At 46.5% G+C, this 55,984-nt stretch carries 59 protein-coding genes, 1 other RNA gene, 1 pseudogene and 1 other annotated feature (2 of these 62 only partly in view); of the genes and pseudogenes, 21 read left to right on the top strand and 40 right to left on the bottom strand.

Features of this window, described 5'->3' with window-relative positions; all coding sequences use genetic code 11:
• From ACYVD3_RS15075 to tadA, 9 genes are all read right to left on the bottom strand, one after another.
• Positions 1–547, bottom strand: partial view of a CvpA family protein gene (locus tag ACYVD3_RS15075; protein ID WP_460643308.1) — the 5' portion only. It extends 188 nt beyond the left edge of the window; only the first 547 of its 735 coding nucleotides appear in the window; the start codon lies at positions 545–547; its stop codon lies beyond the left edge, outside the window.
• A gap of 80 nt (positions 548–627) precedes the next feature.
• Positions 628–1,461: a Cof-type HAD-IIB family hydrolase gene (locus tag ACYVD3_RS15070; RefSeq protein WP_460643307.1), complete on the bottom strand. Its 834-nt coding sequence runs from the start codon at positions 1,459–1,461 to the stop codon at positions 628–630.
• A 15-nt stretch (positions 1,462–1,476) separates the two neighbouring features.
• Positions 1,477–3,777, bottom strand: coding sequence for a tetratricopeptide repeat protein (locus ACYVD3_RS15065; RefSeq protein ID WP_460643306.1), 2,301 nt, complete (start codon positions 3,775–3,777; stop codon positions 1,477–1,479).
• A 112-nt stretch (positions 3,778–3,889) separates the two neighbouring features.
• Entirely contained in the window at positions 3,890–4,486 is a 597-nt protein-coding gene (gene recR / locus ACYVD3_RS15060; RefSeq protein WP_460643305.1) for a recombination mediator RecR, read from the bottom strand.
• 2 nt (positions 4,487–4,488) lie between these two features.
• Positions 4,489–4,842, bottom strand: a complete 354-nt coding sequence (locus ACYVD3_RS15055) for a YbaB/EbfC family nucleoid-associated protein (protein WP_460643304.1) — start codon at positions 4,840–4,842, stop codon at positions 4,489–4,491.
• A gap of 30 nt (positions 4,843–4,872) precedes the next feature.
• The gene (gene dnaX, locus ACYVD3_RS15050) at positions 4,873–6,468 is read right to left on the bottom strand and encodes a DNA polymerase III subunit gamma/tau (protein ID WP_460643303.1); all 1,596 of its coding nucleotides are present in this window, start codon (positions 6,466–6,468) and stop codon (positions 4,873–4,875) included.
• 13 nt (positions 6,469–6,481) lie between these two features.
• Positions 6,482–7,558, bottom strand: coding sequence for a 6-phosphofructokinase (locus tag ACYVD3_RS15045; protein WP_460643302.1), 1,077 nt, complete (start codon positions 7,556–7,558; stop codon positions 6,482–6,484).
• A 213-nt stretch (positions 7,559–7,771) separates the two neighbouring features.
• Positions 7,772–8,033, bottom strand: an RNA gene (ffs, locus tag ACYVD3_RS15040) — signal recognition particle sRNA large type.
• A 60-nt stretch (positions 8,034–8,093) separates the two neighbouring features.
• Complete coding sequence (tadA, locus tag ACYVD3_RS15035) at positions 8,094–8,588, bottom strand: tRNA adenosine(34) deaminase TadA (RefSeq protein WP_460643301.1); 495 nt, start codon at positions 8,586–8,588, stop codon at positions 8,094–8,096.
• A 123-nt stretch (positions 8,589–8,711) separates the two neighbouring features.
• Between tadA and ACYVD3_RS15030 the strand changes: the two genes are divergently transcribed.
• Positions 8,712–9,407: an anaerobic ribonucleoside-triphosphate reductase activating protein gene (locus tag ACYVD3_RS15030; protein ID WP_460643300.1), complete on the top strand. Its 696-nt coding sequence runs from the start codon at positions 8,712–8,714 to the stop codon at positions 9,405–9,407.
• Positions 9,408–9,434: 27 nt separating this feature from the next.
• On the opposite strand, the pseudogene ACYVD3_RS15025 reads toward ACYVD3_RS15030, so the two are convergent.
• Positions 9,435–9,863, bottom strand: a pseudogene (locus ACYVD3_RS15025) (DUF6128 domain-containing protein); the annotation flags it as partial.
• 1,290 nt (positions 9,864–11,153) lie between these two features.
• On the opposite strand from ACYVD3_RS15025, the gene nagB reads away from it, so the two are divergent.
• The 4 genes from nagB (at position 11,154) to ACYVD3_RS15005 (ending at position 13,599) form a co-directional block, all read left to right on the top strand.
• Positions 11,154–11,888, top strand: coding sequence for a glucosamine-6-phosphate deaminase (gene nagB, locus ACYVD3_RS15020; RefSeq protein ID WP_460643299.1), 735 nt, complete (start codon positions 11,154–11,156; stop codon positions 11,886–11,888).
• Positions 11,889–12,155: 267 nt separating this feature from the next.
• The gene (locus ACYVD3_RS15015; RefSeq protein WP_460643298.1) at positions 12,156–12,560 is read left to right on the top strand and encodes a bacteriohemerythrin; all 405 of its coding nucleotides are present in this window, start codon (positions 12,156–12,158) and stop codon (positions 12,558–12,560) included.
• Positions 12,561–12,593: 33 nt separating this feature from the next.
• Entirely contained in the window at positions 12,594–13,013 is a 420-nt protein-coding gene (locus ACYVD3_RS15010) for an HIT family protein (protein ID WP_460643297.1), read from the top strand.
• Positions 13,014–13,047: 34 nt separating this feature from the next.
• Complete coding sequence (locus tag ACYVD3_RS15005; RefSeq protein WP_460643296.1) at positions 13,048–13,599, top strand: TIGR01440 family protein; 552 nt, start codon at positions 13,048–13,050, stop codon at positions 13,597–13,599.
• A 159-nt stretch (positions 13,600–13,758) separates the two neighbouring features.
• Here the strand turns inward: ACYVD3_RS15005 and ACYVD3_RS15000 are convergent, their stop codons facing one another.
• Together ACYVD3_RS15000 and ACYVD3_RS14995 are read right to left on the bottom strand one after the other, a co-directional pair.
• Positions 13,759–15,432, bottom strand: a complete 1,674-nt coding sequence (locus tag ACYVD3_RS15000) for a peptide ABC transporter substrate-binding protein (RefSeq protein WP_460643295.1) — start codon at positions 15,430–15,432, stop codon at positions 13,759–13,761.
• A 206-nt stretch (positions 15,433–15,638) separates the two neighbouring features.
• Entirely contained in the window at positions 15,639–17,366 is a 1,728-nt protein-coding gene (locus ACYVD3_RS14995) for an oleate hydratase (RefSeq protein ID WP_460643294.1), read from the bottom strand.
• Between the two features lie 218 nt (positions 17,367–17,584).
• On the opposite strand from ACYVD3_RS14995, the gene ACYVD3_RS14990 reads away from it, so the two are divergent.
• Positions 17,585–17,818: a hypothetical protein gene (locus ACYVD3_RS14990; RefSeq protein ID WP_460643293.1), complete on the top strand. Its 234-nt coding sequence runs from the start codon at positions 17,585–17,587 to the stop codon at positions 17,816–17,818.
• Here the strand turns inward: ACYVD3_RS14990 and dhaS are convergent.
• The 5 genes from dhaS to metG form a co-directional block, all read right to left on the bottom strand.
• The gene (gene dhaS, locus ACYVD3_RS14985) at positions 17,815–18,378 is read right to left on the bottom strand and encodes a dihydroxyacetone kinase transcriptional activator DhaS (RefSeq protein WP_460643292.1); all 564 of its coding nucleotides are present in this window, start codon (positions 18,376–18,378) and stop codon (positions 17,815–17,817) included. The two genes, ACYVD3_RS14990 and dhaS, sit on opposite strands and share 4 nt — an antisense overlap.
• A 16-nt stretch (positions 18,379–18,394) precedes the next feature.
• The gene (gene rsmA / locus ACYVD3_RS14980) at positions 18,395–19,264 is read right to left on the bottom strand and encodes a 16S rRNA (adenine(1518)-N(6)/adenine(1519)-N(6))-dimethyltransferase RsmA (protein WP_460643291.1); all 870 of its coding nucleotides are present in this window, start codon (positions 19,262–19,264) and stop codon (positions 18,395–18,397) included.
• A gap of 31 nt (positions 19,265–19,295) precedes the next feature.
• On the bottom strand, positions 19,296–20,060 hold the full coding sequence (locus tag ACYVD3_RS14975) for a TatD family hydrolase (protein WP_460643290.1): 765 nt from the start codon (positions 20,058–20,060) through the stop codon (positions 19,296–19,298).
• Between the two features lie 50 nt (positions 20,061–20,110).
• Positions 20,111–20,866 (bottom strand): TraX family protein, encoded by a 756-nt coding sequence (locus ACYVD3_RS14970; protein ID WP_460643289.1) that lies wholly within the window; start codon positions 20,864–20,866, stop codon positions 20,111–20,113.
• An 83-nt stretch (positions 20,867–20,949) separates the two neighbouring features.
• Entirely contained in the window at positions 20,950–22,929 is a 1,980-nt protein-coding gene (gene metG, locus ACYVD3_RS14965) for a methionine--tRNA ligase (protein WP_460643288.1), read from the bottom strand.
• 94 nt (positions 22,930–23,023) lie between these two features.
• Positions 23,024–23,311: a binding site (T-box leader), on the bottom strand.
• A 142-nt stretch (positions 23,312–23,453) separates the two neighbouring features.
• On the opposite strand from metG, the gene ACYVD3_RS14960 reads away from it, so the two are divergent.
• Complete coding sequence (locus ACYVD3_RS14960) at positions 23,454–25,274, top strand: DUF885 domain-containing protein (RefSeq protein WP_460643287.1); 1,821 nt, start codon at positions 23,454–23,456, stop codon at positions 25,272–25,274.
• A 51-nt stretch (positions 25,275–25,325) separates the two neighbouring features.
• Here ACYVD3_RS14960 and ACYVD3_RS14955 read toward each other — a convergent pair whose 3' ends face one another.
• The 3 genes from ACYVD3_RS14955 to ACYVD3_RS14945 form a co-directional block, all read right to left on the bottom strand.
• Positions 25,326–25,862 (bottom strand): GerMN domain-containing protein, encoded by a 537-nt coding sequence (locus ACYVD3_RS14955; protein WP_460643286.1) that lies wholly within the window; start codon positions 25,860–25,862, stop codon positions 25,326–25,328.
• Between the two features lie 27 nt (positions 25,863–25,889).
• Positions 25,890–26,339 carry a MarR family winged helix-turn-helix transcriptional regulator gene (locus ACYVD3_RS14950; protein WP_460643309.1) on the bottom strand — a complete coding sequence of 150 codons (450 nt, stop codon included), beginning with the start codon at positions 26,337–26,339 and terminating at the stop codon, positions 25,890–25,892.
• A 103-nt stretch (positions 26,340–26,442) separates the two neighbouring features.
• Positions 26,443–26,970 (bottom strand): nucleoside recognition domain-containing protein, encoded by a 528-nt coding sequence (locus ACYVD3_RS14945; RefSeq protein WP_460643285.1) that lies wholly within the window; start codon positions 26,968–26,970, stop codon positions 26,443–26,445.
• Positions 26,971–27,252: 282 nt separating this feature from the next.
• On the opposite strand from ACYVD3_RS14945, the gene ACYVD3_RS14940 reads away from it, so the two are divergent.
• Positions 27,253–27,612, top strand: coding sequence for an arsenate reductase family protein (locus ACYVD3_RS14940; RefSeq protein ID WP_460643284.1), 360 nt, complete (start codon positions 27,253–27,255; stop codon positions 27,610–27,612).
• Between the two features lie 109 nt (positions 27,613–27,721).
• Here the strand turns inward: ACYVD3_RS14940 and ACYVD3_RS14935 are convergent, their stop codons facing one another.
• Positions 27,722–28,210, bottom strand: a complete 489-nt coding sequence (locus tag ACYVD3_RS14935; protein ID WP_460643283.1) for a hypothetical protein — start codon at positions 28,208–28,210, stop codon at positions 27,722–27,724.
• A gap of 111 nt (positions 28,211–28,321) precedes the next feature.
• On the opposite strand from ACYVD3_RS14935, the gene ACYVD3_RS14930 reads away from it, so the two are divergent.
• The gene (locus ACYVD3_RS14930) at positions 28,322–29,389 is read left to right on the top strand and encodes an undecaprenyldiphospho-muramoylpentapeptide beta-N-acetylglucosaminyltransferase (protein ID WP_460643282.1); all 1,068 of its coding nucleotides are present in this window, start codon (positions 28,322–28,324) and stop codon (positions 29,387–29,389) included.
• 3 nt (positions 29,390–29,392) lie between these two features.
• On the opposite strand, the gene ACYVD3_RS14925 is transcribed toward ACYVD3_RS14930, so the two are convergent.
• Genes ACYVD3_RS14925 through ACYVD3_RS14915 form a run of 3 tightly spaced genes read right to left on the bottom strand, consistent with a single transcriptional unit; the run spans position 29,393 to position 31,013 of the window.
• The gene (locus ACYVD3_RS14925) at positions 29,393–29,935 is read right to left on the bottom strand and encodes an RNA polymerase sigma factor (protein ID WP_460643281.1); all 543 of its coding nucleotides are present in this window, start codon (positions 29,933–29,935) and stop codon (positions 29,393–29,395) included.
• A complete protein-coding gene (locus ACYVD3_RS14920; protein ID WP_460643280.1) occupies positions 29,932–30,369 on the bottom strand; it encodes an HIT family protein in 438 nt (145 codons plus the stop codon). The genes ACYVD3_RS14925 and ACYVD3_RS14920 overlap by 4 nt, the downstream gene beginning before the upstream one ends.
• 23 nt (positions 30,370–30,392) lie before the next feature.
• Complete coding sequence (locus ACYVD3_RS14915; protein ID WP_460643279.1) at positions 30,393–31,013, bottom strand: rhomboid family intramembrane serine protease; 621 nt, start codon at positions 31,011–31,013, stop codon at positions 30,393–30,395.
• 213 nt (positions 31,014–31,226) lie between these two features.
• On the opposite strand from ACYVD3_RS14915, the gene ACYVD3_RS14910 reads away from it, so the two are divergent.
• The 6 genes from ACYVD3_RS14910 (at position 31,227) to ACYVD3_RS14885 (ending at position 35,285) form a co-directional block, all read left to right on the top strand.
• A complete protein-coding gene (locus ACYVD3_RS14910; protein ID WP_460643278.1) occupies positions 31,227–31,616 on the top strand; it encodes a Fur family transcriptional regulator in 390 nt (129 codons plus the stop codon).
• A gap of 32 nt (positions 31,617–31,648) precedes the next feature.
• Complete coding sequence (locus ACYVD3_RS14905; protein ID WP_460643277.1) at positions 31,649–31,945, top strand: AraC family transcriptional regulator; 297 nt, start codon at positions 31,649–31,651, stop codon at positions 31,943–31,945.
• A gap of 121 nt (positions 31,946–32,066) precedes the next feature.
• Entirely contained in the window at positions 32,067–33,053 is a 987-nt protein-coding gene (locus ACYVD3_RS14900) for a metal ABC transporter substrate-binding protein (protein WP_460643276.1), read from the top strand.
• A 14-nt stretch (positions 33,054–33,067) separates the two neighbouring features.
• Positions 33,068–33,778, top strand: coding sequence for a metal ABC transporter ATP-binding protein (locus ACYVD3_RS14895; protein ID WP_460643275.1), 711 nt, complete (start codon positions 33,068–33,070; stop codon positions 33,776–33,778).
• On the top strand, positions 33,775–34,629 hold the full coding sequence (locus tag ACYVD3_RS14890) for a metal ABC transporter permease (protein WP_460643274.1): 855 nt from the start codon (positions 33,775–33,777) through the stop codon (positions 34,627–34,629). The genes ACYVD3_RS14895 and ACYVD3_RS14890 overlap by 4 nt, the downstream gene beginning before the upstream one ends.
• Complete coding sequence (locus ACYVD3_RS14885) at positions 34,626–35,285, top strand: hypothetical protein (protein ID WP_460643273.1); 660 nt, start codon at positions 34,626–34,628, stop codon at positions 35,283–35,285. Before ACYVD3_RS14890 ends, ACYVD3_RS14885 begins: the two co-directional genes overlap by 4 nt.
• Positions 35,286–35,417: 132 nt before the next feature.
• On the opposite strand, the gene ACYVD3_RS14880 is transcribed toward ACYVD3_RS14885, so the two are convergent.
• The 11 genes from ACYVD3_RS14880 to ACYVD3_RS14830 all read right to left on the bottom strand — a co-directional run bounded on the left by ACYVD3_RS14880 (position 35,418) and on the right by ACYVD3_RS14830 (position 45,561).
• Positions 35,418–36,731, bottom strand: coding sequence for a DUF6382 domain-containing protein (locus tag ACYVD3_RS14880; protein WP_460643272.1), 1,314 nt, complete (start codon positions 36,729–36,731; stop codon positions 35,418–35,420).
• A 1-nt stretch (position 36,732) separates the two neighbouring features.
• Complete coding sequence (locus tag ACYVD3_RS14875; protein ID WP_460643271.1) at positions 36,733–37,122, bottom strand: hypothetical protein; 390 nt, start codon at positions 37,120–37,122, stop codon at positions 36,733–36,735.
• On the bottom strand, positions 37,119–37,553 hold the full coding sequence (locus tag ACYVD3_RS14870) for a prepilin peptidase (protein WP_460643270.1): 435 nt from the start codon (positions 37,551–37,553) through the stop codon (positions 37,119–37,121). Before ACYVD3_RS14870 ends, ACYVD3_RS14875 begins: the two co-directional genes overlap by 4 nt.
• Positions 37,554–37,565: 12 nt before the next feature.
• The gene (locus tag ACYVD3_RS14865) at positions 37,566–38,489 is read right to left on the bottom strand and encodes a TadE/TadG family type IV pilus assembly protein (protein WP_460643269.1); all 924 of its coding nucleotides are present in this window, start codon (positions 38,487–38,489) and stop codon (positions 37,566–37,568) included.
• Between the two features lie 73 nt (positions 38,490–38,562).
• Positions 38,563–40,455, bottom strand: a complete 1,893-nt coding sequence (locus ACYVD3_RS14860) for a DUF5702 domain-containing protein (protein WP_460643268.1) — start codon at positions 40,453–40,455, stop codon at positions 38,563–38,565.
• Positions 40,455–40,640: a Flp1 family type IVb pilin gene (locus tag ACYVD3_RS14855; RefSeq protein WP_460643267.1), complete on the bottom strand. Its 186-nt coding sequence runs from the start codon at positions 40,638–40,640 to the stop codon at positions 40,455–40,457. Before ACYVD3_RS14855 ends, ACYVD3_RS14860 begins: the two co-directional genes overlap by 1 nt.
• A gap of 15 nt (positions 40,641–40,655) precedes the next feature.
• Positions 40,656–41,918, bottom strand: a complete 1,263-nt coding sequence (locus ACYVD3_RS14850) for an immunoglobulin-like domain-containing protein (RefSeq protein WP_460643266.1) — start codon at positions 41,916–41,918, stop codon at positions 40,656–40,658.
• 12 nt (positions 41,919–41,930) lie between these two features.
• Positions 41,931–42,668, bottom strand: a complete 738-nt coding sequence (locus ACYVD3_RS14845) for a type II secretion system F family protein (RefSeq protein ID WP_460643265.1) — start codon at positions 42,666–42,668, stop codon at positions 41,931–41,933.
• A complete protein-coding gene (locus ACYVD3_RS14840; RefSeq protein ID WP_460643264.1) occupies positions 42,658–43,878 on the bottom strand; it encodes a CpaF family protein in 1,221 nt (406 codons plus the stop codon). Before ACYVD3_RS14840 ends, ACYVD3_RS14845 begins: the two co-directional genes overlap by 11 nt.
• An 82-nt stretch (positions 43,879–43,960) precedes the next feature.
• Positions 43,961–44,962 (bottom strand): P-loop NTPase family protein, encoded by a 1,002-nt coding sequence (locus tag ACYVD3_RS14835; RefSeq protein ID WP_460643263.1) that lies wholly within the window; start codon positions 44,960–44,962, stop codon positions 43,961–43,963.
• 101 nt (positions 44,963–45,063) lie between these two features.
• On the bottom strand, positions 45,064–45,561 hold the full coding sequence (locus tag ACYVD3_RS14830) for a prepilin peptidase (protein WP_460643262.1): 498 nt from the start codon (positions 45,559–45,561) through the stop codon (positions 45,064–45,066).
• Positions 45,562–45,965: 404 nt separating this feature from the next.
• Between ACYVD3_RS14830 and ACYVD3_RS14825 the strand changes: the two genes are divergently transcribed.
• From ACYVD3_RS14825 to ACYVD3_RS14805, 5 genes are all read left to right on the top strand, one after another.
• Entirely contained in the window at positions 45,966–46,346 is a 381-nt protein-coding gene (locus ACYVD3_RS14825; RefSeq protein ID WP_460643261.1) for an ArsR/SmtB family transcription factor, read from the top strand.
• A 99-nt stretch (positions 46,347–46,445) separates the two neighbouring features.
• Positions 46,446–46,664: a YaaL family protein gene (locus ACYVD3_RS14820; RefSeq protein ID WP_460643260.1), complete on the top strand. Its 219-nt coding sequence runs from the start codon at positions 46,446–46,448 to the stop codon at positions 46,662–46,664.
• A gap of 26 nt (positions 46,665–46,690) precedes the next feature.
• Positions 46,691–48,025, top strand: coding sequence for an alpha-amylase family glycosyl hydrolase (locus ACYVD3_RS14815; protein ID WP_460643259.1), 1,335 nt, complete (start codon positions 46,691–46,693; stop codon positions 48,023–48,025).
• A 4-nt stretch (positions 48,026–48,029) separates the two neighbouring features.
• On the top strand, positions 48,030–49,940 hold the full coding sequence (gene glgB, locus ACYVD3_RS14810) for a 1,4-alpha-glucan branching protein GlgB (protein ID WP_460643258.1): 1,911 nt from the start codon (positions 48,030–48,032) through the stop codon (positions 49,938–49,940).
• Between the two features lie 138 nt (positions 49,941–50,078).
• A complete protein-coding gene (locus ACYVD3_RS14805; RefSeq protein WP_460643257.1) occupies positions 50,079–50,828 on the top strand; it encodes a phosphotransferase family protein in 750 nt (249 codons plus the stop codon).
• Positions 50,829–50,947: 119 nt separating this feature from the next.
• Here the strand turns inward: ACYVD3_RS14805 and ACYVD3_RS14800 are convergent, their stop codons facing one another.
• From ACYVD3_RS14800 to ACYVD3_RS14780, 5 genes are all read right to left on the bottom strand, one after another.
• Complete coding sequence (locus ACYVD3_RS14800) at positions 50,948–51,358, bottom strand: DUF3783 domain-containing protein (RefSeq protein WP_460643256.1); 411 nt, start codon at positions 51,356–51,358, stop codon at positions 50,948–50,950.
• 21 nt (positions 51,359–51,379) lie between these two features.
• Positions 51,380–52,366, bottom strand: a complete 987-nt coding sequence (locus tag ACYVD3_RS14795) for a diaminopimelate dehydrogenase (RefSeq protein ID WP_460643255.1) — start codon at positions 52,364–52,366, stop codon at positions 51,380–51,382.
• 249 nt (positions 52,367–52,615) lie between these two features.
• A complete protein-coding gene (gene spoVG / locus ACYVD3_RS14790) occupies positions 52,616–52,900 on the bottom strand; it encodes a septation regulator SpoVG (RefSeq protein ID WP_460643254.1) in 285 nt (94 codons plus the stop codon).
• A gap of 25 nt (positions 52,901–52,925) precedes the next feature.
• Complete coding sequence (gene glgD, locus ACYVD3_RS14785; RefSeq protein WP_460643253.1) at positions 52,926–54,047, bottom strand: glucose-1-phosphate adenylyltransferase subunit GlgD; 1,122 nt, start codon at positions 54,045–54,047, stop codon at positions 52,926–52,928.
• Positions 54,044–55,318, bottom strand: a complete 1,275-nt coding sequence (locus tag ACYVD3_RS14780) for a glucose-1-phosphate adenylyltransferase (protein WP_460643252.1) — start codon at positions 55,316–55,318, stop codon at positions 54,044–54,046. The genes glgD and ACYVD3_RS14780 overlap by 4 nt, the downstream gene beginning before the upstream one ends.
• 245 nt (positions 55,319–55,563) lie before the next feature.
• Between ACYVD3_RS14780 and asnS the strand changes: the two genes are divergently transcribed.
• Positions 55,564–55,984, top strand: the beginning of a protein-coding gene (asnS, locus tag ACYVD3_RS14775) for an asparagine--tRNA ligase (protein WP_460643251.1). The gene runs 971 nt beyond the window's last position; the window shows 421 of its 1,392 coding nt (coding positions 1–421); the start codon lies at positions 55,564–55,566; its stop codon lies beyond the right edge, outside the window.

Below are 55,984 nucleotides of genomic sequence, written 5' to 3'. Positions count from 1 at the left end.
CGCCTGCTATTTTATTGATCCCTGATAGAATGGGGAGCCTGGCAATGATATCCAGCCACCTCATGACCAACCTTGAAAACAGGTAGATCCCGGCAAACAGCAGGACAAATCCTGCAGAATTAAGGATCACATCAGCCAGATAGCTTCCAATGTAGTCTGTAAAGGCCTGAACTCCCAGCATCTGATACACTTCGCTGTTGTTATTTTCAATGAGAGCATTTTTAACATTTTGGGGGAGCTTAAGGCTTTCAATCACCGTGCGCTGGGCAGAAGGCGCTTCCAAGACTTCTCCGGAAGGGCTTTCTTCCGGCTCCAGGCCCATGGATTTTTTCATGTTATCTGAAATGGTCTGTTGAAGACCCGTATTTTCTTTTAAAAACCCTGTTACAGTGGGTAAAGAGACCCGGACAACGGTCAGAGATAAGACCACCGCCAGCATTGATACCACCAGCCGGATAAATCCTCTGTAATGGCCATAAAGGACCATTCCTAAAAGATAGATTCCGGCCACCACAGATAACCAGTTTTCCATATACAGCTTCGTCATAATTTGTCTCCTAATGAATCAACTGGATATGCAAGCATATCCAGTTGATTCACAAACTCAAGGTTTAAAAATATTTTCTTTCAACCTTCTGCTCCGAATATCAATCGGTTAATGGCGGAGGCCACTCCGTCTTCATCATTGGTATCCGTTATATAATCGGCAGCCGCAAGGAGTTCCTTGCTTCCATTTTTCATGGCCACTCCGATTCCAGCCTTTTGGATCATGGAAAAATCGTTTTCTCCATCCCCTATGGCCATGGTTTGCTTTTCACTGATCCCCAAATGGGAAGCCAGTCTCAGGATCGCCTCTCCTTTTGTCGCACCGAATGCATTGATCTCCAGATTGTTGGGAATAGAAGAAGTGATCAAAACATCTCCTCTCTTCTCCAATTCAGCTCTTAGTCTGTCCCGCTCTTCCATATCAGGGAAGAACAGGTTGATCTTCTCCACAGGCTTACGGCTCTTTTCCACGAATTCTATAATGTTGGGATGGACATCCCTGGTCTGATAGACCATTTCCTGTAATTCGGACGTCAGGCCATAATCTGATAAATGTTCATAAAAACGAGGCTCCGTGATCCCGCGCCTGTCTATGTAAGGATCGTACATGACACGGTAGGAATCCACCATGCGCAAAAGTTCCAGAGCATGCTCCCAGGATAACATCTGGGTGTCAATCACTCTCTGTTCTTCCATATCTTCAACGACCGCCCCATTGGTGGTAATCGCGTAACGGATCCCGGAGATATCTTTTACTTCTGCAGGTATCCCATGTACTGTCCGTCCTGTGCACGGAACCACCCAGATCCCTTTTTGAACACATTGGATCAGTGCTTGCCGGTTGGCAGGGGAGAGACGCTTTTTGCTGTCTAACAGAGTTCCATCTAAATCAAGTGCAATAAGTCTAATATCCACCTTTAATACCTCAACTTAATAAATAAAATGTTCCTCTTTTAAAACAAGAAGGCCGTCTTTATCATATTTTGTAGAAAACAAACCTTTGATCCGTTTTCCAAGGGAAGGCTTTTCCGCACGGTCAGCCGCTTCTTCGATCAGGCTTTCCGCATTGGCCCTGTTAAGAGGAAGGCCATCTTCTTCCAGAATCTCGATTCTTTCGTACAGTGCCAGCATGCTTTTTCCGGTAATGCTGCAGTCGATCTCATTGGCATAGCGGCAGGCATACTGGGCGAATTCGTCAATATCCATTTCTTCTCCCTGAAAACCAGGGCCTTCCTCGTCCCGGACAGACGGGCGTAATTCTTCTTCCTCTTCTTCATAGAAACCATCGTCTTCACAGACACTGTCTTCCCCGTAATGATTCTCCTGCCGGGAATCCTGCTCATAATGATACTCCTGGCTTTCGTAATCTCCATAGGATTCTTCTCTTATATCTTCTTTTACCACAGGGGTGAAAGGTTTGTAGGCCGGCGCCTTAGGGGCCTTAACCGGTCTTTCCTCCCCCAGGACTTCTCTTACAAAGAAAACCGGTTCTCCTTCTCCGCTTCCGATGCACTCAAATTTGCTTGCCAGTACAGGATGCTCCCGGTGGAGTGTTTCCATTTGCTTGGGATTATCAATGAGAACTACGATCATTCCGCTGGTATCCCGGTCCATCAATTCATTCAAATCTGCCAGCGCTTCCCGGGTTAGATCTCCGGCTTCCTCAATGATCAGGTCCTTTCCCGCCAACTTTTCCGCAGAGGCCAATACTCCCCGCTTAGACAGCTTGGAACCGGTAATTTTTGCTACCGGATTCTTTACGCCGCTTTCATTGTGAATCTGTTTTAAGGCTTCTACAGCCATCTGAAGTCCTTTTTCCTGAGTCTTTGCCTCTATCATAAGATGGTTTTGAACCGGCGTCTCCTCCGACTCCACTTCTTCATACAGGTCTTCAAACTCCAGGCTATCCTCACTGTCAAAATTCTTAAAGTTCTGATTCCAGACCGGGGTGTCCTCCTCTTCCAAGGATGGAGTTAGGGATGCATAAGGCGGCTCTAACGCCCCTTCTGGCTCATAATAGGATTCATCCGGCTGGTCATATTCATTTTCATCATAGTCGTAATCAGCCTCCGGCTCATTACCGGATTCCTGAAAGTTCTCGGATGTGGCGGCGAACTGCAGTCCGGAATCATCAGGTTCTGCATTTTCCATGACATAACCGTCATATTCCATTTCTTCGTCATAATGTCCTTCAATAGAAGATTCTTCCATTCCAGGGCCTTCCGGCTCTTCTTCCTCAAAAACAGGCTCCGGATGATAGGGAAGAGACTCTCCATTCTCGGACGCATAAATGCCTCTGGATCTTGGTATGTCAGTCACGGCACGGCCCACTCTTCGGATATCCTCCAGCACTCTTGTGTGTTCCAGCCTGGACTCTTCCTGGATTATGGGTTCTTCATAGGAGATTTTGGACATTTCCCTGGCCAGCCTTTCCTGGACCGCGGCATCCTGAAGCCTTGCTTCCAGATTCTCTTCCACAGGATTCTCTCCAAATGACATGGCCGGTTCCCCGACAGTCTCCGGTTCTTCTTCATAATATTCTTCTGCCGGCTCCGGCTCTGGAACCGGCCTTCTTCCGGCGCTATACTCCTGCTCAACCGCCCGCAGCTTGGCTTCGTATTTGTCCCGGTTCTCCACCAGATCCACCTGGTAGTTGGTAAGGGGTGCATACTGTATTTTTAAATCCATGGCCTTGTCCACATATTTTCCAAGGCCAAACATCAGCATGATCCGGTCGCAGGTCTCCACGCAGCGGTCAGGAACGCCTGCAAGGCTGTACAGCTCAGCCAGCTCATACAGCCATTTTTCATCCAGTTCCACGCTGGTATAGGATTCCAGGGAATGGATAAGCTGCTGGGCCGGAGCTCCTTTTGCTTTTAAGATCATATAGCGAAGCAACTGCTGTCTGGGATCGTCGGAGGCCAAGTCGCCAAATTCCTTATAGTAGGCTTCTGCCTCTTCGATATTTCCCTCTTTGATCGCCAGCTCTGCCAGCTTATAAAGAAGACGTTTCCCAATAGGGGCACGTTCAAAAGCCTGGAGAAGGATCTCCTTGGCTTCCTGATAATCCTCACTTTTCTCATAAACCATGGCAACCATGGAAAGCAAATTGGTGTTGCGGACTCTCTTCCAGTCTATTGTGTCGGCTATCTTCATAGCCGTCTCATAGTCGTTTTTGCCGACCAGTTTTTTAATCTGTTCAACCTTTATATTAAACTCGTACTTATCCATTATTTGTCTCCTAATGAATCAAGTGGATATGCGTGCATATCCCGCTGATTCATAAACTCAAGGTTGAAAGATGTTTTTCTTTCAACCTGCATCTCCTGACAAGGCAAATGAGCTACAGTTCCACCCGGCCTTCCAGGGCCCGTAACAATGTCACCTCATCTATGTACTCTAAGTCTCCTCCAACGGGAACTCCGCTGGCTATACGGGTAACCCTGATCCCTGTGGGCTTGATCAGCTTGCTGATATACATGGCTGTCGTCTCTCCCTCAAGGCTGGAATTGGTGGCAATGATCACCTCATCCACATCTCCTTGCAGCCTCTGCATCAGTTCCTTCAGCTTTATGTCACCAGGTCCTATTCCCAGCATAGGGGAGATAGCCCCATGCAGGACGTGGTAAACGCCATCGAACTTTCCTGTTTTTTCATAAGCGGCCAAGTCCCTGGTGTCCTCTACTACCATGATCATCTTGTGATTGCGTTTTTCGCTTTGGCAGATAGGACACAGCTCCTGATCCGTCAGGGTAAAACATTCCTTGCAGTAGCGTACATTTCGTTTTGCTTCTGTAATGGATGAAGCAAGGCCCGCCACTTGTTCTTCCGGCATGTTGATGATATGAAACGCCAGGCGCTGTGCGGATTTACTGCCAATGCCCGGAAGCCTGGACAGCTCTTCAATTAATCTGGTTATCTGACTGCTGTAGTAATTCATAATCAGAACGGAAAGCCTCCGCCTAATCCGCCAAGACCGCCAGTGAGCTTAGCCATGGCAGAGCTGTTGTCCTCTTCCATCTGGCGGAACGCTTCATTGGTAGCAGCCATAATTAAATCTTCCAGCATTTCTATGTCATCCGGATCCACAACTTCCTTGGATAATTTAACCCCAGTCACTTCTTTTTTGCCTGAAACTGTGACTGACACGGCTCCCCCGCCTGCTGCAGCCGTATATTCCTTTTCCTCCAGCTCCTTTGTTGTTTCTTCCATCTGACGCTGCATTTTCTGGGCCTGCTTCATTAAATTGTTCATATTACCAGGCATTGCGCCTGGAAAACCGCCACGTTTTGCCATGGTGTGTATCCTCCTGCTATTTTTATAATTTTAATCTTCCATTGTTATATCCATTAAAATATTGGCTTGTAACTCTTCATCGCTGACGTAAATGGTATCAGACCGTTCTCCTCCGCCCCGAAGCCTTGTCTTAAAGGTTATGGACTTTTGGTAATGGTCTTCCACATACCGTTCAACCTCTGCAACGGTTGCCTCCCTGCTTCCGATCATGTAATTGCTCTGATCGGAAAAGACAATGCAAAGACAGCTCTCTCCGGCAGGCTCTACCACCGTATCCCGGAAACTGGCCCGGATAGGTCCTCCCAGCTCCCGTATGATCTTCCCCCATTCGCCCCGGATCAGATTTAGATCCTCTAACTGGCCCTTGGGAAGCGCCACCCGCTCTGCAGGGGTTAATTCGTGGACAGGGGCATTACTGCCGTCTTTTCCTTCCGCCGCTTTTAAGCTGTCCGGGGAAGTATTTACCACGATACCGCTTTCCAACTGCTTTTCAATATTGCTGATCCGCTGAAGTATGGAATCTAAATTCTGTTCCATCTGAGGGCGGGTCAGCTTGATCAGGGCGACCTCAATGAGGATTCGTTTCTGGAAAGCATAGCGAAGCTGATTGGACAGATCCGAAAACACCCGGATATACCGTAAAAGCGTCTCGTTATCCGTACGATCGCTGTCCTCTTTTAAAAGGTTCTGGTTCTCCGTTGACATATCCAGAAGATTTTCTCCATTGTCCACGGATTTTAATATTAAAAGGTTTCTTAAATACCAGATAAAATCAATGACAAACTGGCCCAGCTCCCGCCCCTGGATCACCATCTCTTCCAGACAGATGATGCAGTCTTTTGTCCGGTTTTCCACAATTGCCCGGAACATGGTTCCAAACACGGTGATGTCCACGGCTCCCAGCACATCCAAAACATTATCATAGGTAAGAAGCTCCCCGTAATGAAAGGCAATGCACTGGTCTAAAAGGCTTAAGGCATCACGCAGTGCGCCGTCAGCGGCTTTGGCAATATAGGCAAGGGCCCGGTCTTCCACCTGGATCTGTTCTGCGGCTGTCAGTTCTTTTAAATGCTCTACAATGGTCTCCACCGTAATGCGCTTAAAATCATACCGCTGACACCGGGACAGAACCGTTACCGGAATCTTCTGGACTTCCGTGGTAGCCAGAATAAATATCACATAGGATGGGGGTTCTTCCAGCGTCTTTAACAGGGCATTAAATGCTCCTGTGGAAAGCATATGAACCTCATCGATGATGTAAACCCGGTATTTGCCTTCTGTGGGGGGATACTGGACTTCATCCCTTATCTCCCTGATATTTTCTACGCCATTGTTCGAAGCAGCGTCGATTTCCACCACATTAAGAGAAGCGCCGGCTGCGATGTTCTTACAGGTCCGGCATTCCCCGCAGGGACTTCCGTCTGCCGGGTGTTCACAGTTGACTGCCTTGGCAAATATCTTGGCAATACTGGTCTTACCGGTTCCTCTTGTGCCGCAAAACAGATACGCATGTCCGACACGCCCGGCTACTATCTGGTTTTTCAGTGTCTGTACGATATGGTCCTGGCCCTTTACATCCGAAAAGGAAGAAGGGCGCCATTTCCGATACAATGCCGTATATGACATGCTTGTAGACTCCTTATTCGTCGCCGAAGCTGATACCTATCATCTTGGCTTCCTTAACAATAGAGTTTTTCGGATCGACGGTTTTTAATTTTCCGGCTACATCGGCTAAGGGTGTCTTAACAATCTCATTGTTATCCACCGCCACCATATATCCGTATTCTTTGTTATTTATAAGCTTTGCTGCTTCTGCTCCAAGGCGGGTGGAAAGCACTCTGTCGTAGGGGCATGGATCGCCGCCCCTCTGCATATGGCCTGGTACGGTAACCCGCACTTCCTGTCCGGTGCGCTCCGTGATCTGAGCCCCGATCTCATATGCCACAGAAGGATAAACCACGGCCTTCTTCTTTTCCTTTAATTCCTTCTTCGTCAGGCAGGCATCTTCCTTGGAAATTGCCCCTTCCGCCACAGCAAGAATAGAAAACTTTTTGCCGTTTTTGGTCCTGGTTTTTAATGCTTCCACTACGATACCCAGATCATAGGGGATCTCCGGAAGCAGGATAATGTCAGCCCCGCCTGCAATCCCTGCATACAGGGTGAGCCAGCCTACCTTGTGTCCCATGACTTCCACAATGAAGACTCGTCCATGAGAAGCCGCTGTTGTGTGGATGCAGTCAATGGCATTGGTGGCCACATTGATGGCGCTCTGGAAACCAAAGGTAGTATCGGTTCCCCACAAATCATTGTCAATGGTCTTGGGAAGGGATACCACATTCAGCCCTTCCTCCCGAAGGAGATTGGCCGTTTTCTGACTCCCATTGCCGCCTAACACCACCAGGCATTCCAGTTTCAGCTTTCTATAGGTATGCTTCATAGCTTCCACCTTGTCAAGACCGTTCTCATCAGGCGTCCGCATCAGTTTAAACGGCTGTCTGGAGGTGCCGAGAATGGTCCCGCCCGTTGTCAGGATTCCGGAAAAGTCTTCCGGCTTCATCACACGGTAGTTCGCATAAATCAGCCCTTTGTAACCATCCTCAAATCCAACAATCTCCACATCATCGGACAGCCGGTACAGTGCCTTTGCCACGCCGCGCATGGTTGCATTCAGGCTCTGGCAGTCGCCTCCGCTTGTAAGCATTCCAATTCTTATCATGAAAGCACACCTCTTTTTGATTAGATTTGTCATTGGGAAATAGGTAGTATTATACCCATTTTATAATTATAATACAAAGGGGAATGCGGGGCAAGGGAAAACTTTATTTCATAAGAAACGTAAGAAAATATTAAAAATGGGAATTGCAGATTGCAAAAGACACCGCAAAGCAGTTCCCTGCTCTCCGGCGTCTGAAAATTCTTTATATTTAATCCGTGCGTCTCACTTTGAACCGCTATCACAGGCGTTACCCTGACAGTTAACTCGGTCCAGGCACCCTCACGGCACACAGAAGGTTCCACTTAGTGCTGCTGCATTCCTGCCCTGACACGGTTCATGAAGATCTGTTGCGTAAGACCCAAACGTCATCGCCACTTATCAGGGGCAGCCCTACAATAGACAGCCCTGGGTGAGACATCACCCCTGCTAGAGCGGATTGCAGGTACAGGGCACCGCTATCTCCCCGGCTGCACGGAAACTTTATGACATATTTTTGTTTAATCGCACCTTAGTATACATGGAAAACAGCGGGTTGTCAAGAAGTTCCGGGGGATTTGCTTTCCAGTTTCTTCTTGTTCTTTTCCCTCAGTTCCTTAAAAAAACGCTTCATCATCTGGGAGCACTCCTCTCCCAATACCCCTGTTTCCGTCTCCACCTGATGGTTAAAGCCTTCTTCGTGAAGCATATCAAGCACCGAGCCTGCACAGCCTGCCTTTGCGTTCATGCAGCCCATGACGACTTTGGGGATCCTGGCCTGGACAATGGCTCCGGCGCACATGGGGCAGGGTTCCAGGGTCACGTACATGGTACAGCCTTCAAGCCGCCAGTCCCCAACTTTTCTGCACGCTTTGCGGATGGCGTTGATCTCCGCGTGGGATAAGGCATTTTTATCAATGGTGCGCCGGTTATATCCCCGGGCGATGATCTTATCTTCGAAAACAATGACGCAGCCGATGGGAACCTCACCCATGGCGCCTGCCTTTTCCGCTTGTCTGATTGCTGCCCGCATATATTTTTCATCTACAGTCATATTCGTTCCTCATTGCCTTTTAATATTATTGCCCGTATGTTTTGGGCACAAAGGGATACCATCCTGGCGTTTCCATGTGGTATACTGGCATAGTATATCACGAAACAAAGGAATGGTGAAGGTATGAAAATATGCGGTCTTCAAAAAACAACACTTCTGGACTTTCCCGGTCATGTGGCAGCCACAATATTTCTGGGGGGCTGCAATTTCCGCTGCCCATTCTGCCATAACAGCGGGCTGATAGGCAGTGAGGCAGAGTCTGAATTCAGTGAAGAAGAAATTTTAAGTTTTTTAAGCAAACGAAAAGGGATTTTAGAGGGGGTCTGCATTACAGGAGGGGAACCCACCCTGTCTGAGGATCTGGAATCCTTTATCCAGAAAATACGGGGGCTTGGCTATCTCATCAAGCTGGATACCAACGGCTACCGGCCGGAGGTCTTAAAAAGACTGGCTTTAAACGGGCTTTTGGACTATGTGGCAATGGATATTAAAGCCGGCAGGAATAATTATTCCAAGGCTGCGGGCGTATGGAACATAAAGATAGAGAATATTGAAGAAAGCGCCGCTTTTTTGCTTGAGGGCTCCGTGCCTTTTGAATTCCGCACCACAGCGGTAAAAGGCATCCACAGTCTCCTGGATTTTACGGATATAGGGGAATGGCTGGCAGGCTGCCCCAGTTACTATCTGCAGAACTATGTGGACTCGGACCAGGTCTTATGTCCAGGCTTCCAGTCTTTTTCCCGGGAAGAACTGAATCAATTTTTAAATGTGCTGAAACCGTTTATCCCCAATGCCATGCTCCGGGGCATTGATGATTAATGGGCACACGCCGACAGGGGGCCTGAATCAGCCCCCTAATTTTATATCGGTGTACCAAAATCCAAACCTGCCGTCTTCCATGGGCTGCTCTTTGGACAGCACGAAATTGGGAAAACCAAACATGGAAGCCATATATCGCTCATTGCTGTAATAATGTCCGGGAATCCCCAGAAGGTAACGGGGCATTCCACCTGGGTTCAATAGTTTTGCCAGGATTAAGTAACGGTAATTGTAGTATCCGTGCAGAAGAAAGCTGTTGTTGCCATAAACCCAGGCGTCTCTTGGAAGGAGACCGATGTCCTGGGGCTTGATGGTGAGAATTTCGCAGCCATCCTCATAATCAAATGCCAGAATCCTTGTATGTTCACGTTTCAGTTTCTCCCAGATCATATCATGGGAAGTTGAGTCCTGGTCTTCATTTTGGAGCAGGCGCTCTAATTCATCCGGATTTCCCAGCTCTGGCCGGACCTCCGGATTGCTCCTGTCTTCTTTTATCACAGCATCTGCCCGGTAACAGATGGTATCTTCAACCATATCCTGGCCGCTGCAGGGATACGGTTCACTGAATACAGCTTCCCTCTCCTGGACATCCACTGCTTCCCTGTCCCCCTGCTCTTCCTCCTGCATTTCACTGAGTATGTCTTCCTGTCCTGTAATTTGCCATTCTCCTGTAATCTGCCACTCTTCTGATACCGGTTCTTCCGCAGACTGCAATACCTCCTGTAACGCTTCCGGCATTGGCTCCTCTGCCTGATACCAGTCTTCCTCCTGCTGAGCTTCCATTGATGCAGAAGCTTCAGGCTCTGTATCCGGCTCCACGGCTTCTTCCGGCTGGGCCTCCTCTTTTTCCGCATACAGCAGTTCTTCTTCGCCTGTCTCTGCCTCATCAGACGTGACCTGTTCCATGTCCTCTGATTTGGCATTTACTAATTCTTCCTCATCCGGCAGGACAAAATCTCCGTCTTCCTCACCCGGCCCCTGACTGTTTGCCTCCAGGTTCTCTGTCTGCAAATCTTTTTCTTCCGGCAGTTCCTGCTTTTCAGGAGCGGGAGCAGCCGTCTCTTCCTCCCGGTCTCTGGAGGCTGCCTCCATGGCTCCCTCTTCATGGGAATCACCGGCATGGACATTCTCTTCAAGGTCATCAGACTTTAGGGGGAATTCTTCTTCAATTTCACGTACCGCCCGTTTTATCTGTTCTTCTGAAATAACAGCCTGTTCCTTATCCAAAGCTGCGGAGGCCGTACTTCCAAGATCGACTTCCGCCGCATGGGCAACTGCATCTTCCCAAATGGTCGTGTAGGAACGCCATGTATTTTTCACATCATGGATGGTCAGTCCATAGCATTGATCCATGTTAATTCCGGAGTGTTCTATATCGCTTGCCGATACCACAGTCCTGAATTCGCCTGAACCGCCGCGTATAAAAATATTGCCCAGGAATATTTCCTGGTCTGCGGCTGCTAATAAGTATACTCCAATATCATTGCCGCCCACATATATCCTTTTGACACTGACCGTAATCTTGCACTGGACCCCTCTCGTCTCTATCTTGGCAAATCCGATGTTTTTTCCTTTGACTGCGCCTTCATAGGCATAAATATATGAGATTAGTCTTCGATAATTAGGCATGCCATCACTCCTTTATAATTATTTTATGCAAAATGCCATTGCATCTATGACACAAAAATGATATCCTAGTGAAAAGAATGTAATAAAATTTTTTTAAACGTATGGAGGGATAAAGAAATGAAGCTTTATCGCGCAAAAGACTACAATGATATGAGCCGTAAGGCCGCTAATATTATTTCTGCACAGATCATTATGAAACCAAACTGCGTTTTGGGACTGGCTACAGGTTCCACACCCGTTGGCACTTATAAGCAGTTGGTTGAGTGGTATAACAAAGGAGATCTGGATTTTTCCCAGGTAAAAACCGCGAATCTGGATGAGTACAAAGGACTTACCAGGGAAAGTGATCAGAGTTATTATTATTTTATGCATGAAAATCTGTTCCGCCATGTGAACATAGACAAAGCAAACACCAATATTCCCGATGGAACGGAGACAGACGCCACCAAGGAGGCTGCCCGTTACGAGGACATCATAAGAAGTCTTGGCGGTGTTGATTTACAGCTCTTAGGCCTTGGGCACAATGGCCACATTGGTTTTAACGAGCCTTCTGACATCTTCCCAAAGGATACCCACATTGTGGACCTTCAGGAAAGCACCATAGAAGCCAACAAGCGTTTCTTCGCTTCCATTGATGAGGTTCCCCGCCAGGCCTATACCATGGGAATCGGAACCATAATGAGAGCCAGGAAAATCCTCCTGATCATCAGCGGAGCTGATAAGGCGGACATCCTTCGTGATGTGATCTGCGGTCCGGTCACTTCCCGTGTTCCGGCATCCATTTTACAGCTTCATCCGGACGTTACCATCGTTGCAGACGAAGCAGCTCTTTCTAAAATGGAAAACATCTAAACTCAGCGTTTTACCGTCTGATGCCAAATAGTATGATTGCTTTTGCCCGGTTGCTTTTGCACCGGGCTTTTTTGCACTTTCTCTAGGAAGAATATCTTTTGAGGGGATAAAGCCGGGGTTTCAGCAGAAATTTCAAGGCACCCTGACATGTGCCAGGGCTCTTCCCGGAACGTGTTTTTCCTTAAAACTGCGGGAAAAATAACGGTTGGAATTTGGGGAAAAATGGTGTAGAATGAGTGTAAAATGTAAGATAAGGAGACGGTAAATATGGCATATACATTTACAAAAGATTTGGAAACCGGCAACCAGTTGATTGATTCCGAGCATCGCCAGTTGATCGATGCGGTCAATAACCTCCTTGCCGCCTGCTCTACAGGAAAGGGACGTGCGGAGCTGGCCAATACCACGAAGTTTCTGCAGGATTATACTGCCAGGCATTTCGGCAATGAGGAAAAGCTTCAGCTTCAATATCAGTATCCGGATTATGTAAACCACAAGCGTTACCATGAGGAATTCAAAAAGGTAGTTGCCGGAATCTGCTCCAAGCTGGACAAGGAAGGTCCGTCCATCACCCTTGTGGGAGAAGTCAACAGCGCCATTGCAGGCTGGCTGATCAGCCACATTAAAAGAGAAGATGCGAAGGTAGCTGCCCATATTAAAAGCAGGTCTTAGTCTTTCGAAAAAACCAAAGGAAGGTACATGATTATGAAAGATCCAAATTGCGCATACTGTATGAAGGGAGAGCTTGTAGCAAAATTCGGCTATCCCATCTGCGAAATGGAAACAGGATTTTTGTATTTATTTAAAGAGCAGAGTAAAAAGGGCAGAGTCATTCTGGCTTATAAAGACCATGTCAGCGAGCTGGTGGATATTGAGGCTGAAGAAAGAAATGCCTTTTTTGCCGATGTAGCCAGAGTTTCTAAGGCTGTCCATAAAGTATTTAAACCTGATAAGGTAAATTACGGCGCTTACGGCGATACCGGATGCCACCTTCATATGCACATCGTTCCCAAATATAACGGTGGGGATGAATGGGGAAGTACCTTTGCCATGAACCCGGACAAGGTATATTTAACAGATAAGGAATACGAGGAAATGGCTGCCGCTATCCGGGCAGCATTGTAGAAAGAAACCATATTCATGAAGAGGAGGCCGGATCATGCTGGATGAAATCAGAACACAGGCCGCAATGGCCGCAAAAGAACTGTTGGAAGCTGCACATTTAAATGAGAAGGACTTAGTCGTCATCGGCTGCTCCTCCAGTGAGATCTCCGATCACAGGATCGGTTCCCATTCCAGTGCTGAGATCGGGCAGGCGGTATTTTCCGCCATTTGCGAGGTGTTCCAGGCCCAGGGGATTTACGTTGCCGCCCAGTGCTGCGAGCATTTAAACCGGGCTTTGATCCTGGAAAAAGAAGCGGCAAGGCTCTATGGCTATGAGCCGGTCAATGTAATGCCTCAGCTAAAAGCAGGCGGCTCCCTTGCCACTGCGGCTTACCAGACCTTACAGTGTCCCGTGGCGGTGGAATCCATTAAGGCCCACGCAGGCATTGATATTGGGGATACCTTAATCGGAATGCATTTAAAGGCTGTGGCTGTCCCGGTCCGCATTAAGACCCGGTACATCGGCTCCGCTCATGTGGTCACTGCCCGTACCAGACCGAAATTTATTGGCGGCATCCGTGCCTGCTATGACGATTCCTTAGGTTGAACAGGGGGGTTACTGAACCAGAAAATCCGGAACAACAGTCTGTACATCAACCTAAACCAACAAAAAACGCGCCTTGAACCAGCTTTTACAGCTTGTCAATGCGCGTTTTTTATGTGTATTTTTATAAACGATCTGATAACAGTTCTTTGATCTCAGTCACTATTCCATGGTAGCATGTGTAAAGAACCAGAAGCCGTATGGAGAGTGCCATGTGCCCTTTAATTCAGGCCTCTGCAGGTAGAAATCGCTGGAGTATACAAGCGGTGCAACCGCAGCGTCTTCCATGATCATTTTTTCTGCTTTATGAAGCTTCTCATAATGCTCTGCCTTATCAGCCGTATCACGGGCCTGGTTTAACAGATTATCCACTTCCGGGTTAGAATACTTTCCATCGTTGTTTCCGCTTTCCGTTGTAAATAAGTTCAGCATGTTGGATGGATCGTCATAGTCGTATACCCAGCCTCCGCGGGCGATCTGGAAGTCACCGGCACGGCGGGTCGGTGCAAAGGTAGACCATTCAACAATCTTAATATCCATTCTGACCCCCAGTTCGCTCCAGGCGCTCTGTAAATACTCGGCAACCGGCTTATTGTAACCGGCTTCATTGGTCATATACTCAATTACCGGGAAGCCTTCTCCGTTTGGATAGCCTGCTTCCGCCAGGAGTTCTTTTGCCTTATTAAGATCTTCTTCGTAATTGTTTACATTAAAGTAATCACCGCCGTTGTTCTTTCTGGTGACTTCTTCAAAGGAAGTACCGCCTTCCGCATCGGAAATACCAGGGCCTACAAAGTTGGTAGCCGGTAAAACGGTTCCTGCCATTACGGTACTTGCAACGTACTCCCGGTCAACTGCAAGGGTCAATGCACGGCGTACCAGGGCATTGTCAAAAGGTGCCTTTGTAACGTTGAAAATCGTATAGGAAGTTGCCATACGGGGATCCAGGTGGTAATCCGGCTGCCCCTGAAGGCTTGGGATCTCATCAGTAGGAATCTCCTTGATCATCTGCACCTCTCCGGTCCGGTATGCGCTGTATGCAGCATTGGCATCTTCCATAAGGACAAACTTTAAGGTATTTAAGGTTACAGTAGCTGCATCCCAGTAATTTTCATTCTTAGCAAAGGTAATATGGGAACCTGGTACCCATTCGATCATCTTTAATGGTCCATTGGAAATATAAGTATCAGGGGTTAAGGACCACTGGTCTCCCTTTGCTTCAACTACATCCTTTTTTACAGGAGCCATGCTGGCATGAGTAACAATTTTATCAAAATAAACGCAGGGAGACGCCAGCTCCACTACAAGGGTTTTCTCATCAGATGCGGATACGGCCAGAGCATCAATGTTTCCTGCTGTTGCCTCTTGATATCCTTTTACCATGGAAAGCATGTCTGCTCCATAAGGAGCTGCTGTGGCAGGATCTGCCAGACGCTTCCAGGAATATACGAAATCTTCTGCAGTAAGGTCAGAGCCATCGCTCCATTTTAAACCATCCCGTAAGTGGAAGGTATAGGTAAGTCCGTCGTCGCTTACATCATAGGATTCTGCCTGTCCGGGAATAATATTATTATCCTTATCAAAGGTTAAAAGCGTCTCAAATGCATGCAGAATCATATTGGCTGCATCAATTGACGAATTTAAGGCCGGGTCAATGGTTTCCGGATCAGGGCCGATCTGTACTGCCAGGTCAAGACCTCCTGATGCAGTATTTCCTGCTGCTTCTGTTTTCTGTGTTTCGTTGCCGGCTGTACCGGATTTTCCGGAACCGCCGCATGCTGTCAGGATCATCCCTGAAGCAAGGACTGCCGCTAATACAAGCGCCATTTTCTTCATATCTGTTCCTCCATATCTTCTTTATTCTTACGTCCGTCCTTCGCAGACAACGCAAGTTCTAGCATACCACAGAAAGGTGGTTCTTGCAACGAGGAAAATTTTTACACTTCCTTTATTCTGCGCAGTGTTATCATGATAAAGCAGTAAAGGGCCAGGCATTTCCAGGTAGGGAAATGTCTGGCCCAAGAAGACATTTTTGTCTTTTATCAGCGGTATGAGGTCTGAACTGCTTTCATTAAAACCTTAGGCTCCTTCACATAAGGAGTGACCGGGCAAATCTTTTTATTTACCCCCATCAGGGTGTAAACAGCCATTCTGGCGGCCCGTACCGAATATTCCTCCGTAAATACCATGTCTTCCGGAATCTCTACAAACTGGCTTACCATGGCGAAGTTAGTAGAACCGGCAGGAACCACCTTCGGGCGATCCGTCATTTTACGGGGCTGGAACTGGGCATCCACGTAGGGCATCATACAGGGAATGACATTGACCACATCTGCCAGTATCTCATCCTTACGGTCTTCCATGTGAAGATGATGAAGAAGCTCGATCAGCATCTCTTCTCCCGTGCAGTCCTTCATAGGCTTCTTTACATAATCCCCTTCACGGTCCGTATAAAGCCCATATCCCCAGAAAATTGTCTGGTCCATAGGCTGATTGATGAAATGAGGCTGGGCAGCCACAACAATGCTCATCAGCCAGTTGGAATCCTTAAAGGTCATAAGCGCTCCGCTTCCAGGCACATTGCCGGAGTAATCCTCAATCAGCTTAAGCAGCTTGTTTCCCCGGCTTGTTACAGTAAAGCTTTCCCAGTTGGTCTCATGGACATCCCCAAAGAATGGATATGGATTTCCAAGGCCGTCCTTCTTTGCAGATACCTTGCTCCACAATTCCCCGGATATTGGCCTTAAAACAGGTTCTGGAGCCGGAGTATGGAGATCTCCCAGAGTTGCACTGTCAGTCATGCAGGCATTGGTCATGATGCAGATATCCCCATCCTCAATCTGGATCTGACGTTCTATACCGTTATCCTTTAAGTGAAGGACTTTAGCCGTAATTCCGTCTCCGTCTGCAAAATCAATATCAGTGACCGTACAGTTTTCCGCAAAGACAACTCCCTGCTTTCTTAAGTAGGTTTCCAGGGGACGGATCACGCTGTCATACTGGTTTAAAGGAGTTCTTGTTACCCCTGCCAAAGTCTCGATCCTCGAGAATTCCAGGATCATCCGGCGCATGTAGCGGCGGAATTCAAAAAGGCTGCTCCATTTCTGGAAGGCAAAGGTGGTCTGCCACATATACCAGAAATTCGTGGTAAAGAAATGGGGCATATCTGCAAACCATTCTTCAATGGTCATATCATCCAGTTTTTCTTCCGGAGTGTTCATAAGCCTTAACAAGGCCATGCGTTCATTCTGGGTAAATCCCATGCTCTTCACATCAAGGATGGTTCCATCCTTGTCCACCAGTCTGGCCTTTGCATGGGTGGGATGGGCATGGTCAAAGCTTAAGATCTCCTCAGACACGCTTCTGGCAGGGTTATTTAACGACGGGATGGTACCAAACAGCTCCCAGAAGTTTTCATAGGTCTCTTCATTTAACATACGTCCGCCCCGGCATACAAAGCCTTTTTCCGGAGTCCCGATGCCGTCGTTGCTTCCTCCTAAAATATGCATCCCTTCAAAAATCGTGATCTGCTCACCAGGCATGTTGCAGTCACGTATGAGGTAAGCTGCTCCTGCCATGCTTCCCAGACCGCCGCCTACAAAATATGCTTTTCCTGAAGCCTGGCCGTTTTCCTTTGGCCTCATGGTTTCTTCATTCTTTAAATCCTTCTGCTTTTTGGAATAATCATAGGCCTTTTTTGCGGCCATCCCTGCCGCAGTTGCCGCAGCTCCCCATGCAAGCATTTTTCCGAAATTATTTTTTCCTCTCATATGCAACGCTCCATTCTATGAATTGTCATAACTGATTCGCTTGATACCCTTATATTATCATACTTCATTTTATCCGTCACCATACATGGTTTTTCAGTTGTATAAAAAAACGACATCAGGTCAATGATGTCGGAAAACCAGACAATTTTTCGGTTTTGTCTATAGGTTTTTTTCTTTTCTTCTCTTAAAATAAATATAGTTAAAAAGGAGGGCTTTTTATGTCAGCCACCATACACAACCACATCCGGGAGTCCGTCCTGAAAACGGCGCTTCTTCATCAGTTAAGGAAGGGGCAGAAATCACCGGAGCGGACCGCCAGGAACTTAGAAGAGCTGCTGCAAAGGTTCAGCCCAATATCAGCAGAGCTGTTTTCCTATTCTGATCTGGTTGCTCTTATAAAAAACTGTTCCTGGGAAGAATGCCTGGATATCATCATGCATAAGCTTTCTTAAAGCTCTGCCTGGCTTCGGAGGTAAGCGATCCGCTCCGCAGCCCTGGCCAGGCTTTTTAAACGTTCCGCCACCAGCCGCGGCTCCGTTCTCATTCCCTTTTCTACCCAGTCAACGATGATCCCGCAGATACCGTATGCAAAAAATTCCGCGTCAAAATCTCTTTCCTCTTTGGTGAGCTTCTTCTTTTCATCCAGTTTTATAATCGCTTCAGAAAACAGGGCCTTTGCCATCTCAAACAAATAGCTTTCAAAGGTATGCTCCTGATCTTTTATGGTATTCATATAAAAGTTTTTTTCTTCCTTCATATTTTGAAGCAGTTCATAAATCTTCTGATCCCAGTTTTCTAAGGTAATGTCATCTGCTATTTTAGCAAAATTCTCATTGTAATAGATCCAGCTTAAAAGCTCATATTTGTCCTGAAAATGATAATAAAAGGTCTGCCGGTTTAACCCCCATACGGACGTAATATTGGATATGGATATTTTATCAAAGGGTTTTTCTTTGCATACCTGCTTTAAGGCCTCCGCTATTGCGCGTTTTGTGATCAGCGAATCCGACATAGGACCTCCTGTTCCATTACATTTTCATTTTTGAAAAATAGTTGCTTAAGGAAGCAAACTGCTCCAAAGTCAACGCCTCTCCCCGTATGGATGGTCCAAGGCCCAGGCTTTCAACTGCTTCGGCAATCTGTTCCTTTGTATAGGGGATTTCCGGGGAATTGTTTAAGCCGTTTTGAAGGGTCTTTCTTCTCTGGTTAAAGGAAGCACGGATCAGCCGGAACATAAGTCCTGCATCCTCTGCCTTTACGGTCGGCTCCTTGTGACGGGTGAGGCGGATCACCGCAGACCCTACGTTAGGACGGGGCATAAAGCAGTTGGGAGGAACATTTGCTACAATATAAGGCTTTGCATAATACTGGACGGCAAGGGAAAGGGCGCCATAATCCTTGGAACCAGGCCCTACCTGCATGCGGTCTGCCACCTCCTTCTGGACCATGACCGTAATATTGTCAATGGGCACCTTGTTTTCAAAAAGCCCCATAACGATAGGGGTGGTAATATAATACGGAAGGTTTGCCACTACCTTAAGGGGGCGTCCGCCGTTATACTGTTCTGCTATCTGATTGATATCCACCTTGAGGATATCATTATGAATGACCGTCACATTCTCATAGTCCCCCAGGGTCTCTTTGAGAATGGGAATTAATTTGGAATCGATCTCCACTGCCACCACATGCCCGGCATTTTCAGCCAGGTGCTGGGTCATGGTGCCGATTCCCGGCCCGATTTCCAGAACGCAGTCATCCTTTGTTACACCTGATGCAGCTATGATTTTATCCAATACATGGGTGTCTATTAAAAAATTCTGTCCGAACTTCTTCTGGAATGTGAATTCATATTTCCGAATGATCTCTATGGTCTTTTGGGGATTTCCCAGTGTTGCCATGCCTGTCCTCCGTTTTCTTTTATGGCTGTTCCTAAAGCCTGTATAGCCTTTTGGCATTCTGATTGGTGATTTCAATGACCGCTTCTTCCTCAATCCCCTTGATGGCACTGATTTCCTGTACCACATAAGGAAGATATAAGGAGGAATTGCGCTTTCCCCTGTTTGGCGCCGGCGCCAGGTAAGGGCAGTCTGTTTCCAGGACCAGTTGTTCCATGGGCATGTACTCCACCACTTCCTTAAGCTTTTTGGCGTTCTTAAAGGTGAGGACGCCTCCGATCCCCAGATAATACCCCATATTCAAGTATTCCCTGGCAATCTCCTTTCCATAGGAAAAGCAGTGGATCACTCCTCCAATGTCCTTTCCCCCTTCTGCCTTCATGATATCCAGGGTATCCTTTGCCGCATCCCTGCTGTGAATGACAACAGGAAGCTTTACTTCCTTTGCCAGTCCAAGCTGGCGGATAAACCACACCTTCTGGGTTTCATGGTCCGGTTCGTCCCAGTAATAGTCAAGGCCGATCTCGCCGATTGCCACGATCTTTTTATGGGAAGACTGTTCCTTCAGCCAGTTTAAGTCTTCATCCTTCAGTTCCCCTGTTTCATTGGGGTGAACGCCGATGGCTCCATATATATAAGGATATTTCTCTGCCAGCTCCAGAGTTTGTCTGGAGGTCTTCATGCTGGCACCAACATTGGTGACAGCCTCAATTCCATGGGCAAAAAGGCTTGCCAGCAGTTCCTCCCTGTCTTCATCAAAAGCCTCATCATCATAATGGGCGTGTGTATCAAAAATCATAGGAATCTCCTTTAAAAAACAGGCCCCTTCCAGTCATGAGGGTGCCTTTCTTACTTCATGATAAGCAAACGCAGGATATAGAGCAAAATTAAGTGAGCAGGATAAAACCAGTAAAAAAAGTATTTTAAATTCCATTTCCCTCTGGTTCCGTTGTACATGCGGATGGGGATAAAGGCCAGAATGGCAGCCCCAAAGCAGCTAAGGCTTTCATAGGCAGCCAGTATTCCTGCAAATATCGTCTGCATTTTTTTATTTTTATAAAAAACATAAAAAAGCAAGATCATGGCAATCCCTATGATATCATAATCACATTTCAAAAAAACAGCCGCGCCGCATCCGGCCAAAAACACCAGGGTCCGCCTGACTGGGTCCCCTATTACCTTTTCATACCAGTAAAGGACGCAAATGCCGATGAACAGAGTGAAATACACATTCTGATAGCCTGGGTAAAACCACTTGCCAAAGAGAGCCAGGTCAAAGGGGATCTCGGAAATAAGAGCGAACAAAAGAAGCCTGCCTCCATACTTCTTAATATCCCTGGTATGGAAAAAACCTTCTACCAGCAGAAAGCAGAAGATGGGAAATGCAACCCTCCCAATGGTGCGGAGCGCCAGGTCGATGGCGGACCACATGTTTCCTCCCGGCATAGTGAGAGTCTCATAGGATGGATTGCCATCCTGGTATTTTAAAATGCCGTTTTCAATGACGGCCACGCCGATGTGGTCTATGAGCATGGTAACAATAGCGATCATCTTTAAGGTGTTTCCTGTTATTCCTTTTGTACGGGCACTTTTTGACTCCATCATGGAATCCTCCTCTTTAAAACGGCAGGGCCGGATCAAGTCAAATACCCCGTAGCTTTCTACGGGGTATTTGACATTCCCTTTTGTCAGCAGATTTCCGCTCCTGCCGGCATGGATTTCTCCGGAACCATAAGAGATAGATTGCCTTCTGCATCCTCCGCGCAGAGAAGCATGCCTTCAGACATGACTCCAGCCAGTTTTGCTGGTTTTAAGTTTACCACAACCATCACCTTTTTGCCAACCATTTCTTCCGGCGAGTAGTGGGCTTTGATTCCACTGACGATCTGTTTTACCTGGCTTCCGATCCTTACCTGGGAACACAGAAGCTTCTTTGACTTTGGAACTGCCTCGCAGGCAAGGATCTCGCCTACCTGGAACTGCAGCCTGGCAAAATCCTCGTATTCGATCTCCGCCTTGGCTTCTATATTAATCACATCAGAGGCATCTTCTTTCACAGACTCCTTGGACGCTTCTTCTTTTGCCCCAAACATGGCTTCTACCTTCTCCATGACTTCCTTCATGTCCATGCGGGCAAACAGGATCTCCGGTTTATCAGTCACCTTGTTTCCAGAGGGATATAAACCAAATTCATTCATCTGGGGCAGCTCTCTCTTTGAAGTATTAAGCTGGTCAAGAATCTTTTTGGAGGTATTTGGCATAAAGGAATCAAGGAGGGAGGCTCCTATGGCAATAGCTTCTGTCAGATTATAGAGGACAGTTTCCAGCCGCTCCTTTGAAGCTTCATCCTTGGCAAGGGTCCATGGAGTTGTTTCATCAATATATTTGTTGCTCCTTCTGAAAATATTGAATATGGATGTCATGGCATCTGCAACACGGAGCTTCTCCATTTTTTCCTGAACTTTTTTCACTTCTTCCAGCACCACTGCTTTTAAGTCTTCATCAACAGCCTCTGCTGCCTTTCCGTCATTTACAATGCCCTCAAAGTATTTGTTGGACATGGAAATGGTGCGGTTCACCAGATTGCCAAGGATATTGGCAAGGTCAGAGTTCATACGCTCCACCATAAGTTCCCAGGAGATGACCCCGTCATTGTCAAAGGGCATCTCATGAAGAACGAAATAACGGACCGCATCCACGCCGAAGAAATCCACCAGAGTATCCGCATAGAGGACATTTCCCTTGGATTTGCTCATCTTGCCGTCCCCCTGCAGAAGCCAGGGATGGCCGAATACCTGCTTTGGCAGGGGAATATCAAGAGCCATAAGGAAAATGGGCCAGTAAATGGTATGGAAACGGATGATGTCCTTTCCGATCAGGTGAAGGTCTGCGGGCCAGAGCTTTGCAAACTGCCCGCTGCTTTGGCCGTCACAATCGTAGCCGATACCAGTAATATAGTTGGTCAGGGCATCAAGCCAGACATAGGTGACATGCTTAGGGTCAAAGGACACCGGAATTCCCCATTTAAACGTGGTCCTGGATACGCAAAGATCCTGAAGTCCCGGAAGAAGGAAATTGTTCATCATCTCATTTTTTCTGGACACAGGCTGGATGAAATCCGGGTTCTCATTGATATGCTTTATTAAGCGGTCCGCATATTTGCTCATGCGGAAGAAATATGCCTCTTCTTTTGCCGGCTTCACCTCACGCCCGCAATCGGGACACTTGCCGTCTGCAAGCTGGGATTCCGTGAAAAAGGATTCACAGGGAGTGCAGTATAAGCCTTCGTAATAGCCTTTATAAATGTCATCCTGCTCATAAAGCTTTTTAAAGATCTTCTGGACCTGCTCCTCGTGATCTTTGTCTGTGGTACGGATGAACTTATCATAAGAGGTGTTCATCAGATCCCAGATCTTTCTGATTTCCCCGGCTGCCCTGTCTACGAACTCTTTAGGGGTGACTCCTGCCGCCTCTGCTTTTTCCTCAATCTTCTGTCCGTGCTCATCGGTTCCTGTCTGAAAAAACACGTCGTAGCCTTCCGCTCTTTTATAGCGGGCAATGGAATCCGCTAAAACTGCCTCATAGGTGTTGCCGATATGGGGTTTTCCTGATGCATAGGCAATGGCTGTGGTGATATAGTATGGTTTTTTGTTAGAATCTTTACACATTCTGGTTTCCTCCTGTTTATAAAATGGGGTGCAGTAGAAGGTATTTCTTCCCTTCCCGCAAAGAAAAACCCGCCTAAAAATATCCTTTCGGAAATTTAAAGACGGGGAACTGTCCCGTGTTACCACTTTAATTTATCCGCACCTTGCGGTACGAACCTTACCGGCTGCGTTGGCTTCCTAAAATCCTTCCGGAACTTTATGGTTACTCAATAACAGTCTGACACGATAACGGGTGTAACCGTCGGAATTTAAAGGCACTGCTCTGCCATTCAATTCCGCTGCTCCAAGGCCATGTTGGGAAATACGCTCAAGCTTCCTTTTCAGCTTCCGGAAGTCTCTGCACATGAGGTGGATTTCTTACTCTTCTTTTCTCAGCATTATTATATATATAGTTTATTGGTATTCCTAGTGTAATGGTTTCCGTAAGGTTTGTCAAGCGGGTAAGTTTGCTCATCAAGGCTTTTGTCATGACTTTTTTAATATCATCATATAAATAATACTAGCGAATCACGGAGGGATCATATATGAAAAACAACGTTTTGAATCAGGGCCGCCATTTTCTTTCCATCATCCTGGCAGTTTCCCTGCTTTGCTCCTGTGCACCACTGAAAAAACCGCCTGCATCGCCTTCATGGGCCGAGTATGAACAGTACCATGCCAAGGATCTGTCCACTCAAAACAAGTTTGATCAATTTACAAATGACCTGTTTCGTGAGGAGATCAGCAATTCCGGGATCAGCTTTCATTTCAGCATTGCAAATCCCGCTTCCCGGGGACTTGATACCGTTCCCTTAACCCTGGGTGATTTTTCCCTGGATAAAATGAAAGAGGGAAGCAAAGATCTTTTGGAATTGAAAAAGAACCTGGACGGATTCAACCAGCGTCAGTTGAACGATGAGCAGCGTCTCACCTGGCAGATTCTCCGATCCTACATAGACACGGAATTAAGCTCCGACGGTCTGGAGCTTTACGCCCAGCCTTTAACCTCCACCATCGGAATCCAGGCACAGCTTCCCATCCTGTTTTCAGAGTACGCCTTTTACACCCGTAATGATGTGGATAACTATCTTGCACTCCTTTCTACCATTGATGATTATTATGGGCAGATTATGGAGTTTGAAAAGAAAAAATCAGAAGCCGGGCTTTTTATGTCCGACACTGCCGCTGACCACGTATTAAAGTCCTGTGAGGCATATTTGATCCAGCCTGACCACAGCTTTCTTGCCGAAACATTTAACACCAGGATAGATGCCCTTACGGACTTGACCCCGGAAGAAAAAGCTGCTTATAAGGAGAAGAATTTAAAAATCCTGGAAGAGCATTTTATTCCCGCCTATAAGAACCTTGTAAACGGCATCACTTCCCTCATGGGAACCGGGACCAATGACAAAGGCTTAAGCTGGTATCCAAAAGGAAAAGAATATTTTGAATATCTGGTCAATTCCAACACAGGAACCTCCTATGGCTCCATCCGAAGCCTGACAAAAGCAATCGAAAAGCAGCTTAGCTCCGATATACAGGCCATCGGACAGATCACAAAGGAGCATCCGGAGGTGCTGGACGCCCTTGACGATTATTCGTTCACCTATACCAAGCCGGAGGAGATTCTGGAGTCTTTAAAATCCCTGATTTCCAAGGATTTCCCAGAGCTTCCGCCTTGCAGCTATAGGGTAAAATACGTTCCCAGCTCCCTGGAATCTTCTTTAAGCCCTGCCTTTTACCTGGTCCCTCCTCTGGACCGTTATGAGGATAACACCATTTACATCAACGGCAACCCCCGTTTTCAAAATGATGACCTTTTCACCACCCTGGCTCACGAAGGCTATCCTGGGCATCTGTATCAGAACGTGTATTTTTTAAGCAGGAAGCCTAATGATTTAAGAAGCATCCTTTCCTTCCCCAGCTATTCGGAAGGCTGGGCCACCTATGTGGAGTTTTACTCCTACACCCTTGATAACGGGCTGAACCCGGAGCTTGGAAAGCTTCTGGCCCACAATACCGCCGTCACCCTGGGCATTTATGCATATTTGGACATTTGCATCAATTATGAGGGCTGGGATAAAGACCAGACAGCCAAATACCTTGGCACTTTTTACAATGTGGAGAAAACGGATATTGTGGATTCCATTTACACCAGCCTGATCGAAAATCCCACCAATTACATGGAATACTATGTAGGGTATCTGGAAATTATGGAAATGCTGAACACAGCTAAAAAGATCTTAAAGGATGATTTCAACCTAAAGGACTTCCATACCTTTTTACTTGATGTGGGGCCTGCTCCTTTTTCTGTCATCCAGCCTGCGTTCCGAAACTGGCTGGCCAAACAATTAAGAAGCCATTAAATTCAAAGGGCAGAAACGGTAATATGCCGTTTCTGCCCTTTAAATTTGCCTTTATTTCAATTTCTTATAATTTTTAACGTATTCCAGATAGTCATTATCTGTCTGTTTGATCTGCTCACCGGAATAATTCTTTCCATTCACAAGCAGCTTTAACTTATCCAATTCAAAGTTCTCGATAAAGGTATTGCCAATGGCTGTCAGCATGAGAATATCTCCGTCTGAACTCTTGTCCGGTACCTTAGATAAATCAAGGGTGGCCGTTCCATCGTTTTTATCAAATTTCAGAACCTTTGTACCTTCCTCTAATACGCCATATTCAATCAGCTTGTCCACCATGGCGTCTGCCGTCAGCTCAGATACCGCATCCATGGCCTGATTCAAGCCGGTAGCGTCATCATTCCGGCTGTAAACAGAAATGACCTCCATAGGCTCTGCATTGGGATCAGGGACTTTATCACTGGCGCCCCCTGTTGAAGCCATGACCTGAGGATCAGGTGCAGTAGTCTCCATCTTAGGCTGTGTTGGCGTACACGCCGCCAGGGACATCATCATCATAGCGCTCATTAAAAACACGATGAATTTTTTCATAATTGCATATTGCCTCCTTAAATTCTGTTAAAGGCTCCGGAACCATTGATTCAGCTTGGTCAGAGCTTTGATCAAAACTTCTATCTCATTCTCACTTAGGCCTGAAACAGCGCCGGCAATCATCTCCTGATGAAATTTGGCATGCTGCTCATAGGCTTCTTTCCCTTTTTCTGAAAGAGAGATATATACAACACGCCGGTCCTCTTTTCCTCTCTGGCGGGTCACATACCCCTTTTTCACAAGACTGTTCATGGCTATGGTCAAGGTACCCACCGTAACAGACAGTTCCCTGGCTATGGCCGACATATTCTTTGGCTCTCCAATGCCAATGGCCTCGATCACATGCATATCATTATTTGTAATATTGTTAAAATCCTGGGTAATGATAGCCTGTTGTTCTATATCCATAATATCCCGAAACAGCCTTACCAAAACTTCGTTAAGAGTTCCGTAAGTATCCACGTTTATCCCCTTCACATATGACAATAAAAGCTTCTTCGTAATTATACATGATTATGTATTCCAAGACAACCACCTGAATTCTTATGAAATTCTTAAAATCCAAACAAAAAAATACCTTTTATACCAGAAAACGGGATAAGATAACGCTGGCAGCAACTCCTGCCGCCGTAGCAGCCAATGCGCCGCCCAGGGTATACCGGGTTTTTTTGATCTTTACGGTTCCAAAATAAATGCTCAGGCAGTAAAAAACAGTTTCCGTACAGCTCATAAGCACAGAGGTCAGCATGCCGATATAGGAGTCAGTCCCATATCTCTTAAAAATATCAAGCACAAGTCCTGTTGCCGCTGAGTTTGATACAAGACGTACCAGGATCACCGGTACCACCGGCGCGGGAAGAAAAAGAAGAGCGGCCGGCTTTGTCAGGCATTTCGCAAGAAAATCCAGAAAACCAGAGGCCCGAAGTACCCCCACCGCAGTCATAAGCCCGATCAGCGTGGGCATGATCCCTGCCACTGTTTTCATCCCCTCCTTGGCCCCGTCTATGAAATCATCAAAAACCGGCCGCTTGGATAATATTCCAAAACCCACCATATAAAAAATGATAAGCGGCACTGCCGCCTCAGACAGAAACAATAGAAATTTCATATTTTACCTCCTGATGAACGCCTGCACCTAAAAAACTTGATCGTTATAGTTTATTCCAATTCTTTCCTTTTCATTCAAGGCGTTTTGAGGTAAAATATTCACGTAAGCAATGAGCAGTGCGAAACAGGCCGTGAAAAGATTTTCGTTGTGCCCGCACATAAGAAAATCTTTCCACGGCCTGTTTCATAGAGCGAATGCCCGTGAGCGGGTGAATCCTGCGGGTTCACCCGCTGCACTGCGGACTTGATTAACTGAAGATCAACTGAAAGGAGATACACAAATATGAGCGTTTTATTTTTACAATATCCACCCTGCAGCACCTGCAAAAATGCAAAAAAGTGGCTGGATGCCCATGAGATATCATATGACCCCAGAAATATTAAGGAGGAAAACCCAGCCCCAGAAGAACTTGCAGCCTGGATCAAAAAAAGCGGTCTTCCCTTGAAACGGTTTTTCAATACCAGCGGTATCATTTATAAGGAAAAGAATTTAAAGGACCTTTTGCCAGGCATGAACGAAGAAGAGCAGATCAGTCTTCTGGCTTCTGATGGAATGCTGGTCAAGCGTCCCTTGATCATTGGTGAGGATTTTGTTCTGGTGGGTTTTAAGGAAAAGGAATGGGAGGCAGCATTGCTCCGGTAAATCATTCAGCCATAGGCAGCCCTTTTCCATGGACACGCGCACAAAAATGCCCGGCAGAATTTAAGACTCCAAGTCTTTCATTTCTGCCGGGCACTGTGACGCTGCAATCTTATGGGTCCAGCACATAGGTTATACCGTTAATCATCAAAATACTGGCCCTGGGTTGTTCTTTCATTTCTTCATATGCATTTGACATATTGTTGGCTTTAAGCACCTCGTTTTTGCTCTTGCCGGCATTCTCTTCTCTCATCCGGTAATCGCTTGCCTTTTTTGCAGAAGCCCCGATTGCAGAGGCCGCCAGTATGATCAGAACCACCATTACTATGAGCAGAGGCTTTTGCAGGGAATTCACAAATCTTTGGCCGTAATACAATACCTTTAACTGTTTTCTTACCACTGTCTCTGCCCCACGCCTATTAAGCTCCGCCATGATCTTCTGGAATTCACCTGGAGGAGGGGATGGGGGCTCAGGTGTTAATTCCGGATGCTTTTGCATATAATCAAGCAAATGGGCTTCTAATTTTTCCTGAGATGAAACATAATAATTTATCCGTTTTAAAATGGAATGTTTTTTTCCATGGTTTCTCTCCTTCACCACGTATACACCTCTTAAATACAAGTTATCCTTAAGTTCCCACATGCTTTGGGGTTGACTTTTTATCGCTAACGTTTACTATAATAGTATATCGAATTTGGGAGGCAACGCTTTATGAAAAAAATCATTTTAACTGGCGGCGGTACTGCCGGCCATGTTACCCCGAACCTGGCTTTGATTCCTTCTTTAAAAGAGCGGAACTACGATATTCACTATATAGGATCACACCAGGGAATCGAAGGTCAGCTCATCAAGAGAGCTGGCATCCCCTATGATGGCATTTCTTCCGGTAAACTCCGCCGGTATTTTGACTTAAAAAACTTCTCTGATCCCTTTCGGGTATTAAAGGGATATTGGGAAGCTTTGAAGCTGATAAAAAATCACAAACCGGATGTGGTTTTCTCAAAAGGAGGCTTTGTAGCCGTTCCCGTGGTGTTGGCAGCAAAGCACTGCAAAGTACCTGTTATCATACACGAATCAGACATGACTCCTGGACTTGCCAATAAGCTGTGCATTCCGGCCGCAGTGAAAGTATGCTGCAATTTTCCGGAAACCCTCCCTTATCTTCCAAAAGACAAGGCCGTACTCACAGGCTCTCCCATACGGAAAGAACTTTTAAAAGGGGATCGGCTGACAGGATTAAAATATGCCCAGTTATCTGCAAACCGGCCCGTTATCCTGATCATCGGCGGAAGTCTTGGTTCCGTAACGGTCAATACCGCCTTAAGGAGCATTCTCCCAAAACTTCTCAAAAATTACCAGGTGATACATATCTGCGGAAAAGGCAATCTGGATGAAAGCCTGATCGGAATGGAAGGATATGTACAGTATGAATATGTAGATGCCCCTTTAAAACATCTTTTTGCTGCTGCCGACCTTATGATTTCCAGAGCCGGGGCCAATTCCATCTGCGAAATTCTCGCACTTAGAAAACCAAATATCCTGATTCCTCTTTCTGCTGCCGCCAGCAGGGGCGATCAGATTTTAAACGCCAGATCCTTCGCAAAACAGGGCTTCAGCTTCCTTCTGGAAGAAGAAAACTTAACCGGAGACTCCCTTTTACAGGCCATCACCGAAACCTTTGCCAACCGGCAGACCTTTATCTTAAAAATGGAACAGAGCGAATTATACAATGCGGTTGATACAATCATTGATATGATCGAAGCCCTGGTCCAAAAGTAATCTTTATACATCGAAGTTAGGACCAAGTATCTTTTTCAAGCAAACTCTTGTACGATATATCCGGGAACGGCAGACCGTTCCCGGAATCTTCAGAATTTCACAAATCTCCGGAATGGTAAGCTGTTCCAGGAAATAAAGTACAGCCATTTCCTTCCACTCATCCCTCATATTGGAGATCTCCCCGGTTATCCTTAAAAGAGCTTCTTCTCCAAGGATCACATCAAGGGGATCAGTGACCACATATCTCGTAAGCATCGCCACCTCATTGACTGCGTCTTCCTCATCCAGGCTCACCTTTTCATAATGACCGTTTTTACGAAGACAGTCAATGGATTTACGCTTTAAAATCTTAATCAGCATGCCTTTCTTTCGCATTTCTGTCCATGATAATGAATAATTCTCAAAATATGCAATAAAAGTTTCCTGCACCACATCGTCCAGTTCCATGTCCGGTACGTTGAGTGTTTTCGCTATCCTGCGCAGCAGTCCCTGGTATTCTCCATATATGGACTGGAGCAGCAAGTTTTCATCTTCATGTATGCTCATCGATTATGTCCCTCTGATTGCAGGGCGCTCCTTATAGCGGCTCCTGTCTCTGTTAATTCTTTCGGACCTGTTTCGCCCGGCATCCATGAAACCATAACAGGACTTCCTTCATAACGTGGAATCAAATGCACATGAAAATGAAAAACCGTCTGACCTGCTTCTTTCCCATTATTCTGCACAACGTTAAATCCGGCACAGCCTAATGATTTCTTCATGGCGTTTCCTATTTTAGCCGCTAATGGAAGGACCTTTTTTGCTGTTTCTTCATCCAGTTCACAGAGATCTCTGTAATGCTGTTTTGGAAGGATCAGGGCGTGTCCCCTGGAAGCCGGCCCTAAATCCAGGATCACACGAAAGGTATCATCCTCGTATATGGTTTCAGAAGGTATCCCGCCATTTGCAATTTTGCAGAAAATGCAATTATCTTCCCTCACTTTTTCACCTCCTTCCATATGGATTATCCCCATATTTCCATATCACAGCGCTTTCTCGGCTTACGATACAGGAGAATGCCCAGGACAATACCAAAAAACAGCCCCCCAATATGGGCAGCATTATCTACACCTGTGCTGGTAAAACCAAAATACAGGGAACATGCAATCATAATAAGCAACTGCCGGGCACTTAAATCCTCCAGGCGGCCGCGATTAATAAGCACCGCATATAAAAGGCCTCCGATCACGCCAAAAATAGCGCCTGAAGCCCCTGCTGAGACCACGCTCCGGTAATCTCCCAGGTTCAAAATTATGGACACCACATTGGCACCCACTCCGCAAAGCAGATAGAAAAGCAGGTATTTTATATGGCCCAGTGCCCTTTCCAGATTATCTCCCAATATGAACAGAATGAGCATGTTATTCATAATGTGGTTAATGCCAAAATGCATAAAAACAGAAGTGAGCAGCCGGAAGTACTCTCCTCCCTCTAATACAAGCGGAGCATACATTGCTCCATGGGCCACCATAAACTGCGTATTTTCGGTGGAGCCTGTCATCTCCAGATAAAGGAAATAGATGACATTTATAGCAATCAAACCAATATTCACAAATGCCTTCTTTCGCCTGTACAAGTCCTTCATTACCGCTCTCCTTGATAAATATTACGTTTATTTTAACACAGGCTGCCGTATTATGTAAATATAAACGCGAAATTTGCGGTAAAAACTTCACCTTTCTTCTAAATGAATGCTTTTATATAATTTGCGAAACATTCGCAAATTATATTGACATTTTTTCATTTCCGCAGTACACTTATTTGCAAATAAATCGCAAATTTTAGGAAGTGAATCCCTTTGGCTAACTATATGACAGAGCAAAGAAAACAGCTTTTTGCCTTTTTACAGGAGAATCCCGATAAGCAGTTTTCTGCAAAACAGATTGCAGACCGTCTTTCTGATTCTTCCGTCAGTTTAAGTGCGGTGTACCGTAATCTCACTTATCTGCAGGAAAAAGGACTGATCAACCGTTTTACAAAAGAAGGAAACAGGGAACTTTTCTACCAGTACATCCATTTGGATGATTGCCGTAATTGTATTCATATGAACTGCATAAAATGCGGAGAGACCTTTCATATGAATGTTGACATTGCAGACAAGATGCTGGAGGACATTTTAAGGACCGACGGATTCCAGATTAAGAAAGAGAAATCCGTGATTTACGGAATCTGCAAAAACTGTATCTGATATGATCCGTGATTTTAAAAGGAGGAAGAGACATGGTGAAAAATAAAAAACTGCTTGCCGGGCTTATGGCCATGGCGGTTCTTTTTATGCTGCTCTTTTCCGTATTTTTCATTACCTCTGAAACCCGCCATAACTGCATTGGGGAGAACTGCCCCATTTGTCTTGAAGTACAGGCTTGCGTCCAGGCACTGAATACCCTGGGAACAGGTCTTTCTGTGGTTGTTGCCGTACTGGGCGCAACTCATTTTTTCGTAATCTGCGTAATTCCGGTATTTCACCGTAACCCTTCACACACTTTGGTTTCTCTTAAGGTAAAGCTGACAAATTGAATATTGATTTTCACAAGGAAGAATTCTGCCCATTTTTTAAGCAGGAATTAATTGTCATCCATGCTTCCTTGTATTTTTATGCCCATTTTTAAAAATCAACATTTATCTGGAGGTTCTAATAATGAAAAAGTTAATCGCCTGCCTGCTGGCAGGACTTATGATAATGGGAGCACTTACTGCCTGCTCCGGCACAAATGCAAAGACCAGTCAGAATGACAAGCTGCGGGTGGTTTCCACAATTTTCCCGGAATACGATTGGGTCAGGGAAATCATGGGCAGCCATGCCGATGATGCGGAGATCACCATGCTCCTTGATAACGGCGTGGACTTACACAGCTATCAGCCCACAGCGGATGATATCATTAAAATCTCAAGCTGCGATATGTTTATTTATGTTGGCGGCGAATCCGACCAATGGGTGGAAGATGCCTTAAAGGAAGCGACAAATAAAAACATGGTAGTTGTCAATCTCCTGGATGTCCTGGGTGACACGGTCAAGGAGGAAGAAGTGGTTGAAGGAATGGAAGCAGAGGAAGAAGAACATGCCCAGGAAGATGACGAGGAAGGCCCGGAATATGATGAGCACGTTTGGCTGTCACTGAAAAATGCCAAAACCTTCTGCAATTACATTGCATCAAAGCTGGGAGAGATCGACAGCACAAATGCCGGGGATTATTCTGCAAATGCAGACGCCTATGGAAAAAAGCTGGATGAATTAGATAAAAGCTATCAGCAGACAGTGGACGCTGCCAAGCAGAACAGCGTGCTGTTTGGGGACCGCTTCCCCTTCCGCTATCTGGCAGATGATTACGGCCTTACCTATTATGCCGCATTTGTAGGCTGCTCGGCTGAAACGGAAGCCAGCTTTAAAACCATCGCTTTTCTTTCTAAAAAAGTCGATGAATTGGGACTTGGCAGCGTGCTGACAATTGAAGGAGCCAAGCATAAAATCGCAGAAACTATTGTTCAAAATACAACGGATAAAGATCAGGCAGTTCGTTCCATGGATTCCATGCAATCCACCACTTCAAAGGATGTGGAAAATGGCACGACCTATCTTTCCATCATGCAGACTAATCTGGAAGTGCTGAAGGAAGCATTGAATTAAAAGGAGGAATCAAAGTGGCACAGTTAACATGTAACAACCTCACCCTTGGATATGATGGGAAAACGGTTCTTGAAGGGCTTAACTTTTCCGTAAACAGCGGTGATTATCTTTGTATTGTGGGAGAAAACGGCTCCGGTAAAAGCACACTGATGAAGGCCATTCTGCATCTTCATTCCCCGCTGGAAGGAAGCATTGATATGGAAAACGGGCTGCATCCTGCCGGGATCGGATATCTGCCGCAGCAGACAGTGGTGCAGAAAGATTTTCCGGCTTCTGTCTGGGAAATCGTCTTGTCCGGCTGTTTAAACCGCTGCGGGCTGCGCCCTTATTACAACCTTAAAGAAAAGCAGCTTTCCCGGGACAATATGGAGAAAATGGGGATTTCCCATTTATCAGGGCAGTGTTACAGGGAATTGTCCGGAGGCCAGCAGCAGCGGGTTCTGCTGGCACGGGCACTGTGTGCCGCAGGAAAAATGCTTCTCCTTGATGAGCCTGTTTCAGGCCTTGACCCAAAGGTTACCACCGAAATGTACGAACTGATCCGTAAGCTCAATGAGGAAGGTATCACCATTATCATGATTTCTCATGATATCGGTGCTGCCGTAAAGTATGCAAGCCATATCCTGCACATCGGCAATCCCCGTTTCTTCGGAACAAGAGATGAATACCTGGATAGTGATATCGGCAAAGCATACTCATCCCGGGATGGAGGCAGAAAATCATGAACGTATTGGTGGAAAAATTATCCTTATATTTTGAATACCCCTTTGTGCGCTATGCGCTGATCGTAGGAATACTGATCGCCCTCTGTTCTTCTCTCCTGGGCGTTACCCTGGTGTTAAAGCGCTTTTCCTTTATCGGCGATGGACTTTCCCATGTGGCCTTTGGCGGAATGGCCATTGCTACGGTGATGAAGCTGACCAACCATATGCTTCTCATTCTGCCGGTCACGGTCATCTGCGCGATCCTTCTGCTGCGCACCGGGCAAAATGCAAAAATCAAAGGGGATGCGGCTGTTGCAATGATCTCTGTGGGCGCCCTGGCCCTGGGCTATCTGCTGATGAATATATTTTCCGCCTCCGCCAACTTAGCAGGAGACGTATGCAGCACGCTGTTTGGGTCAACTTCCATTCTGACGCTGACAAAAACGGAGGTCTGGCTCTGCGTTGCACTTTCGGTGGTGGTGATCACCGTATTTCTTCTCTTTTACCACAAGATCTTTGCAGTCACTTTTGACGAAGACTTTGCCAAAGCCACCGGCATAAAAGCGGACCAATATAACCTGATGATCGCCGTCATTATAGCCATCATCATTGTACTTGCCATGAATCTGGTGGGTTCGCTGCTGATCTCGGCGCTGGTCATCTTTCCGGCCCTTTCGGCAATGCGCCTGTTTAAGAATTTTAAGTCCGTGATCCTTTGTTCAGCGATTTTGTCCGTTTTCTGTGCCATACTGGGAATTCTCACCTCCATTCTGGCAGGGACGCCGGTAGGTTCCACCATTGTTGCCGTGGACATCGCCGCCTTTGCCTTATGCTCACTTATCGGATGGATATCAGGAGGTGTAAAAGGATGAGGCGTATTTGGGGAATGATTTTGATGCTTCTCATGGTAAACCTGGCACTGACAGGATGCGGAAAGGATACCGGTGCTGCCTCCGGTCTGGCTCTGCCTCAAGGCAATGGGGCAGACTCCGGGCAATATGACGGGAATGGCTCTAAAGAGGATGATACAGCAGATTCCAGACAGTACGATCCAGACAGTACGGAAGATACTGACGCCAATTTCTATCCTCCCGATTTCGCAGATCCCCCCACAGAGCAATTACAGGAGGCTGACGGCGGTTCCTCACAGGAACGTCCGGCGGACTCCTCTGATGATTCCAACCTTGATATTGATCTGACAAAATTAAGCAGTACCATGGTTTTTTCCGAGGTATACTACATGATGCTGTCTCCGGAGGAATATATGGGGAAAACGGTCAAGGCTGAGGGGGCATTCCAGGTTTACCAGGATCCAGACACAAAGAAAAATTATTATGCCGTGGTGATTGCAGATGCCACCGCCTGCTGCCAGCAGGGGTTAGAATTTATCTGGAACGGAGAGCACGTTTATCCGGATGATTATCCGGAGCAGGAAAGTGAAATAGAAATAACAGGCGTATTTCAAAGCTACCAGGAGGGCGGAAGCACCTATTACTACCTGCTGGTTGATGACGTGAAGCCTGTATAGAATAATGAGATACAATCTTTATAAATACAGGCAGAAAAAAGAATTCTTTTCTGCCTTGGAGATGTCTCCACCAAGCACACCGGCCCGAAAAATGGCCGGTGTGCTGTTTAAAATCAAGGTTTGCCTTCATAGTTATGTAAATATAAAGGCAAAGTTTGCGATAAAAACTTCATCTCCCTTTTTCAATGCTACTGTCTCATTTGTTTCTAATACCCGCCCGTTCACAGACGTTCCATTGGTAGAATTTAGATCGCTGATCCGGTACTCTTCTCCTTCCCTGTCTATCCTGGCATGAATCCTGCTGATCGCTTCTCCCGTAAGAACACAGTCAACCATGCCTTCCTGCTTTCCGATCAGATAGGGAACATAAGTAATTGCAATATCTTCCCCATCAGGACCCATCGCCCGTAAGTACCGGATATTCTTATCCGCCCCTGTATCTGTCAGCAAAGTCGTTTGAAATACTGCTTCATCTCCTGCTTCATATTTAGGAGTCTTTTCCTTTATTTCTTCTTCAAATGTCATCTGCCAGTCATAGCTTTCCTCCGGCTGACGTCCCCCTTCTTCCTTTTTCACCATGGTCTCCATTGGCTGCCGGGACTTTTTCCCCCATAGGGTCAAAACTGCCAACGCTGAGACCCCCCCTGCAAAAGGCACCCCATACCAGAATTTCCGGATTCCTTCTATTCCAAAAAACAGCCATAAAGCTGCTGTAATACCGACCATGACTAAAACCGGGATAATTAAAACTGGCCCGTTCTTTTTTACATTAGAGAAATCATTTCTATCTCCCATCTTCTCCCTTAAATCTTCTAAACTATAAGGAAAGGGGGAGATAGGGCTTTCTTCCGGCTTACTTTCTCTTTCCGTCTGCGGGATCTCTTCATCACTGCCTTTTGTATTAGAACAATTCTTTCCTGCAATTTCAAGGAGATCCTTTATCCCGTAATTTTCCTTAAGGCTTTCCTGATACAGTCCATAAGCCATTACCACACATTCCTTATCCTGATGGTTGACTTTCCCCAGAAGATATCTCAGCAGTCCTGTCATTTCTCCCGGAAATCCCACCTTCCTCCCGGGCACAAGACAAAGAAAAACCGTAAACTGCTCCGGCTCTACATAAATATATTCCGGTTCCAGGAGAATCTGCTTTTCCTTAAGGAGATAAAGCTCCAGTCTCTCCAAAGTCTTCCCAATATCTCCGATTAATTTTTGAAGTTCCTCTCCGCCCAGGCTATGGTATTCAAGGACCCTGTTTAAGGGCTGCTTTGAGGTGATCTCATAATAATAAAGCTTCCGGTCATCCACCTGCTTTGCATGGAATTTCAACAGACCCTCTATCCCGTTTGCTGCCATCATATGTATTTCATAGCTGTCATACTCTGCCTCTTCCGGCTCTATTATCAAATAATTGTGCTTCATTTCCCGCCTGTATGCAACCTTCACTTCATTCCTCCTGATTGACGAGAGTCAACATCCTTAAAAAATTCTCCGGATCAAACACTCCCTGTTCCAGCTCCAGCTTCCAGGTCCCTGCCCCTCCCCATGCTTTCACCTTCCTGCCTGTTACAGGGTTTCCTGTGACCTCCATCTGAAAATCGTATTTTTTCCAGGAAAAAGGACTTCCAGCCCTTCGGGCCGCCCACATTGCTGCTTCATCAGGCGACTCCGTTTCGTTATGGCGCAGCCTTTGTGCGGACTCTCCCAGCGCCATTGATCCTACCACCTCATCCCGCAGGCGGTAAGCCGCCTGAATGGAAACAATCAGCGCCCATAAAACGATTGCCATAACAAAGGCCGCTTCAACCGTATAGCTTCCCCTCAGCTTTCTTTTCATAATATCACCATTCCAACCCAGACAGGAACCAGAAAGGGCAGAAAGGGTACTGATTTCTTTCTCACATCCCTTCCCTTTAAACAGCTCCAGACATACATTCCGCCGCAGACGATTCCATTTAAAAATATTCCGTAAATCAGCAGCTTTAAGTTTACAAGCGGACTTAAATAAAGGCCGCTGACTACAAAAAAACATCCATCTCCCATTCCGATTGCCTCTCCTGTTAATCGGCTTAATAGAAGAAGTCCCAGTCCCACCGTACAGCTTAACAGCCTCTCCCCTCCCATATCCCCCTGCAAAAGAGCCAGGATCACTCCGGCCACACCTGCTGCCTTAAAGAGCCATAGGCTGACAGCCTTTTCCCTTCCATCCTCCCAGGCAGCCGCCAGCAGAAATATTACGAATAAAATCTTGTTTATGCTTTCCAGCATAGAGACACCTCCCTATTGTGAACAGTAAGAACACCCTCCCATGTGACGGACTTGAGATAAGGGAACAGCCTCCACATATGCCATAATGGAAGAGCAGTTCCTGTCACTGTGATATCTCTCTCCTGACGGCATGAGGAAAACGCTGCCGTTTTCCTCTGCAAACCTTCCGCATCTGCTGCAGGGTTTATATTTTCCGCCGGATAAATTACGGGCATCTTCTACCTCTTTAAAAGAAATCTGCTTTATATCATTGTATAAATAATGGCAGGTCCGCTGCCGGTGATATCTTGTGCTAGCTTTGCCAATGTATACAAGCTCATCCTCTTGTCCATCCCTCTTGCCGCTTCCTCCCTCCCGGCCGATCCAAGCCCTCCGGCAGGATCTGGCTGTCATTGGCATACTGCTTAATCCAAAAACGGAGAATGGAATTTTTACCCGGTAATCCATGACCAGATCAATGGTCTCTCCATCCCTTAAAACAGAAGAGCGTACAAAAGAAGCCGATTCAAGCCGCTCAAACCCTACCCGTCCCTCCACTCGTTTTCTAACGTAAAGAAGGATCCCTTCCTCTGTCAGCCCATCTAAGAACTCCTCTGAAAAGCCGTCCATCCCTGAGGTTTCCAACCTTTCTCCCAGTTTAAGCTGATGCAATACATAAGCATACTGGCTCACTTCTTCACCCGCTGCTTCCAGGGCGGTCTGAATGCGCCTTCCCTCCTTCATTACTCCCATGGGAACCATGAGAATCACCATGAAGAACAGGAAGAGGGGCAGGACCATGGCCGCCTCCACAGTCAGGCTTCCCCTTTTTCGGGAGCCGGAGGCAGATGATAATGCCCTTTTTGCAAGGAATCCTTGTATCATAAATGGGATTTGTACCTGGAGAGTAACATTTTTTTTATTATTTTTTCCTTGGAACTCCTTGAAAAAGAGCATGATCATCTGCCTCCTTTCTTTATATTATTGTCCATGCTTTTTGGACATAAAGATGTACCCCCAGGGTGTTCCCTTAATATGCCTTTTCCGTCCGGACCTCCACCGGATAAAAGGGATCATTTCCTCCGAAAAACATATGCCTTGATTTCACGATCCCCCGTATTTCCCCCTGGTAAACACAGTGTACCATACGAAAATCCCCCTGCTTCCTGCATAGATTCATCTGGATCACATCCATCAGGCGGTAGTACTGCCGCCCAGTCTCTCCGAGGAAAAGAAGAAGCTTTAAATAGGCAGTATAATCAATTCCCTTTTCATCCCCGCCTCCGCCTGTACAGGTTCCAGTCCTTCCCAGTTCTAAAAGATCATCAAGGGACAGCTTCCAGGTATCCCTTGATTTGAGAAAAGCCACCTTTTTCCCCTCTAAAAGCATTTTCACGTCAGCAATCGCCTCACCCAGAGCCCAGACACTCATTACAAAAAATGCAATGATCCCTGTAAGAGGGGCCATGCCCACAGCTCCGGTAATAAGGCCTGCAACAGCCCTTGCCTCCTCCCTCTTCTGGCTGTCGGACAGGATATGGATCAGGTTCATTCCTTCCCTCACCATGAGAATATCAGCAACCGTCTGCTTTAAGTTTTCCTCATCTGTTTTCTTTCCTGAAACCAGATACTCCAATTCGTATTTTACTTCTTTATTCTCTTCCGAAAGAAAGCTTGTGAGAAAATTACCGCAGTACTCCCCAAACAGAATCCGGTCCATAAGGCCCGCCTCCGTTCCCGGTCCCTGCTCCTTCATGGAGGTGACAGAAGGAAAAAAATCATCAGATAAAATTCCTTTGGATACTTCCCTTCCTTCAGGCAGTACCAGAGATAAGAGCCCTGTTTGCAGGAATCCTTCCACCTGCTCCAGAAGCTTCTGTTTTTCCGGATCCTTCACACCGCTGGAATAGGAAAGGGAGGGAATGTCCGCTTCGCGCCATATTTCCCTTACGGACCCCCACAAGGAAGACAGGTCCGGGCCTTCATCCTCTTCATCATCACTGTCCCAGTGGTCGATGATGTTCTCCACCTCAAAGGAACGCTCCTTTGCCCGTTCTATCACCTCCTTCATCTGCTCCATTTTCCCCGGAAGGGCCTGGATTTCCCTTCTTCGATCCCCATCCTGATTTACATAGGATTCATAGCAGGAAGTATCTCCCATGAAAGCCTCACGGACTTCCTGGCTTAATTCTTCCTGAACTGCTGAGAAGCTATTGTTTGTTTCATTTATACTCTTTTTTAAATCATCCGCCCTTTTCCCATAAGCCTTTACAAGGGAAGGGATCCGGTCCATCTCCCGTTTAAGCCTGTCCGCTTCCCTTCGAAACTCCGGACCGTCATAATCCCCGATCCCTTCATAGGCGGTCTGCCAGAAAGCCTTTTGCTGCTTTAAAGAATCATTGATATCTTCTAATGCCCGCTCCAGACGGACAGCTTCCCGCTCATGATCCCGGAAAGACCCGGATAACTGTTTTACAGCCCTGGCTTCCTTTAAATTCCTAAGCAGGACTTCTCCGCCCATTTCATCGGTCATATTTTCAAAGATTCCATACTTCATATAATCAAGGATCTCCTGATTCAAATACCGGCCTCCCTCATCGGTGATATGGACAAGCTGCCCCATATCTGCCTGTTCCATATCCATGGAATACCAGCCGGAGCTGTCCATATAAGGCTCCATAAAATCCTTCCATGCATTCACCAGTTCATCACCATTCTCACATTCCAGAAGGAAGAGGCGGTATTTTTCCCAGGCTTCCTTATGATACCTGCTGAATACCGAGTCCATGGAAGAATCGGCTGCCAGCTTTAAGTAGCACCTGGCTCCGGCAGTCCGTGCGGACTCTAAGAGCCCGCACATCAGGCTGAAGATGCATAAAAGGGCCAAACTTAAAAATACCGTAATCTGTCCGCTTTTGCCCATTAATACACCTCTTTAGACTGGCTGTTGATTTCTTTGAATACGTTTTCCAGAAGGGTTGTTATCTGCTTTTTGAAAATAATAACAAGTCCTATTAAAACTACCAGGATCAGCACCACTTCAATAACACCGACTCCATCTTCTTCCCTTAAAAAGTCCCTGATCTGTCCTTTTATCCATGCCAACATTCCTTCACCTCCCTTCTAATAAAATCCCAGAAACGCAGGAACTACGATCATGACCATAACCACTCCCAGCATCATGAGCAGGGGCAGCAAAAGCTTGGTTCCGGCTTCTTCCCCCAGTTTTTTAGCCAGGTTCTTCCTCTGTTCAAAAGCAGACGCCATCTCAAGTTCCAACGCCGGGCGAAGCTGCCGGCTCCCGTTTTTCTGGCTCTGTTCCAGAAGAGCGGAAAGCTTTATGTAGGCCTGCAGGCCGCAGCGCCTTCCAAATTCGCTGTAAGCCCTCCCTTCCGATAGCCCGCTGCCAAGCTGAGCTGCTGTTTTCACCATCTCCTCATACGCCGGACGCACGCTCCTTTTCCCCTGTTTTACCCTGTCCTTATAACCGGCAGCGATCCGATCCCAGGCTCCCCTGACCGTAAGCCCTGCTCCAATATAGACCACCAGCTTGGAGACCACCTCCGAATAATCAAAAAGCAATTGCTGCTCCCGTATTTTTATCTGGTTTTTCCTGTCAAGCTCCCCTTTGGCATGAAGCAGTGCAGCCAGTAAAAGCCCCAGTACCGGCAGCATCCGGTAATCAGTCTCCTCAGGCTGGAAATACGTCAGCCGCTTCCCCTGATAGACCGGCGGCAGGAACAAGCGGTCCTCTGTCTGCTGTTTAAGGTCCATCTGGCCTATCCACCGGATAAAGTCAGCAGCGGCCTTTTCCTCCTGGGTAAGGGCGGCAGGGTAAACCGTCACCTTAAAGTCATATCTCCGCTCATGGCTTCCGTCCGTCACTCTGGCCCTTAACCAAACCGGCTTTCCCTCTTCCGGTATATCCTCATTGTGAACGGTCCCAAAGGAATCAATGACCTGGGGATTATCAGATTCCCAGACGATTCTAAGCCCATAATCTCCAAGGCTGTTCTTTAAATTTAAGTTCCCCCTCACCTCCTCTAAAGATTCATTTTCTCCCAGCATCTGTTCCATCAGCTCAGGCTGGATCTTTTGAAACAGCTCCCCTGCCTCTTCCTCCCCATATTTCCTCTCCCTGACAGGTATCTTCACCGGTACCTTTTTATCTCCATTATCCCTGTCAAGCCCGGATACCAGGACATCATATGTAGTCTCTCCCTGTCCAGGCCCGGCTCTCTTAAGCCCTCCCCCTTCAGATACCTCCCGGCCCCCGGCCCCAAAGGCCAGCTCCATGGCAGCATACAACACAAACCCTGAAACTGCACAGACTGTCTGCAGCCTTGTAAAAGGGAATCTCCACTTTTTTTCGCTTTTCCTTATCATTTCCCCCTCCTTTTATATCTCGATCTTCATGATCCGCCTTGCTATGGCTATAGCCGTGATGTAAACGGCCATGCAAAGGGTCATAAGGATCCTTCCGATTCCCGTACTGTACATGATGTTAAAAAAGCCGGGCGAAGTCATATCAATATAAAGGACGATAAAAAAGGGGATCATGGTCATAATCCTTTGTTCAAACTGCTTTGATGCTGTCATGGTTAAAATCTCCTGTCTTACCTGCACCTTATCCCTTATTACATCCGCCGTATGGCTGATGATGGAAACCAGTTCTCCTCCGCTTCGCTTTGCAGCGGCAAATACCTCCGCAAAGTTTTTAACATCATCAAGTCCGCTGCGTCCTGCAAATTCAGAAAGCGCCTGCTCCACCGAGCGGTTCATCCGGATCTGGCTTTCAATATGGCGAAATTCCTTAAAAACCATCCCTTCTTCCCCATAAAGTAAAATTAATTCCTTTACAGAAGCAGAAAACGCATTTTCCACAGAGTATCCGGCACTTAGAAAGGAGGCCAAAAGCAGGATGCCTTCCTTAAATTCCAGATTCAACTGCTGAAGTCTTTTTTCCTTTTGCTCTCTCTTTTTAATCATGGGAAAAATAATAATCATTGGAAGAAATAACAGAAATGACACAATGCTTCGGTAAAAGACGTAAGCGAACAGCCCTGCCGCTGCCAGACCCTGAAACCCATACAGGCACCATTGAACCGGTGTCAAAACATATTCGTCATATCTCAATGCCTGCTGCTTTGAGTTTTTCGGTGTTTTGAATGCCTCCCACCTTTTTAAGACTTCCCCGGACGGTCTGGGCCCCTTCCCGGTCTTCATAATCTTCCTCAAACCTGTATAACGGGTTAAGCCTGATTTCTCCATTCTCATAACCAACCACCTCCACAATGGACAGAACTCTTCTGCTTTTGTCTCTCAGCCGCCCTAAGTGAATCAAAATATCAATTGCCGCCGCCACCTGGCTTCTGACCGCTGCCAATGGGATATCCGCCCCCATGAGCACCATGGTTTCAAGCCTGGAAAGCATGTCCCTGGGACTGTTTCCGTGGCCGGTGCTAAGGCTCCCGTCATGTCCGGTGTTCATGGCCGATATCATGTCCAGGGCCTCCTTTCCTCTTACCTCCCCAACGATAATTCTGCTGGGATTCATCCGCAAAGCCGCTCTGATTAAATCCCCTATGGCCACTTCCCCGTCTCCCTCCCCATTGGCCTCCCTGGTCTCAAGCCTTACCAGATTCGGAATATGAGTGATCTTTAACTCCGCAGAATCCTCAATGGTCACGATACGTTCATCCCGGGGAATGTAGGCGGACAAAGCATTGAGAAATGTGCTTTTTCCCGAATTTGTCCCGCCGCTGATAAAAATATTGTATCCGGCCTCCACAATGCATTTTAAGAAATCCGCAGCTTCCTCCGTGACTGAGCCCAGCTTTAACAGCCTTGCCATTGTAATGGGCTTGGGAAATTTCCGGATGGTCACCGCAGGGCCGTCCAAAGCGATGGGAGGAAGCACTACATGGACCCTGGAGCCGTCAGAAAGCCTGGCATCGGCAATGGGCCTTGATACGTTTACCGTACGGTTTACCCTGCTGACGATCTGCTGGATGGTATCCTCTAACTGCTCCTGACTGTCAAAAGCCCTGGCCCACTGTTCCATGCGCCCGTTCCGCTCTACAAAAACGCGGTCAGCCCCATTTACCATGATCTCTGTCACATCCTGGTCATCCACCAGCTCCTGAAGAGCTCCCAGCCTTCGGAATGAGTCAAATAACCGGTTCCGAAGCTCCATCTTGTCCTTTAAGGGAAGAAAACTGCTTTTCCCATATTCCAGAATTCTCCTGTCTATGATGTCACATAGCTCCTCATCAGCCACCTGCTGCCGCTCATCCAGCTCTCTTAAGATTTCTTCCCGCAGTTTCCTTCTCTGCTCATCTTCCATGCTGCCCCTCCTTGTACAGTTTCTTCACGGCTTATGGATGTTCCCCCTTTTTAGCCACATCTTTACCGCTTAAAAGTATCTTCTAGGGGTACTTTCTCAAAAGCTGCCTTGTATAATCCCCCAATTCTCCCCACAAAAGCTGTTCCAGATAATTATCCCTCCGCCCAAAGCTGCTGTGGTAAGGAGGCTTTATCTTCTGAATCCTGCTTTTAAGTGCCCCATGGCCGGATGAAGCCAGGTATTCCTCAAATTCTTCCACCTTTGCCGCAGACACACAGTCATCCTTTACCGGCATGTATACCACATCGCATACCTCCAGCAGCTCCGCCCCTTTCTTTCCAAACTGGCCCAGATCCAGGATGATGGATCCATAAGTGCTTTCCCTTGCAATGTGGCTTACCATCTCCGCCATCATCTGCCCGGTCACCTGGCAAAGATCCTCAGGATACTGCACCGGAGGCACATAATCTAAGTCCCCCCAGGTATGGACAACGGCTCCAAGGCGCCCCCAGCGAAATCCCTCCTGGGTGTAATAATACAAAAGATCAGACATGCCCCCCTTATACTCTTCTCCCATAAGCCGCCTAAAGCCGGAACAATCCTCAAAATTCAAATAAAGGACCTTTAAATCCCTGGCCAGCAGTTGTCCCATGGTAAGGGCAAAAGAAGTCTTTAAACACCGGTTTATGGGAGAATAGACTCCCATGACCCTGCCTGTCTTTGAAACCATGGCATATCCCTGTTCCCCGGAACTGTCACAATAGTATTCCATCACCTCGCGCATGATCCTGTCTGCGGCCTGGTACTTATAAACACTTGGATACTGTTCTTCCAGAGATACCGCCTCCCCGTCCGCCAGCATGACTACAAAGGCAGCACCTATTTTTTCTATTTCCTCCCGGGAGATGGAGGAATCAACCAGCAGAAGTTCTATCCTGTTGTCTTCCCCATAAGCCTTCAGCCCTTCCAGGGCAGTAAACCCCATGACTGAAAACGGGACCTGTTCTTTCCGGTTTACAAATTCCGCCAGCCCCTCCGTATACAAAGGATCTCCGTCATAAACCGCCATCACTCTCTTTGCCAAAACAAAACCTCCTTCTTTTGTATATTGATGAACCAATGGGATATGCAGGCATATCCTGTTGATTCCCAAACTTAAGGTTGAAAAAAGCTTTTCTTTCAACCTTATTTCCAGAAAACCATGGAGCCCAGGGTTCCTAAAAACAGGCACAGGCCCAAAGGTATCACCACGTCATATCCATCCCGGACAGGATCGTAGTAGGTTGTAAGTTTCCCTGTTTGAAATACGTGCCTGATATAGGCAAGAAGACAGGAAAGGCGGGTAAAAAGACTGCCACCTTCTGCCATTTTGATTAAGGACCAGAAAGCCCCTATAAGAAAACCAAATCCAACGGCCAGAGCTCCTGCTTTAAGCCCCAGAAAACCGCATATCAAAGCGGCCAGCTTAATATCCCCCGCACCGATCATCCGGCACAGGAACAGTAAAAAGAATACCCCGGTCACAAGTAAAAACCTCAGAAAAAACAGCAGGCCCTCCAAAGGCTTCCCTGCCCCAAGAATCTCAAGCAAAAAGCCAATGATCATCCCCGAAAACACCAGCCAGTTGGGAATGCGGTGCTCATGGACATCAAAGAAAGCCCCTGCCCCTAAAATCAGCAGCAAAACAACATATGAAACGATAGGATCCCCCTCTTTTCTTAAAATCTCAATCCTGGAATTTACGCTGGAAAATCAGCTTTGTATTATGGAATAAAACATCCATAACTCTTTGAAAACTTTTGAAATACTGTATGCGGAACGCATATAAGAATGTGCCTTTATTATGCACAGGAGAAAATGAAATGTCAACCATTTTTTTAAGAAATATTGTATACATTTTTTTTTGGGTTTTTTGCAGCCAAACGCTCTTCTGCCATATTTTTTGTTATTTTCAACAATTTTTTCTTTTATTTTTCAATTTTCGCAGCATAAATCACAAAATTTCACCAGTAAAACATTGACGTTATCCTGCCAGGATGATAAAATATCATTAGTTCACTTTTTTAAACCAAAGGAGGGATCCGCCCATGCAAGCCCAGGAGTTTAACGAACTTTTCCAGAATTGCATGCCCATATTTATCGCTCTGGGAGATGAGGTCCGCTTGTCCATCATTGAGGGCCTGGCCCGTACAGGCCTTTATGACAACCTGGGAAACGACGTAGCAAACATGGGTGACGGCTTATACATAAGGCCCAGACAAGGGATGAATGTAAAGGAAATTACGGAAATGACCAGATTATCCCGCCCTGCCATTTCCCATCATTTAAAGATTTTAAAAGAAGCCGGTCTTGTAAATGTCCGCCAGGAGGGGACAGCCAATTATTATTATCTGACCATCGGCGACAGCACAAAAAAGCTTTGTTCTCTTGGCCAGTATTTACAGGAGCTGCTGAGCAGAGTTTCATAGATTTTAAAAGATATACAGGTAATTTATGAATAAAGTTCCATTTTCCAGACATACTGAATTTATAGGATTTGGTAAAATAATATGTCTGGAGATGATGAAATGAAACATGTGCTTTTAAAAAAACATCTGGTACCGTCAGAAGAAGAGCGGAATTTAAGACATGAGATCGAGCGTTCCAAAACCGCTATCGACGCAGCCAGAAACCACTTTGAACAGGTGGTCGATCCAACACTTATTGATTGTTATATTTACGAACTTAACGCGGCACAACTGCGTTATCAGTTCCTTCTGCGCCGTTTCAAAAGCCGGGAGGTATAAACTACTATAATCTGGAGGATAAGTATATGAGCAAGTGGTATGAAAGGGGAGTTTTTTATCATATCTATCCCCTGGGGCTTGTGGGCGCTCCAAAAGAGAACAGGGAATCCCCTGTTACGGACCGTTTTGGGGAGCTTTGCCAGTGGATTCCCCACATCCGGTCTCTTGGGTGTAATGCGATCTACATCGGGCCACTGTTTGAATCCTCCACCCATGGGTACGATACACGTGATTACCGGAATGTGGACCGCCGTCTCGGCGGAACGGAAGACTTTCGGGAGTTTGTTTCCCGCTGCCACGAAGCCGGCATAAAGGTGGTGGCTGACGGCGTCTTTAACCATACGGGACGGGATTTTTTTGCATTTCAGGATATCCTGGTGCACAGGGAGAATTCTCCCTACCGGGACTGGTACCGGGGGATCAATTTCGCCGTCAGCAGCCCTTTGGGAGATTCTTTTGGATACGAAGGGTGGCAGGGGCATTTTGAACTTCCTTGCCTTAATCTTTTTAATCCCGAAGTAAAGCAGTATTTATTTGATACCGTACGGTTCTGGACCGACACCTTTGATATTGACGGGATACGTCTTGACTGTGCCAATGTACTGGACTTTGGATTTATGAAAGAGCTGCGGGAGCATACCAGGGGTATGAAAGAGGATTTCTGGCTCATGGGGGAAGTCATCCATGGAGAATACGGCAGATGGGTCAATCATGAGATGCTTCATTCTGTCACCAACTATGAACTACATAAGAGCATTTATTCCGGACACAATGACCACAACTATTTTGAGATTGCACACAATGTAAAGAGGCTGGAATCCATAGGCTCCCAGCTCTATACCTTTGTGGACAATCATGACGAAAGCCGGATCACAAGCAAGCTTCATAATCCCCGGCATCTTTACCCGGTTTACACTCTGCTGTTTACCCTTCCCGGGATCCCCTCCGTCTACTATGGCAGCGAGTTTGGGATGGAAGGGAAACGGACCAATACAGAGGACTCCATGCTGCGCCCCAGGATTTCCATTTCTGAAATAAGGGAACTTTCCTGCCCTCTTAAGGACTTTATCAGCAAACTGGGGCATATCCATGAAGAAAATCCGGAATTTCACGGAGGGAGTTACCATGAGCTGCTTCTCACCAACCGGCAGTACGCCTTTGCCCGGTTCCATGAAGGACATGGGATCATAACCGGGACCAACAACGATGATGCCGATGTATTTGTTACAATTCCCTGTCCTTGTGAGGGAAATACTGCCGTAAACCTTCTGAGTGGAGAAGTGTTTCCAGTGACTGACCACAGAATCGGATTGACCATACCTGCAAACCAGGGTGTTATCTTAAAGATCATGGAGGGATGAGCGAATGGAACAAGACAGAAATGAAATCGGTACTGGGTTTATTACAGAAGTTGACCGGTACCTGTATAACAATGGAAGGCATTACGAAATCTACGAAAAGCTGGGCGCCCATCCGGAAAAATATGAAGGGAACGACGGGATGTATTTTGCCGTCTGGGCACCTCATGGCAGCCAGGTCGGTGTGGTAGGGGATTTTAACGGCTGGGATCCGGAGGCTAATCTCATGGAGCCCCTTGCCGACTCCGGGATCTGGGAAACCTTTGTTCCGGACCTGGGTGTTGGGGAACTGTATAAATATGCAATCACCACCAAGAGCGGCAAGATCCTTTTCAAGGCGGATCCCTACGCCTTTCAGGCGGAATGCCGTCCCCAGACCGCTTCTGTTACAGCAGACTTATCCGGGTTCCAGTGGAAGGACTTGGCCTGGCTGGAAAAGCGGAAGATCAAGGACTCCTTAAATGAACCGTTGAGCATCTATGAGGTACATTTAGGCTCCTGGCGGAGGAAAAACAGGGATGAAAAGGATGGTTTTTATACTTATACCGAAGCGGCTCATGAGCTGGCGGACTATGTTCTGGAAATGGGCTACACTCATGTGGAGCTGATGGGAATTGCGGAGCATCCCTATGACGGCTCCTGGGGATACCAGGTAACAGGGTATTTTGCCCCTACGTCCCGGTATGGGACCCCGGAGGAGTTTATGTATTTTGTTGATTACCTCCACAGAAAGGGAATCGGAGTCATCCTGGACTGGGTTCCGGCCCATTTTCCTAAGGATGCCCACGGACTGGCGGACTTTGACGGAGAACCCTGCTATGAATATGCGGATCCCCGGAAAGGGGAACATCCGGATTGGGGGACAAAGGTCTTTGATTACAGCAAATATGAAGTGGATAATTTCCTCATTGCCAATGCCCTTTACTGGGTGGATAAATTCCATGTAGACGGGCTGCGGGTGGATGCGGTGGCTTCCATGCTCTATCTGGATTACGGCAGGAACAACGGGGAATGGACGCCAAACCAATACGGGGGAAATGAGAACCTGGAGGCCATCGAGTTTTTTAAGCATTTAAACAGCGTCATTAAAAAACGGGGAAATGGAGCCATGGTCATTGCAGAAGAGTCCACCGCCTGGCCAAAGGTCACCGGAGACCAGGAAAAGGGCGGACTTGGCTTTACCTTTAAATGGAATATGGGCTGGATGCATGATTTTCTGGAATACATGAAGCTGGATCCCTATTTCCGCAAATACAACCACCACAAGATGACCTTTGGCCTTACATATTTTACCAGCGAAAACTATATACTGGTATTGTCCCATGATGAAGTAGTGCATTTAAAAAGCTCCATGATCCATAAAATGCCGGGACTTTTGGAAGATAAATTTGCAAATTTAAAATTGGGATATACGTTTATGCTGGGCCATCCCGGCAAAAAGCTGCTGTTTATGGGGCAGGACTTCGGGCAGTTCCATGAATGGGATGAAAAAGCCTCCTTAGACTGGTATCTGGCTGAAGAGCCTTTAGGAAAAAACCTTAAGGATTATGTAAGTGACCTTCTGCACCTGTATAAAAAATATCCGGCGCTTTACGAGAAGGATTATGACGGGGAAGGCTTTTACTGGGTCAATGCCAATGACAATGAACGGAGCATCTTCAGCTTTATCCGGTACAGCAAGGATCATAAGCGCAGCCTGCTGTTTGTTTTAAACTTTACTCCGGTAGAGCGCCCGGATTACCGGGTAGGAGTACCCAAACAGGGAACCTATACCCTGGTGTTGGATGAAAGCCACGGACTGTACAAGCGGGGGAAAAAAGCGCCGTCTTTCCGTTCCGTAAAGATGGAATGGGATGAGCAGGAATACTCCTTCCCCTATGATCTTCCGGCTTATGGCGCGGCTGTTTTCCGTTTTTAACTTTCAGACATATTCAGTAATTTTTTCCTGATATATCAAAAAACAAGCTATACTTTTTATAGGATTTGTAGTAAAATATAAGTATAAAATCATTGCATAATGGTTCATACGAATGGTTGGATGGAAGGAGAGGTTCTTATGGCAGCAGAATTAATTGCTACAACTGCAACAAAAAGTGTCTTTCGTGATGGAGACAAGGCGATCAAGGTTTTCAACACTGATTTTCCAAAGGCAGATGTATTGAATGAAGCATTGATTACCGCGCGCGTAGAAGAAGTCGGCGGAATCAACGTTCCCAAGGTTCTAGAAGTTGGTGTTTTCGAAGGCAAATGGTCTATTACCTTTGATTTCATTGAAGGCAAGACTCTCCAACAGCTCATGGATGAAAATCCAGATAAACTGCCGGAATACATGGAGAATATGGTGGATCTGCACTTAAACCTCCTGTCAAAGCAGTGCCCGCTTCTTAACAAGCTGAAAGATAAGATGTCACGGCAGATCCTGGATACGGAGGAATTAGGCGATGTGACCAGATATGATATGAGGACACAGTTAGACAGCATGCCTAAGCATACAAAATTATGCCATGGAGATTTTAACCCCAGCAATATTGTTGTAAAGGAAGACGGAACCATGTTTGTTCTGGACTGGGTCCATGCTACCCAGGGAAATGCCAGCGCTGATGTGGCAAGAACTTATCTGCTGTTCTGCCTGCAGGACCAGCATAAGGCGGATATGTATATGAACCTGTTTTGTAAGAAGACCGGCACGGCGAAGAAATATGTACAAAGCTGGCTTCCCATCGTTGCGGCTGCCCAGCTTTCAAAGAAACGGCCGGAAGAAGCGGAATTGCTGCATCAGTGGGCCAACGTATGTGATTATCAGTAAAGATACGTAACATAGAAAACGCGTTTTGATCAGGCGGTAAAGCCCCATCAAAACGCGTTTTTTGTACTGCTTTTTTCATGAAGCGGTATCCCGGCACATCCCATGACGCTTCAAAACGATTATGATCCGCCTGATCCGGACATGGTATCATGTTCCTTTTTAAGCTCCAGATACAGGTCATAGAACTTCCATTTGCAGTTGGTATCGGTAATTACCGCCTTTAATTGGACTTTAGGAACTCCTGCCCGCCTTAGGTTTAAAAGCAGTTCATCAATCCTTTGGTTTGAAAAATTTTTCATCACCAGGATCTCCTCTTCCACATAAGGGCATTCCTCCTGCTCCATCTCTTCAAAGCCGTCAAAGCCTGCCAGATACCCTACGGTCTGGCTTACCTGATCCGGGGTAATATTTTTAATCCGTATCCCCATACGGACCAGGACTGCCTTCAGCTTTGCGGCCTTTGTATCATTTCCGCTCTGCCGGTCCTTTTCAGGCTGGTAATACAGAACCATTTCCTTTCTCGCTGCCATTCTTTTCCTCCTGCCTCTGATTTATAGCAAATGTCCTCTAAGCTGATCTCCGCTTAAAGGGCTTAAATATGCCGGAGCAATATCAAACACGGTTTTGCATCCGCTCTGGCCTTCCTTATTCAGGCGGTAAGCGGCTCTTGCATATGCGGTCAGCACGGAAGCCGTAAATTCCGGATTGGAATCCAGCTTCAGGCTGTATTCGATCACATGGCTGTTCTCATCCTCCCAGCCTGTCCTTCCGGTTCTTATGACAAAGCCTCCATGGGGGATCCCCTTGTGATCCCGGTTAAGCTCTTCCTCGGTTATAAAATGAACCGTAGTATTATAATCTGCAAAATAGTTGGGCATGGATACGATCTCTTCCCTGATCCTGTTTAAGTCTGCGTTCTCTTGTGCCACTACAAAGCATTCACGGGTATGCTTTTCCCTGGTGGACAGCTCCGGATTCTTCCCGCTCCGAACCGCCTCAAGGGCCTCTTCCACCGGAATGGTATACTGTCTGGCATCCTTTACCCCCTGGATCCTGCGGATGGCATCGGAATGCCCCTGGCTCACGCCCCTGCCCCAGAACGTATAATCATGACCGCCGGGTAGGACAGCATCTGCATACAGGCGGTTTAAGGAAAACATGCCCGGGTCCCAGCCAACAGATATGATCCCTGCCTTGTTTCCTCCCTTTGCCGCCTTATCCACCGCTTCGTAATGCTGAGGGATCCTGGCATGGGTGTCATAGCTGTCCACTACGTTGAAATGTCTGGCAAGAAGGGGAGTCTGCTGGGGAAGATCCACAGCACTTCCGCCGCAGAGGATCATGACATCAATGGAATCCTTTTTTGAAACGGCTTCCTCCAGGGAATACACCTTTACCCCCGGAGTAAGAAGGGTTATTGATGCCGGATCTCTTCTGGTAAATACGGCAGAAAGCTCCAAATCCGGATTGTGGCGGATGGCGCATTCCACCCCTTTTCCCAGATTTCCATAGCCTGCAATACCTATTTTAATCGTCATATGTTCATCTACCTTTCAAAAAATTATTTTATTTATTATAACTCCAAAAAGAGTCTTATGTAAATCCTGTTTTTAGGGAGAGTTTTAAAAACAACCTGTCTGCAGGGCCTGAAAGCTTCACCAGCCTGCTGCCTTAGCCCTTAATTTTCAGGCGCAGCGAAACATTTGGGAATACAAATGGCGTATTTCCTTATGAATAAAAAAAATCCACAGGCAGAGTCAACCCCTGCCTGCGGATTCAAAGACGTATTAAGCAAATGCCCCCACATCCGGCATTTCTAATGCCGTGGTCTCATATTTGTCCAAAATGACCTTTTGGATCATATCCCGTGTGTCGGAATTAATGGGATGTGCGATATCCCGGTATTCCCCATCGGCTGCCTTGCGGCTGGGCATAGCAATAAATAACCCCTTTTCTCCTTCGATCACCTTAATGTCATGAATCACAAATTCATTGTCCAGTGTAATGGATACAATGGCTTTCATCTTTCCTTCTTTTTCAATGCGTCTAACTCTCACGTCTGTAATCTGCATGTCAAGCCCCTTCCCCCACATTTCCTTATAATGTGTATCTTTCGTTTTTCTCTAAGACAACTTTTATGTTGTCCGGTGTTCCGATATGGGTGGTATTGGCCCGGATAGTGTCCCGGCTCTCCACAATACAATTTTCAATAACCGTATTATCACCTATGTATACGTCATTTAAAATAATAGAATTTTTAATGACACAGTTATTGCCTACATATGCCTTTTTAAACAGAACTGAATTTTCAACCACTCCGTTAACAATGCTGCCGCTGGATATCAGACTGTTCTTCACCACTGCACCCGGATTATATTTTGCCGGAGGCAAATCATCTATTTTAGAATAAACATCCGGGTACTGGCGGAAGAAATAATCCCGGACTTCTGACTTCAGAAAATCCATATTGGTCTTGTAGTAAGACTCAACGGAAGCGATGTTCCTCCAGTAGGTGTTCATCTTATACGCATATATTCTCTTTAGATTCCGGTAACGTACTAAAATATCGCTTACGAAATCATAACGGTCTTCCATGGCACAGCGCTCAATGAGTTCGATCAACTGCCGTCTGCGGATGACATAAATGCCGCAGGATACGATATTGGAAGAGGCCACCATGGGCTTTTCTTCAAAATCCGTGATCCTTCCGTCTTCATTGGTCCTCACCAGTCCGAACCGGGTAATATCCTCTCCAGCCGGAAGCTCCGTACAAACCACGGTGATATCCGCTTTTTTCTCAATATGATATTCCAGGACTTTCCCATAATCCAGCTTGTAGATGCCGTCGCCGGCCGCAATGACCACATAGGGCTCATGGCTGTTTTTTAAGAATGTAAGGTTCTGGTAAAGTGCATCTGCGGTCCCTCTGTACCAGTCACTGCTTTCTGCAGTCAGGGTTGGAGTGAACACGAACAATCCCCCCTGCTTTCTTCCAAAATCCCACCATTTGGAAGAGCTTAAATGCAGATGAAGCGATCTGGAATTATACTGGGTCAAAACCGCTACGTTCTGAATATGGGAATTTGTCATATTGCTGAGGGCAAAATCAATGCTGCGGTAATTCCCTGCAATGGGCATGGCCGAAATTGCCCTTTTACTGGATAATTCCCGCATTCTCTTACTGTTTCCGCCTGCTAATACAATTCCTATCGCTCTCATCGTATGCCACCTGCCTTTATGATGTAGTCTCCGCCAGCCAGTTCTCCGTCAGCATAATCTTCTGCTGCTGTTTCACCGACAATTGCCGTATTCTTACCTACCTTCACATTTTCCGGTATGGTTGAATTCTCACCGACTGTTACCAGATCGGACTGATAGACTTTGGGATCATATTTGCTGGGAGCAAATTCCCCAAAACCAAGCTCAGAGTTTGCACCTATCTTCACATTTTCAGCGATAATGGCCTTCTGTACCTTAACATTTTCTCCTATTACGCATTCCCTCATGACGATGGAATCCCTGACTACGGCTCCCTGTTTAATGGTAACGCCGGAGCCAATAACGGAATTATGGACCTCTCCATAGATTTCCGATCCTTCTCCAATGATGCTTCTGTCTATGACAGCCTCTTCTGCTACGTACTGAGGCGGTATAATGTCACTCTTTGTATAGATCTTCCAGTACTCTTCGTAAAGATTAAATTCCGGAATGATATCAATCAGTTCCATATTGGCTTCCCAGTAGGAGCTTAAGGTTCCCACATCCTTCCAGTAGCCATTGTACTCGTAGGCAAATACCCGGTCCCCTGATTCAAAGCAGTGGGGAATGATGTGCTTTCCGAAATCACAGCCCGGAACTTCGGACATCTTAATAAGAGCCTCCCTTAATACCTTCCAGCTAAATATGTAGATACCCATAGATGCCAGGTTGCTTCTTGGATTCACCGGTTTCTCCTCAAATTCCGTGATCCGGTTATTTTCATCGGTTATGAGGATTCCAAAACGGCTGGCCTCCTCGATCGGCACCGGCATAGCAGCAATGGTGATATCAGCATTATTCGCCTTATGATATTCCAGCATGACCTCGTAATCCATCTTATATATATGGTCGCCTGACAATATAAGGACATAGTCCGGATTGTAAGTCTCCATATACTCGAGGTTCTGATAGATGGCATTGGCCGTACCGGTATACCAGTCACTGCCCTTGCTCTTTTCATAGGGAGGAAGGATTGTAACGCCGCCAACGTTTCGGTCCAGGTCCCATGGGATTCCGATCCCGATATGGGTGTTCAAACGCAATGGCTGATATTGGGTCAGAACTCCCACCGTATCCACTCCTGAATTAATGCAGTTGCTCAGTGGGAAATCAATAATACGGTACTTGCCGCCAAATGATACTGCTGGTTTGGCCACTTTTTGCGTTAACACGCCTAAACGGCTTCCCTGGCCGCCTGCCAAAAGCATGGCAATCATCTCTTTCTTGATCACGTTATCACCTCTCGCTGTTGTAATTTTATTGTACTAGCATTATATCACATATCCATGAAATAGTGAACAAAATTTTGAACTATATCCATAATTTTTTGTGCATTTTCCGACATTTTTCTACTTTTTTTAAATTCTTTTACATTTTAGGCCATATCTTGCGTTTTTACACCCTTCCCCCTTGAATCAAGGCTCGAAATACAGTATAATCTTACTAAGTATGCGAACATGTAAAAGGAGAAGCCATTATGGATTTAATCACTGTAAGACAAATATATAAAGACAAAGAATCACTTCTAAATTCCCAGGTTACGGTCGGAGGCTGGGTGAGAAGTTTAAGAGATTCCAAGGTGTTTGGATTTATTGTTTTAAATGACGGAACTTATTTTGAAACACTTCAGATCGTCTACCATGACACCATGGATAATTTTTCTGAAATTTCCAAGTTAAATGTAGGAGCCGCCATTATCGTCAAAGGTACCCTGGTGGCCACTCCGGATGCCAAACAGCCTTTTGAGATCCAGGCGGATACAATCACTGTTGAGGGAATCTCTGCACCGGATTACCCCCTTCAGAAAAAACGCCATTCCTTTGAATATTTAAGAACCATCTCCCATCTGCGTCCCAGAACCAATACCTTCCAGGCTGTTTTCCGTGTTCGTTCTCTGA

The sequence above is a fragment of the Lacrimispora brassicae genome (assembly GCF_054772055.1).
Note: the sequence above shows the minus strand (reverse complement) of the source record. Positions and strands in the feature narration are given on the sequence as shown.

What these genes read in the sequence shown, in the direction of transcription:
- ACYVD3_RS14820 (WP_460643260.1), top strand. Translation starts at nt 46,446, where the DNA reads ATGAAACATGTGCTTTTAAAAAAACATCTGGTACCGTCAGAAGAAGAG.
- ACYVD3_RS14930 (WP_460643282.1), top strand. Translation starts at nt 28,322, where the DNA reads ATGAAAAAAATCATTTTAACTGGCGGCGGTACTGCCGGCCATGTTACC.
- dnaX (WP_460643303.1), bottom strand. Translation starts at nt 6,468, where the DNA reads ATGTCATATACGGCATTGTATCGGAAATGGCGCCCTTCTTCCTTTTCG.
- ACYVD3_RS14905 (WP_460643277.1), top strand. Translation starts at nt 31,649, where the DNA reads ATGGTGAAAAATAAAAAACTGCTTGCCGGGCTTATGGCCATGGCGGTT.
- ACYVD3_RS14925 (WP_460643281.1), bottom strand. Translation starts at nt 29,935, where the DNA reads ATGAGCATACATGAAGATGAAAACTTGCTGCTCCAGTCCATATATGGA.
- tadA (WP_460643301.1), bottom strand. Translation starts at nt 8,588, where the DNA reads ATGACTGTAGATGAAAAATATATGCGGGCAGCAATCAGACAAGCGGAA.
- ACYVD3_RS14850 (WP_460643266.1), bottom strand. Translation starts at nt 41,918, where the DNA reads ATGATAAGGAAAAGCGAAAAAAAGTGGAGATTCCCTTTTACAAGGCTG.
- ACYVD3_RS14995 (WP_460643294.1), bottom strand. Translation starts at nt 17,366, where the DNA reads ATGAGAGGAAAAAATAATTTCGGAAAAATGCTTGCATGGGGAGCTGCG.
- ACYVD3_RS14890 (WP_460643274.1), top strand. Translation starts at nt 33,775, where the DNA reads ATGAACGTATTGGTGGAAAAATTATCCTTATATTTTGAATACCCCTTT.
- ACYVD3_RS14855 (WP_460643267.1), bottom strand. Translation starts at nt 40,640, where the DNA reads ATGTTGGCATGGATAAAAGGACAGATCAGGGACTTTTTAAGGGAAGAA.
- glgD (WP_460643253.1), bottom strand. Translation starts at nt 54,047, where the DNA reads ATGAGAGCGATAGGAATTGTATTAGCAGGCGGAAACAGTAAGAGAATG.
- ACYVD3_RS15045 (WP_460643302.1), bottom strand. Translation starts at nt 7,558, where the DNA reads ATGATAAGAATTGGAATGCTTACAAGCGGAGGCGACTGCCAGAGCCTG.
- ACYVD3_RS15000 (WP_460643295.1), bottom strand. Translation starts at nt 15,432, where the DNA reads ATGAAGAAAATGGCGCTTGTATTAGCGGCAGTCCTTGCTTCAGGGATG.
- ACYVD3_RS14795 (WP_460643255.1), bottom strand. Translation starts at nt 52,366, where the DNA reads ATGACGATTAAAATAGGTATTGCAGGCTATGGAAATCTGGGAAAAGGG.
- ACYVD3_RS15005 (WP_460643296.1), top strand. Translation starts at nt 13,048, where the DNA reads ATGCTGGATGAAATCAGAACACAGGCCGCAATGGCCGCAAAAGAACTG.
- rsmA (WP_460643291.1), bottom strand. Translation starts at nt 19,264, where the DNA reads ATGGCAACACTGGGAAATCCCCAAAAGACCATAGAGATCATTCGGAAA.
- dhaS (WP_460643292.1), bottom strand. Translation starts at nt 18,378, where the DNA reads ATGTCGGATTCGCTGATCACAAAACGCGCAATAGCGGAGGCCTTAAAG.
- ACYVD3_RS14870 (WP_460643270.1), bottom strand. Translation starts at nt 37,553, where the DNA reads ATGCTGGAAAGCATAAACAAGATTTTATTCGTAATATTTCTGCTGGCG.
- ACYVD3_RS14800 (WP_460643256.1), bottom strand. Translation starts at nt 51,358, where the DNA reads ATGGCAGCGAGAAAGGAAATGGTTCTGTATTACCAGCCTGAAAAGGAC.
- ACYVD3_RS14825 (WP_460643261.1), top strand. Translation starts at nt 45,966, where the DNA reads ATGCAAGCCCAGGAGTTTAACGAACTTTTCCAGAATTGCATGCCCATA.
- ACYVD3_RS14815 (WP_460643259.1), top strand. Translation starts at nt 46,691, where the DNA reads ATGAGCAAGTGGTATGAAAGGGGAGTTTTTTATCATATCTATCCCCTG.
- ACYVD3_RS14865 (WP_460643269.1), bottom strand. Translation starts at nt 38,489, where the DNA reads ATGCTCTTTTTCAAGGAGTTCCAAGGAAAAAATAATAAAAAAAATGTT.
- ACYVD3_RS14945 (WP_460643285.1), bottom strand. Translation starts at nt 26,970, where the DNA reads ATGAAATTTCTATTGTTTCTGTCTGAGGCGGCAGTGCCGCTTATCATT.
- ACYVD3_RS14960 (WP_460643287.1), top strand. Translation starts at nt 23,454, where the DNA reads ATGAAAAACAACGTTTTGAATCAGGGCCGCCATTTTCTTTCCATCATC.
- ACYVD3_RS14990 (WP_460643293.1), top strand. Translation starts at nt 17,585, where the DNA reads ATGTCAGCCACCATACACAACCACATCCGGGAGTCCGTCCTGAAAACG.
- ACYVD3_RS14970 (WP_460643289.1), bottom strand. Translation starts at nt 20,866, where the DNA reads ATGATGGAGTCAAAAAGTGCCCGTACAAAAGGAATAACAGGAAACACC.
- ACYVD3_RS14940 (WP_460643284.1), top strand. Translation starts at nt 27,253, where the DNA reads ATGAGCGTTTTATTTTTACAATATCCACCCTGCAGCACCTGCAAAAAT.
- recR (WP_460643305.1), bottom strand. Translation starts at nt 4,486, where the DNA reads ATGAATTACTACAGCAGTCAGATAACCAGATTAATTGAAGAGCTGTCC.
- ACYVD3_RS15010 (WP_460643297.1), top strand. Translation starts at nt 12,594, where the DNA reads ATGAAAGATCCAAATTGCGCATACTGTATGAAGGGAGAGCTTGTAGCA.
- ACYVD3_RS14875 (WP_460643271.1), bottom strand. Translation starts at nt 37,122, where the DNA reads ATGAAAAGAAAGCTGAGGGGAAGCTATACGGTTGAAGCGGCCTTTGTT.
- metG (WP_460643288.1), bottom strand. Translation starts at nt 22,929, where the DNA reads ATGTGTAAAGATTCTAACAAAAAACCATACTATATCACCACAGCCATT.
- nagB (WP_460643299.1), top strand. Translation starts at nt 11,154, where the DNA reads ATGAAGCTTTATCGCGCAAAAGACTACAATGATATGAGCCGTAAGGCC.
- ACYVD3_RS15055 (WP_460643304.1), bottom strand. Translation starts at nt 4,842, where the DNA reads ATGGCAAAACGTGGCGGTTTTCCAGGCGCAATGCCTGGTAATATGAAC.
- ACYVD3_RS15030 (WP_460643300.1), top strand. Translation starts at nt 8,712, where the DNA reads ATGAAAATATGCGGTCTTCAAAAAACAACACTTCTGGACTTTCCCGGT.
- ACYVD3_RS14805 (WP_460643257.1), top strand. Translation starts at nt 50,079, where the DNA reads ATGGCAGCAGAATTAATTGCTACAACTGCAACAAAAAGTGTCTTTCGT.
- ACYVD3_RS14915 (WP_460643279.1), bottom strand. Translation starts at nt 31,013, where the DNA reads ATGAAGGACTTGTACAGGCGAAAGAAGGCATTTGTGAATATTGGTTTG.
- ACYVD3_RS14975 (WP_460643290.1), bottom strand. Translation starts at nt 20,060, where the DNA reads ATGATTTTTGATACACACGCCCATTATGATGATGAGGCTTTTGATGAA.
- ACYVD3_RS14840 (WP_460643264.1), bottom strand. Translation starts at nt 43,878, where the DNA reads ATGGAAGATGAGCAGAGAAGGAAACTGCGGGAAGAAATCTTAAGAGAG.
- ACYVD3_RS14885 (WP_460643273.1), top strand. Translation starts at nt 34,626, where the DNA reads ATGAGGCGTATTTGGGGAATGATTTTGATGCTTCTCATGGTAAACCTG.
- spoVG (WP_460643254.1), bottom strand. Translation starts at nt 52,900, where the DNA reads ATGCAGATTACAGACGTGAGAGTTAGACGCATTGAAAAAGAAGGAAAG.
- ACYVD3_RS15015 (WP_460643298.1), top strand. Translation starts at nt 12,156, where the DNA reads ATGGCATATACATTTACAAAAGATTTGGAAACCGGCAACCAGTTGATT.
- ACYVD3_RS14860 (WP_460643268.1), bottom strand. Translation starts at nt 40,455, where the DNA reads ATGGGCAAAAGCGGACAGATTACGGTATTTTTAAGTTTGGCCCTTTTA.
- ACYVD3_RS15065 (WP_460643306.1), bottom strand. Translation starts at nt 3,777, where the DNA reads ATGGATAAGTACGAGTTTAATATAAAGGTTGAACAGATTAAAAAACTG.
- glgB (WP_460643258.1), top strand. Translation starts at nt 48,030, where the DNA reads ATGGAACAAGACAGAAATGAAATCGGTACTGGGTTTATTACAGAAGTT.
- ACYVD3_RS14955 (WP_460643286.1), bottom strand. Translation starts at nt 25,862, where the DNA reads ATGAAAAAATTCATCGTGTTTTTAATGAGCGCTATGATGATGATGTCC.
- ACYVD3_RS14900 (WP_460643276.1), top strand. Translation starts at nt 32,067, where the DNA reads ATGAAAAAGTTAATCGCCTGCCTGCTGGCAGGACTTATGATAATGGGA.